General features: G+C 46.1%; 27 protein-coding genes (2 of these 27 cut by a window edge). 11 read left to right on the forward strand and 16 right to left on the reverse strand.

Annotated elements, in window-relative coordinates:
* The 3 genes from murB to BBR47_RS19825 form a co-directional block, all read left to right on the forward strand.
* Positions 1-857, forward strand: the 3' portion of a protein-coding gene (gene murB / locus BBR47_RS19815; protein WP_015892213.1) for a UDP-N-acetylmuramate dehydrogenase. Its footprint begins 46 nt before the window's first position; 857 of the gene's 903 nt are visible here — the last part of the coding sequence; the start codon falls outside the window, past its left edge; the stop codon is at positions 855-857.
* 23 nt (positions 858-880) lie between these two features.
* Entirely contained in the window at positions 881-1,234 is a 354-nt protein-coding gene (locus tag BBR47_RS19820) for a HesB/IscA family protein (protein WP_015892214.1), read from the forward strand.
* A gap of 187 nt (positions 1,235-1,421) precedes the next feature.
* Positions 1,422-2,612, forward strand: coding sequence for a multidrug effflux MFS transporter (locus tag BBR47_RS19825; protein ID WP_015892215.1), 1,191 nt, complete (start codon positions 1,422-1,424; stop codon positions 2,610-2,612).
* Positions 2,613-2,692: 80 nt separating this feature from the next.
* Here BBR47_RS19825 and BBR47_RS19830 read toward each other — a convergent pair whose 3' ends face one another.
* The gene (locus BBR47_RS19830; RefSeq protein ID WP_015892216.1) at positions 2,693-4,714 is read right to left on the reverse strand and encodes an endonuclease MutS2; all 2,022 of its coding nucleotides are present in this window, start codon (positions 4,712-4,714) and stop codon (positions 2,693-2,695) included.
* 938 nt (positions 4,715-5,652) lie between these two features.
* Between BBR47_RS19830 and BBR47_RS19835 the strand changes: the two genes are divergently transcribed.
* The 3 genes from BBR47_RS19835 to BBR47_RS19845 all read left to right on the forward strand — a co-directional run bounded on the left by BBR47_RS19835 (position 5,653) and on the right by BBR47_RS19845 (position 8,053).
* Positions 5,653-6,822 (forward strand): serine hydrolase domain-containing protein, encoded by a 1,170-nt coding sequence (locus BBR47_RS19835; RefSeq protein WP_041749532.1) that lies wholly within the window; start codon positions 5,653-5,655, stop codon positions 6,820-6,822.
* A 337-nt stretch (positions 6,823-7,159) separates the two neighbouring features.
* Positions 7,160-7,492 (forward strand): PadR family transcriptional regulator, encoded by a 333-nt coding sequence (locus BBR47_RS19840; RefSeq protein WP_007716392.1) that lies wholly within the window; start codon positions 7,160-7,162, stop codon positions 7,490-7,492.
* A 3-nt stretch (positions 7,493-7,495) separates the two neighbouring features.
* Entirely contained in the window at positions 7,496-8,053 is a 558-nt protein-coding gene (locus BBR47_RS19845; protein ID WP_015892218.1) for a DUF1700 domain-containing protein, read from the forward strand.
* A 190-nt stretch (positions 8,054-8,243) separates the two neighbouring features.
* Here the strand turns inward: BBR47_RS19845 and BBR47_RS19850 are convergent, their stop codons facing one another.
* The gene (locus BBR47_RS19850) at positions 8,244-8,807 is read right to left on the reverse strand and encodes a putative glycolipid-binding domain-containing protein (RefSeq protein WP_015892219.1); all 564 of its coding nucleotides are present in this window, start codon (positions 8,805-8,807) and stop codon (positions 8,244-8,246) included.
* A gap of 155 nt (positions 8,808-8,962) precedes the next feature.
* Between BBR47_RS19850 and BBR47_RS19855 the strand changes: the two genes are divergently transcribed.
* Positions 8,963-10,423 (forward strand): flavin monoamine oxidase family protein, encoded by a 1,461-nt coding sequence (locus BBR47_RS19855; RefSeq protein ID WP_015892220.1) that lies wholly within the window; start codon positions 8,963-8,965, stop codon positions 10,421-10,423.
* A gap of 62 nt (positions 10,424-10,485) precedes the next feature.
* On the opposite strand, the gene BBR47_RS19860 is transcribed toward BBR47_RS19855, so the two are convergent.
* The 3 genes from BBR47_RS19860 to BBR47_RS19875 all read right to left on the reverse strand — a co-directional run bounded on the left by BBR47_RS19860 (position 10,486) and on the right by BBR47_RS19875 (position 14,429).
* The gene (locus BBR47_RS19860) at positions 10,486-11,055 is read right to left on the reverse strand and encodes a GNAT family N-acetyltransferase (RefSeq protein WP_015892221.1); all 570 of its coding nucleotides are present in this window, start codon (positions 11,053-11,055) and stop codon (positions 10,486-10,488) included.
* Between the two features lie 48 nt (positions 11,056-11,103).
* Positions 11,104-11,691 (reverse strand): DUF3238 domain-containing protein, encoded by a 588-nt coding sequence (locus tag BBR47_RS19865; RefSeq protein WP_015892222.1) that lies wholly within the window; start codon positions 11,689-11,691, stop codon positions 11,104-11,106.
* Positions 11,692-13,502: 1,811 nt separating this feature from the next.
* Complete coding sequence (locus BBR47_RS19875) at positions 13,503-14,429, reverse strand: ketopantoate reductase family protein (RefSeq protein WP_015892224.1); 927 nt, start codon at positions 14,427-14,429, stop codon at positions 13,503-13,505.
* Positions 14,430-14,591: 162 nt separating this feature from the next.
* Here BBR47_RS19875 and BBR47_RS19880 point away from each other — a divergent pair, with 162 nt between their 5' ends.
* Positions 14,592-15,152: a TetR/AcrR family transcriptional regulator gene (locus BBR47_RS19880; RefSeq protein ID WP_015892225.1), complete on the forward strand. Its 561-nt coding sequence runs from the start codon at positions 14,592-14,594 to the stop codon at positions 15,150-15,152.
* A 448-nt stretch (positions 15,153-15,600) separates the two neighbouring features.
* Positions 15,601-16,194 carry an AAA family ATPase gene (locus BBR47_RS19885; RefSeq protein WP_015892226.1) on the forward strand — a complete coding sequence of 198 codons (594 nt, stop codon included), beginning with the start codon at positions 15,601-15,603 and terminating at the stop codon, positions 16,192-16,194.
* A 4-nt stretch (positions 16,195-16,198) separates the two neighbouring features.
* Here the strand turns inward: BBR47_RS19885 and BBR47_RS19890 are convergent, their stop codons facing one another.
* The 3 genes from BBR47_RS19890 to hutG form a co-directional block, all read right to left on the reverse strand.
* The gene (locus BBR47_RS19890; RefSeq protein ID WP_015892227.1) at positions 16,199-17,773 is read right to left on the reverse strand and encodes an FAD-dependent oxidoreductase; all 1,575 of its coding nucleotides are present in this window, start codon (positions 17,771-17,773) and stop codon (positions 16,199-16,201) included.
* A gap of 458 nt (positions 17,774-18,231) precedes the next feature.
* A complete protein-coding gene (gene gltS / locus BBR47_RS19895) occupies positions 18,232-19,419 on the reverse strand; it encodes a sodium/glutamate symporter (protein ID WP_015892228.1) in 1,188 nt (395 codons plus the stop codon).
* Between the two features lie 12 nt (positions 19,420-19,431).
* Positions 19,432-20,397, reverse strand: coding sequence for a formimidoylglutamase (hutG, locus tag BBR47_RS19900; protein ID WP_015892229.1), 966 nt, complete (start codon positions 20,395-20,397; stop codon positions 19,432-19,434).
* A gap of 110 nt (positions 20,398-20,507) precedes the next feature.
* Here hutG and BBR47_RS19905 point away from each other — a divergent pair, with 110 nt between their 5' ends.
* Positions 20,508-21,398, forward strand: a complete 891-nt coding sequence (locus BBR47_RS19905; protein WP_015892230.1) for a LysR family transcriptional regulator — start codon at positions 20,508-20,510, stop codon at positions 21,396-21,398.
* 37 nt (positions 21,399-21,435) lie between these two features.
* Here BBR47_RS19905 and BBR47_RS19910 read toward each other — a convergent pair whose 3' ends face one another.
* Complete coding sequence (locus BBR47_RS19910) at positions 21,436-22,554, reverse strand: hypothetical protein (protein ID WP_041749534.1); 1,119 nt, start codon at positions 22,552-22,554, stop codon at positions 21,436-21,438.
* Positions 22,555-22,705: 151 nt separating this feature from the next.
* On the opposite strand from BBR47_RS19910, the gene BBR47_RS19915 reads away from it, so the two are divergent.
* On the forward strand, positions 22,706-22,930 hold the full coding sequence (locus BBR47_RS19915; protein WP_015892232.1) for a PLDc N-terminal domain-containing protein: 225 nt from the start codon (positions 22,706-22,708) through the stop codon (positions 22,928-22,930).
* Positions 22,931-23,066: 136 nt separating this feature from the next.
* On the opposite strand, the gene BBR47_RS19920 is transcribed toward BBR47_RS19915, so the two are convergent.
* From BBR47_RS19920 to BBR47_RS19950, 7 genes are all read right to left on the reverse strand, one after another.
* Positions 23,067-24,233 (reverse strand): cytochrome P450, encoded by a 1,167-nt coding sequence (locus BBR47_RS19920; protein WP_015892233.1) that lies wholly within the window; start codon positions 24,231-24,233, stop codon positions 23,067-23,069.
* A gap of 45 nt (positions 24,234-24,278) precedes the next feature.
* A complete protein-coding gene (locus BBR47_RS19925; protein ID WP_015892234.1) occupies positions 24,279-25,595 on the reverse strand; it encodes a hypothetical protein in 1,317 nt (438 codons plus the stop codon).
* A 66-nt stretch (positions 25,596-25,661) separates the two neighbouring features.
* The gene (asnB, locus tag BBR47_RS19930; RefSeq protein ID WP_015892235.1) at positions 25,662-27,479 is read right to left on the reverse strand and encodes an asparagine synthase (glutamine-hydrolyzing); all 1,818 of its coding nucleotides are present in this window, start codon (positions 27,477-27,479) and stop codon (positions 25,662-25,664) included.
* Positions 27,480-27,505: 26 nt separating this feature from the next.
* Positions 27,506-33,514, reverse strand: a complete 6,009-nt coding sequence (locus BBR47_RS19935) for a non-ribosomal peptide synthetase (RefSeq protein WP_015892236.1) — start codon at positions 33,512-33,514, stop codon at positions 27,506-27,508.
* 32 nt (positions 33,515-33,546) lie between these two features.
* On the reverse strand, positions 33,547-40,839 hold the full coding sequence (locus tag BBR47_RS19940) for a beta-ketoacyl synthase N-terminal-like domain-containing protein (protein ID WP_015892237.1): 7,293 nt from the start codon (positions 40,837-40,839) through the stop codon (positions 33,547-33,549).
* Between the two features lie 18 nt (positions 40,840-40,857).
* Entirely contained in the window at positions 40,858-52,056 is an 11,199-nt protein-coding gene (locus tag BBR47_RS19945) for an SDR family NAD(P)-dependent oxidoreductase (RefSeq protein ID WP_015892238.1), read from the reverse strand.
* Positions 52,057-52,058: 2 nt separating this feature from the next.
* Positions 52,059-57,671: the end of a non-ribosomal peptide synthetase gene (locus BBR47_RS19950; RefSeq protein WP_041749535.1), read on the reverse strand. Its footprint extends 15,831 nt past the window's final position; the window shows 5,613 of its 21,444 coding nt (coding positions 15,832-21,444); its start codon lies beyond the right edge, outside the window — the gene reads right to left on this strand; the stop codon is at positions 52,059-52,061.

Raw genomic sequence — 57,671 nt, forward strand, 5'->3', positions numbered from 1 at the left:
CTTATCAAGAGCCTTTGGCGGCACATACTACCTGGAAAGTTGGCGGACCTGCGGATTTACTGATTACACCGAGCAGCAAATCCCAACTGATCATGGTCCTACAAATCCTGAATGAACATCATGTTCCATGGATGGTGATGGGAAAGGGCTCCAACCTTTTAGTCACAGACAAGGGTTATCGTGGCGCGGTCATCAAATTAAACAAGGCTTTGGACTATGCCCGAATCGTGGGAAATCAGATTTACGCAGGGGCTGGCTACTCCTTGATCAAGCTTGCAGCATTGGCAAACAAGCACAGGCTCAGTGGCTTGGAGTTCGCAGGTGGAATACCCGGGTCTGTAGGCGGAGCCGTGTATATGAATGCAGGCGCGAACGGATCGGATATATCGGACATTTTCCATTCAGCTGAAGTAATCACGCAAACGGGAGCCATTCGCTCCTTGCGTGACGTAGATTTGGATTTTTCTTATCGCCACTCTTCCTTGCAAGATGCTAATGCGATTATCACGGAAGCCGTTTTTGAGCTGACTATGCGCGACAACGAAAGCATCAAGCTCCAATGGAACCGCTATAAAGAAAAACGTTTACAAACACAGCCTCTGCCGTTCGACTGTGCGGGTAGTGTATTCAGAAATCCTCCGGGCCATTTTGCGGCAAAGCTCATTGAAGATGCTGGTCTTAAGGGCATGCGGTACGGAGGCGCGGAAGTATCGAGCAAACATGCCAATTTTATTATGAATACTGGCAATGCGACTGCACTTGATGTATGGACACTCATGAGGCAGATCCAGGAAAAGGTTCACAGCCAATCAGGCATTTACCTTGTACCTGAGGTTGTAATCGTAGGAGAACAGTAAAAATAACAAAGGGAGGCCTCACAATGATTCACATAAGCGAAGCTGCCGTCACTCGCCTTCAACATATGCTCGAACAAGAAAGCTCTACTCTCTTCATTCGTTTTGGCGTAAAGGACGGAGGCTGTTCCGGGATGACCTACGGACTCGGTTTTGATGATACGTATCAAGAAGGCGACACTACAATCGATATGGATAGTGTGAAGCTGGTCGTCAATCCGGAAAGCTATCCGTATGTCGATGGCGTCGAAATCGATTACAAAGAAACAGGAATGATGGGTGGATTTACGATCCAAAACCCCCATGCAATTGCAACCTGCGGCTGTGGAAGCAGCTTCCGTACAGCCCTACAGCGTGGGAAAAGAGAAAAGTGTGAGTAAACTACCAGACGAAAATGACTTGTCACCGCTTCCTAATAAATGCTATTCTATTGAAAAATTTCCCCCTATTCATTATGTAAGGTGACAATATGCTTTCATTTTCCAGATTGATAAAATGTAAACCCCCTATCCCGTAATCTCCCTCCTACGCTGTTTGAGATTTTCGGAATATAGGGGGAATGTACAAGTGAATAGAAAAATCTCAACACCATCTTTACTACTGTTGATTATCCTGGTGGGTTTTCCGCAAATTAGCGAAACGATCTACACACCTTCGTTACCTGATATCGCCAATAGTCTTCATGCCAGTAACAATATGATCCAACTGACACTCAGTATTTACTTCCTCGGCTTTGCCTTTGGTGTATTTTGCTGGGGAAGACTCTCTGACTCTATCGGTCGACGCCCTGCCATGCTCTGGGGAATTTTCGTTTACGGACTTGGCAGCTTGGGTTGCTACCTCTCCGATTCGGCTGACTGGTTGTTATGGAGTCGGTTCATCCAAGCTTTCGGTGCGAGTGCAGGATCGGTGGTGACCCAAACCATCCTACGAGAGAGTACCGATACCACCACGCGGCATGCTGTTTTTGCTCAGATTTCCGCTGCTCTCGCTTTTACGCCGGCAATTGGCCCCTTAATCGGTGGTTGGGTGGATCAATCGTTTGGCTATCAGGCTGTCTTCTTCACGCTGATCGCAATGAGCGTAGTGATTTTTGCTTACGCATTTGTATCGTTGCCTGAGACCAAAACGTCTACAGCTTCAAAGATAAGCACGCTAGCTGTAGCCAAACGCCTTTTTACGGACAAAAGGATTTGGGCTTTTGGCTTCTTAATCGGGGCAACAAATGGCATGTTGTTCAGTTACTATGCCGAAGCGCCATTTATTTTCATTGGTTTTTTCGGCATGACGCCTGGTCTGTTTGGGTTATTGGGTATTTTCGTAGCTTTGGCCTCTGTGATCGGGGCAATGCTCTCGAAAAAACTGCTAACCAAATACCCGGCTGAGAGCCTAATTTTAATCGGCTCGCTGGTAACGACGTTTGGGGCAGTATGCCTTACAAGCTTCACTTTGTATGGCGCGAGTCCTTCCGTTGTCTCGATGGTGATCATGGTAGCCTCTCTCTTTACCCTTTTGCTGGGGATTGGGATCGCGATTCCAAACTGCCTGAGTTTAGCTCTTGTCCACTACGGTGATGTACTCGGAACTGCTGGCGCCATTTTTGGTTTGGGCTACTATCTCATCGTCAGTCTCATCACGAGTGGCATGAGCTATTTTCATAACGGCTCGCTGGTCACCATGCCTATCTACTTCTTGCTATTGGCGATCATGATGGTGCTTGTAAGTAAACAAATAACGATTAGCCATACAGCCAAATAGCCTATTCGCTCTGTTCAGCAACTTCAACGTCAAAAAAGCCGATTCTCTCTTAGAGAAAATCGGCTTTTTGCCCATACTCATTACTCCTCCCGCTTCGTCTCGATCGCTAGTCCTTCGACATGCTTGCGACTCATCATTTTACGTTTCTTCCGGTTCTCTTTTGTCTCGAAAACAATGTCCATGTCATAATCCGCCGGATACAGTTCTTTGCCCTCAATATGCAAGACGAGGCGCTTTTTGTTGATTTTATATTTCTGATTTTGAATCATGACGCCAACGATACCTTTGGAGTCCTCCGCACTAAACACGATGCCGATTCTCCCCAGATAGGAGATAAATACACAATCACCAACAGCAAATGGTTTGTCACGCTTTGGCGTGGCTGATGTGACTACGGCTTCTTCTGAAATCTCCCGTGGAAGCTCCTCTCGTCTTTCCTCTTCCACTTCCACTTCAACTTCCACTTCTTCTGACTTTTCTATTACTCGTGTCTCCACATAGCTTGAAGCCTCATCCGCTTCCTGCTCGACGTCTTGGTATGGTTCCAGCCTTTCCAAAGTAGTAGTCGTCGTCATGAACCCATTCCGAGTAATTTCCCGAGAACGCTGAATCATCTCAGACGGGATACCCAACTTCAATGCGATCAGGAATGCGTAGCTCTGGCCAGCTTCTCCGATTCGCAAGCGATATAGGGGCTGCAAGGTCTCCTCGTCAAATTCCATTCGTGCATTTTGGAACCCGGCAGTTGCGGAGGCAAAATTTTTAATTTCGTTAAAATGTGTATTCACGATTACCGTCGCGCCTCTTCGGTGCAGCTCCTCCAAAATCGCAATCGACAAGGCGACTCCTTCTCCTGGATCTGTACCCGTAGCCATCTCATCAATCAAGACGAGAGTCGAGGCGTCGGTAATTTTCAAGATTTCCAGGACGTTATGAATATGCGCCGAAAACGTACTTAACGCTTGCTCGATGCTCTGCCCATCGCCAATATCTACCGCGATGTTGCGGAAAATGGAGAAATGACTGCCTTCCTGTACGGGTACGAGCAAACCCGACTGTACCATCATGGTTAACAGTCCGATCGTTTTTAACGTCAATGTTTTTCCGCCTGTATTGGGACCTGTAATAATCAGCGATTTGTACTCTCGACCAATCTTCATATGCAGCGGCACCATTTTCGGGCCGAGTAGCGGATGCCGTGCTTCCTTGACATCGAGGATCCCTTTTTCGTTTAGTTCGACATTCGCGCCCCCGATTGCCAATGCGTACTTCGCTTTTGCGAAAAGGAAGTCATACATTCCAACGGTCTCGACATTCACGGTGAGTTCATGGGTGTATTCTTCTGCGAACGCGGACAATTGCATCAGAACTTTTGTTACTTCACGTTCTTCCTCTGCCTTGAGTGCTGTCAGCTCGAACTGTACGGTGCTGATCTCCGTCGGTTCCATATAGACGGTTTGACCGCTCGCTGATTCATCTAAGACACTGCCAGCCACTTGCTTGCGATGTTCTTTTTTGATGGGGATGACATAACGTCCATTGCGTGTACTAATCACATTTTCTTGCATGATCGAACGATATTTGTTCACGATCGAATCCAGTTGTCTTTTCAGGCGCTCTTCAAATACGACAATGCGTTTACGCACCTTCAACAAGTCTTTGCTGGCCGAATCGACAACTTGCCCATGACGGATGCATTGTTCGATTTCGTTTCTCAATTTTGTGGCGTCGTACATCGATGCTGCATAGGTGCTTACCCGTGGCGCCAATTGTGCTTTTGTCGCCATGTACTTCATTAGTTGTGAGCAACTTGTTAGGAACAAGTACAGATTTGTAAAATCGTTTACGCCAAAGACATATCCCGTCCCCAAGAGGGAAAGGATCTTCTCCATCCCTTCCAGCGCGGGAATTGGTACACTGGCTCCGTTTTGCAGGATGTTCTTGGCTTCTGCTGTTTCGTCCAGCTTACTACGCACTACTTTGGCAGAGTCTATCGGCATCATTTGTTCTACATGCTTTTTCCCTGCGTACGATAAAGCGTATTCCATTACCTTTTCTTTGATCTTGTCGTATTCGAGACGCTGTAATGCTTTTTCATTCATGGCTGATTTCTCCTTTTTTATGGAAAATAAAAAAGGGCGAAGAATGAACAAATGTCATTCTCCGCCCTTTTTTTGGGATACCTAAACAAAACGCAACCAAATAAAAAACCGCGCTGAACACAGCACGGATTTTGGGCGCAATGATAGGATTTTCACCTAAGGCATTGTATGATATCCGTTGTTCTTAACTAATTCCAAGGCCGATTATCACCCAGCACAAAGAAACTTTGCTACATGGCAAAATTTCAAAGGTTGAATCTAGACCTTTTGTATGGAATTGCTTTAGTTAAGAACGACCGCCGACATCAACATCTCTCCCTAGATATGGTTCTTTTTACTATAGCGCATGTGATACTCTGGCGTCAATCCGCTTCGAATTTGTACAGCTTCACACCATAACCAGCAAAAATATCTTCAAGCTGTTTACGTACCACATCCCAGTCTCCACCTGCTAATCCGCAGCCGATTCCGTATGGAATGGCGAGGGTCAGCTTTTCTTTTTTCGCGTTGGCCAGAACCTCTTATACGATAAGCGCAAAAAAAGAACGGGGCGCGGCGGTTGTTGATACTGAATTTCTTTCAAAATATCTCTATTACGTTGAATAAAGTTGATATACTGTTGTTAATTGATGTACTGTGTTGTACGATGTATATACAGGAGGTAGGCGTGAAAGGCAGAACAGATATAACGTATATATGAAAAACAAACCCGTTTACAAGAGTATTTCAAGGAAAAGAAGGCATTTAGGGGGGAACATACATGTGAAAAAAGAGGAATTTACCGATTGTTAGGACAGAATGGCGTTGGTAAAACAATTATGAAGATGATTACAAACTTAATGATGAGATTTTGTCATTGGTGGAGATGATAGCTGTGTGATTAATAGGGAACAACAAGCAACCACCTATACAATATGAATAGAGAAGAGGAATGTCTTATGAAAATACATAGTCAAATTATAGTTGCAAGTATGGCCCTTGTAATAACTGGAAGTTCCCTGCTATACACATCGCCAACCTCAATTGTAAAAGCAGAGCCCACTCAAAATGTATCTAGTTCGTTACAAACAAGCACTCAACGAGATCATAATTCCGTCGAGCAAGCAATGCGGGAAACATTGCTACTGGGATTCCCGGGGATACTTGCTAAAACTTCTGAGGGTGGAAAAACGTGGGGTTATGCGGCTGGGGTAGCGGATCTGAGCACAAAGAAACCAATGGAAACAGATTTTCGCTTTCGCATTGGTAGCGTGACGAAGACGTTCACCGCAACGGTTGTACTTCAATTAGCTGGAGAGAACCGCTTGAATCTAGACGACTCCATCGAAAAATGGTTGCCTGGTGTCATTCAAGGAAACGGATATAATGGTAAACAGATTACCATCCGGCAAATATTGAATCATACAAGTGGGATCGCTGAATACTCAAGGTCAAAAGACGCTGATTTTATGGATACAAAAAAATCGTATACGGCTGAAGAAATAGTGAAGATGGGGATTTCTCTGCCCCCAGACTTTGCCCCAGGAAAGAGATGGTCTTATTCAAACACAGGATACGTATTACTGGGGATTCTTATTGAAAAAGTAACCGGAAACAGCTACGCGGAAGAGATTGAAAATCGGATTATTGAACCGCTTGAATTGTCGGATACATTCCTACCTGGCAATTCAAGCGTTATTCCAGGCACCAAGCATGCTCGGGGATATTCTCAACCAGACGAAGCAAGTGAGATAAAAGACGTTACTTTTTATAACCCAAGTGCAGGTAGCTCGGCTGGAGATATGATTTCTACTGCTGACGACATAAATAAATTCTTCTCTTCCTTGCTCGGTGGCAAATTACTAAAGGAACAGCAACTAAAAGAAATGCTTACTACAGTTCCTACAGGAAAAGCAGGAATGGATGGATATGGTCTTGGAATCATTGAATTTAAGCTTCCAAACGGTGTCTCGATATGGGGACACACAGGTGGCATTCTAGGGTTTTCTACTTTTGCTGGAGGTACACTTGGAGGCAAGCATACGTTGGTCGTCAGTTTGAACAGTTTAGGTAGAGATAACAGTCCTAATCCTTTTACAAATATTTTACTTTCTGAATTTAGCAAGTAGGAAAAAGGGAAATTTTGTAATAGTTTTTATAGTAAAATATACCTTTCTGGTTCAAAATCCCCAACTTACTTTCAAAAAAGGATTTGGGGATTTTTGGGATTTCGTCGGCAACTTTTTAAACCTTGCCCCTCTCAAAACGCGCCCGGAAAACCCGCGCTATACAAGGGCTTATGCGCCACTAATGCGTAACATTGCCCGCTGTTTCTGCTTGCGTTCGGCGGTTGTTGGTACTCTATTTCTTTCAAAATATCTCTATTACGTTGAATAAAAAGATTCTGATATACTATTGATTAACGAAGTACTGTGTTGTACGATGTATATGCAGGAGGTACAATACATGAATGTAGAAGATTGGAAATCACAAATTAAGCGAGGAACACTCGATTTTTGTATTCTATTGCTAATAAAGCAACGACCATATTATGGGTATGAAATCATAAGTAAGTTAGAGCAGTATCCTATTATTGCTGCAAAAGAAAATACAATTTATCCCTTGCTTAGAAGATTATTGAAAGAAGAATATATTTCTTCATCTTGGCAAGATAGTACAGAGGGCTTGCCACCGAGAAAATATTATACCATTACAGAAAAAGGAAACGAATACTTAAACGCTATGTCCTTAGAATGGGATAATTTATTAACAGCTATATCAGAAATTAAGGGGAGTTAAATTATGGATAAAATTATGAATGACTATCTTGAAAAAATCGGAAAACATTTGAAGCCTATGTCCACTCCCGAGCGTATTGACATTGTAAAAGAAATCAAAAGTGTAATGCTTGAATTGCAACATAATGGTGTATCTTCTGAGCAAATCATCGAACGGTTAGGAAACCCAAAAGAATTAGCGAAAGCATACTTAGGTGAAGCCATTTCAAAGAACAGTACATTTAGTTGGCGTAAATTCGGCGCTGTATTTGCATTTTGTAGCAGCTTTGCAAGCGTAAGCGGTATTTTTGTTTTGCCGATTATCAGTACTCTTTCCATTGCTTTAATGATTAGTGGAGTTATTACACCAATAGGCGGAATTATTAAATTTATCGGGTATCTTATGGGACATGATATTGCCGGAATAACATTCGAATTTGGAGCATTTACAGCAACCCGCCCAATGCAGTACTTGCCAATTTCTATTGTGAGTGGTGTGTTGATGTTTTTGTTGGGGAAAGTGTTATGGAAACTTACAATGAAATATATACACGCAATTAGTCAGAAAAAGATAAAATTGTAATAATAAAAAGAACGGGGCGCGGCGGTCATTCATAGACCAACCGCACCCCGTTTTTACTATGGGTGTGTCACGCAGTAGAACGCTGATTTTGAGGGAAAAGGTATAAAACCCTTACCCCTTTCCTTTGCTTCCAAAATGTTGCCTGAGACGACTTGAACCCATTCAGTTATAACGATCACTTCTTGTCTCGTTACAACTGCTCACGCAAAAACAGTTCGGGATAGATCAGAACAAGTCCGTTCGAATCTACTGTAATGTTCTCCATGAATGTTCCTGCCAGGTATCGATAGACAGAAGAGTCCCCTTTGCTTTCTAGCAACGTATATTGCTGCTGCACTTGTCTGTACGTCAGCTCATGGGCTGAGAAATAGGCTACTTGTATATACTGAGGTTCTAATTGGGTATACGACAACCGGCGGATTGGCAGTGTATTCGTGAAAGGTGTACAAGAAATATCAATATCGATACAGCCAAAAAGCTCGGAAATGGGCTCACCCGTTTCGTTCGTCCAATTTCCCTTGCCATCCGATGAAAGATGTAAAGCGCCTTCTTCCCCCATGATTCCCATTGAAACCTCTCGCGTGACCCAATTTGAATCCAGGACCATTTCATATTGGATTCTGGTAAGGGTAGCGTCATCCAGCCTTCCGATCACCATGCTATTTACGTGGATTCTGTTCGACCCCTCCCGTATTCTCAAGTGCTCATATCCGACACCTGCCGTCGGTTTCCAGATAACATTCGTTGGTAACACGCGAAGCCCTCCGATCATTTGTTCCCCTTTCCTCTATCCTATCATTTCTTGGATGAAAATGGTAGAGCCCTGTATGATCGGCTTACACAACGCATACCTGCGTCATCCATGGAATAGGATCATAGTACCGGAAAAGAATGGAAAGGAGACAATCGATGGGTAATCCCTCCTTCTCCTTAACACAACCTGACATGCTGTCCATTATTCGCAACGGTCTCCCAAAAACCCACTCCCCCCTCCATATCATCATCGTTGGGGCTGGAATGGCTGGTCTTGTTTCTGCCTCGTTGCTTAAAGCAGCAGGGCACAACGTAACGATTTTGGAAGCTGCGGACCGGATAGGCGGGAGAGTTTTCACACTGCGCTCTCCTTTTACCCATGGGCATTATCTAGAAGCTGGGGCCATGCGTATTCCTCATACGCACGAACTTACCCTCGCATACGTGAGGAAATTCTCTCTTCCCCTTCATCCATTTGTCAACAGCTCTTCCAACGACATCCTCTCTATAAATGGCATCAAAACAAGACGTTGGATCTATGAACGCAATCCCGACATCCTCCGCTTCCCTGTAGCCCCGCATGAAAAAGGCCGTACTTTCAATGAGTTAGCCGGTCAGGCCATTAATCCTGTCATCGACTTCATCAAACTCAATCCAGCGACGAACTGGCCCATCGTCGTCCAAAAATACGATCGTTTTTCCATGGATCAATTCTTGCGCTTCAATCCTGTTGGCCCTTCCTTATCCTCCCCTGCTATCGATATGATCAAGGTCATGACTGGCTTCGAGGGCTTCCCTGAGCTCGCTTTTCCCGAAATTCTACGAGACTTCATCCTGTTCGATCCTTCTACACGTTTTTACGAAATAACAGGGGGATTTGACCAGCTACCACAGGCATTTCTCCCACAATTACAGGACCATATATACTTCCGGCATAAAATGACGCGAATCGTCCAGACGGGAAACCAAATAACCATTTCTGGCGTTCGTACTGACACAGACGAACGATTTCAGGTGACCGGTGATATCACGATTATTACCATCCCTTTTACCGTCTTGCAGTTTGTTCAGGTCGAACCGTACGACCTGTTTTCCTATCAAAAATGGGATGCCATTCGTCAACTCCACTATGTTTCCTCCTCTAAAATAGGCATTCAGTTTTCTCAGCGTTTCTGGGAAGCACAGGGAATAAGGAGCGGACAAACCGTAACGGATTCACCTATTCGTCTCTCCTACTTTCCCAGCCACGGGTTTGATCAGCCCGGAGGTGTCGTATTGGTCAGTTACACATGGGAGGATGACGATCTGCCATGGCTCAGCATGTCGAGAGAAGAACAAGTGATGCAAGCGGTAAAGCATCTGGCTGACATTCATGGGGAGCAGGTGTACAATACCTTCGTAACGGGGGTCACACATAATTGGGCGTTGCAGCCTTATGCTGCTGGTGCCTTTGCCTTTTTCAAACCGTTGCAGGAGACGGAATTAACTCCCTACATTGGTGCGCCTGAAGGAAAAATTTACTTTGCGGGGGAGCACACCTCGAATGAACATCACGGCTGGATTCAAGGGGCGATTGAGTCTGCTGTACGCGTGGCTGTAGAGGTGGGGAGAAAATAAGCGGAGGTCTGTACAATGAAAGATTCCGTACATTCCCCCGCCACTTATCTACTACGATTCTTTTACGAATTCCATTCATATTCTTTTCGAAGCAACGCCAGCTTCATAAGATCAATGTACATCCCATTTTCAAATTCCGTTTCTCGATGGATTCCTTCCACTTGAAAGCCAAATTTCTGGAGCAAATGGATCGATGCCGTATTTCGTGTATCTGCGTCGGCTTCTATTCTGTTTAGATGCATATGCGTAAACCCGTACGCGATAATGGGCCGCAGTGCTTCCGACATGATCCCCTTATTCCACCACGAAAAATTCAGATCATACCCAATCTCTGCTTTGTTATGTACCGCATGATAATGTTTATAGCCGCAGCTGCCAAGAAATTTTCCAGTAGAACGATCCGTGACCGCCCACCTGATTCCCTGCTTTTGTTCAAATAAGTCTCGATACCACCGAAGTTCGTTTTCAGCATCTGCGATCGATTCAAACCTCGCGATCCCTACGTATCTCGCCACATCTTCATGTGACAACACTTCAAGAATATCTTCGATGTCTTGTTGTTCAGGTTGTCGAAGGATCAATCTGTCTGTTTCGATGACAGGGAATTGATCGAACATCGTCGGGTTACTCATGATAAGAACCTCCTCGAAAACGTATGATGAGAGATTTTTTGTGCCTACTTACAGCATCTTACGAAAATGATATTCCATTTCTCCACCCAAGGCTGCTAGAGTATCACCTGTTTCACGGAAATCATGGGTATAAATCGTTTCAAACGGCCCAAAATCCGTTTGCTTATAAAACTCAAAGCAAGGGAAGCCATCATGCGCTCCTTCAATCTGCACAAGACCATCCCTTTTCGCCGTTACCGACAATAAGTAGTCAACCGGTGGTGCATGCTCATTCAGGGGATTACTCGCACTTGCGCTCATTTCAAAGCTCACTTCTTCATCCGTTTTCCATATCATATTCCTGCACAAAATGCCCTCCGTACTCGCTTTTCCCTTTCGCAGCTGAATCGAGCCATCAGGATTCGTGATTTTCTCTGTTGTGATTCCCGTGTTCTGATAAGTAAAAATTTCTTTTTTCATAAAGTCTACGACAACCTCTTGCTCCACTCTGGAACGCATGGTGTTAACCGCATACGGGGTAAATTCACGCGAATCGCCTTCGAATTGAATGATTTTTCCTGTTTGCGGATCAGTCCTTGGTTCCGTCCATGATAAGGGGATAAATACACTTGCCCTGATTTTGATCAGGTTCACCATACTTTGACACCTCCATGTGTGATTGTTCTTCTAAGACAAATATGTGATGTTTTGGTGCGGAATGAACTGATACCGCCATGAGCAACGCTTTTCTACAATGATCCTGGTTTAGTTTACACACGAGTAACTCACAGATGATAGCTGTTCTCTTCTCCTCGTCATATTGTATGGCGAGATGATAGTACCAAAATGGTATACCGGAACCCCTTATGGTGCAAGAGGTCCCGGTCTTCTAAATCACCAGGTAATTTTAAATTTCTTTCCGGATCCACTGAAACATCTACGATTTAATTGTCCTTACGCACTAACAGTGAGCAACACTCCACATGACTGGATGGATTGGGCTTCATTTTCGTAAGGCGAGCTTCGTTTTACCAACCGATCTTACATTTGCTGAATTCCGTTGGACTATCTTCCGTCGGTTTACCCTATTCCTAGACCCCGGCCCTCGAAGGATTGCAATTACACTTGAAGCGGAGACTCCAGGAAAAGAAGGGAGTGCAGCGGTGACGATAACTGCTCTGAATCCAGGTTGATCAGGGTTGATAAACGATCTAAATTTTGCCGTGAAATTTCCTTTAGCGTCTGTAATAGTAAAGGCAGGGATTACGACACCAAAAGTATTTTCGGTTGCAAAAACGACTACGATCCCTGCTTTAGGACGTCCGTTCACCTTGACTTGTCCCGAGAGATTCGATGTTTCCCCGGCTACGATTATGGTTGGTACGGCGATCATGGTCATCGTAGCTTTTTTTCGTTTTGTTCCCTTTATTGAACTCATACCTCAACACCTCCATTAACAGTTATGGTATTACACAGCATTACCATATGAAAATGGGGGAGGTTTGTCTGTTTGAATGGAGAGATGTTTGCAGGAAATGCTAGCCCTCTCCGCTTAGAGCAGTTGCATCTTGGCTTCGCCTCGTCCCACTGCTCTTGTCATTGTTTCCAACCTAATCAGAATGTCATCTATATGATTCTCTATTTGCAACGCCTTTCCTTTCGTCCATATTCGGGTTAAACTGCCCGTTCATTTAACTTGGCAGCCAGTCTAGAACTTTATTATCCAGTCTAATGTATTGTAGTGCTTATAAAAATTCAATTAGCCCATCACCGTAATTTGGAAGCTCCTTAATTTCCAATTTGCAGGGCAATGGGCTATTTATGTTCTATTTAAGGCAGTGTAAGACACTGTCGTTTATAAGACATCATCGTCAGCTAACTCATCTGCCTGACGTTCGTAATCTTCTAAATTAGATGGGATCTTTAATTTCACTTTATCGCCATCAAGGATTACTCCCATTTTGCTCGCGTGTTTGAACGGATCATACGGTTTGTTGTTTTTTAAGGCATGAGTATAAAACTTGGGCTATCTTACCGCATACATCACCTATTGCTTTTCTCTTCGCCATTCCTCGATCAACTAATCGTTTATAGTAAACACGAAAACTATTTTCACTTATTTTTGGAGATATTAACAGTAAAGTCATTAAGAATAGAACTCTGCGAGTATCTCTAACACTTTTTATTTCTATCTTCACTCAATAGTGCAAAAAAAGAAGATAGGATTTTACGGAGCTATATGTCCTTTTTCAAGGATTTAATTAAACTAACAAAGCAGAACAGCTCAATTGACTAAGTGAATTATTATACTTTGTACATATTCGCAAAATCAATTTAATGCTGCCCGATTTTCGGCAATGGTACAATGTTCTTTCACTCTCTAACGGTAAGGCAGGCCATGAGTACGGCCCTGCAAGTGCTCCAACACCTTCCGACATCAGTCTATATCACACGGCCCGCGGCAGTGGCTATGATTGAATAAGCCAATCCGCCTCTAACGCATCCCAATTTGGCGTAGGCACATCCGACCTAGCCCTCCATTCGGCAAATGCCTCATTCAAAGCTATGAGCTCAACTGCCGTCCCATCAATCAACCCGCTAACCGGAAGCATGAAGAAAATCTTCAGCGCCCAGCGGATTAAGTTTGGATAGCGGGTAATCCAAGACGCTTGCTCCGGAGGTGTTAACGGGTACCCTAATGAGTCAAGTACACGGAAGCCCTCTCCCATCCCTGCCACTAACTGACGCATTCGCCTGTCGTCACGAACAACCTGTTTCATCTGGAAGCCATGGAACAGAATGACCATGTTCATGGGCACGACCAGCACCATGTGGTTTTTCAGCCAAGCATCGATCTGATCATGGTAACTAAGTTTGTACTTGGTTCGCATGAATGCCTGTTCCAGCAGGGAGCGAAACGGAATGGGTCCATCCAGACCCCCGATGATCATCTCCCCGTGACCGCCACGAATGCAAATGACTCGTCCGTCGGTACGTTTACCTGCGGTGGCTTGGAATCCAAAAGCGACCTGTTTGGGAGACTGTCCATGTTTACTCAAATAGTCCTGCATGGCGTAGGTATCCATATTATTGCCGACCAATACAATATGACGGCTAATGTTTTCTGCGAGGATCGGCAGTACAGCCCCGAAGTCCGAATATTTCATCATGACGAAGATCAAGTCATACGCATCACTTGACTCCAGTCTACGAATTACACGAACCCGATCGATAGTTGTCTTTCGCTGAAGGTAATGCCGAATGACCAGTCCCTCCTTTTCCAGTTCCTCCGCTCGCTTTCCTCTTGCCAACACAGTCACGTCATGACCGCCCTTCACCAGGACATATGCCAGATAGCTTCCCTGCACACCTGCACCGTACACAAGTATATTCAATATTATTTCCCTCCCATTATTAACAGTTGTTGAATATATAACACCTGTGCATTACAATCAAGGTATCATTGGAACGGATGCAGGTGCAATGGCTAATTGCTTTCGTTTCTGTTGAGAAATGAACAACGCATGCTGGATGTGTTCAGGAAAGAGGGGAAAACCATGGATCGGCGCATCGCGCGATCAAGACAAGTGATTATGCAAGCGTTCATTGAGCTGTTGGGAGAGCAGGAATTTGAGAGGGTCACCATTCAAGGTATTGCGGATCGAGCCAATGTCAATCGCGGAACAATCTATTTGCATTTTACAGACAAATATGACCTGCTGGAACAGAGCGTGGAGAACTATCTGATGATGCTTGCTGACAGTTGTGTGCCGGAGAATGGGCCAACCAATGAACTGTCCCGTGACCTGCTGATTCGTGCGTTCACGTATCTGAAAGAGCATGCAGCAACCTATAACGTTTTGATCACCAATAAAGGTATTCCAACGTTCAGACACCGTATGACACAGATGATTGAAGCGAATATCACCTTGGTGGTGAATCAAATGACGCTAGAAACCGGTATCCACAAGGATATATTGGCGCAATTCTTATCCGTTTCCATTACGGGGTTGATTGAGTGGTGGGTCATCCAATCTATGCCATATACGCCAGAAGAGATGGTTGAACAGGTGGCTAAGATTTTGGAAGCAAGGCTGCAGCTATGGGATACGAAATAAATTATATTTTGAAATGTGACTTAGATGCCGAATTCAATTCATCAACTAGTTGCCGTAATCTGCCCGTTAGTTTCAATAAAAAGGACGCTCCCGCGCCTTCGCTTGGGCTACGTCCTCCTCATTGTATTCCATTTCCAATTACTAAATTAAAGCACATACGCGGGTAGCATGTAGTTCTTAAATAGGGGACTTATCTTAACCTAAGCACTAAGAAAATACTTTATTAATCAGTCATTCCCCGCGAAAAAAATAGGACCTATCACGATAAAGTCCCCCTCATTTTGGTATGACTGTACTTCCTTTTTCGACACGCAGAAAAATATTATCCTATTTGTGCCTCGTTTTCTAAATCGCGTTTTCACGACCGCCATGATATGATTCAAAAAACTAAGAATTATCTAATGATTTCCATATATGAACTCACATAACATCAAATAAGTAAGGTGGGATGATCATGCAAGAGAATGCCAATGTTCACGCTCCAGACAGATGTATATTTCTCGTTACCGGGATTATGGCTTCGGGAAAATCAACAGTAGCTCAGTTACTTGCTGAAAAGCTGAATCGAGGCGTTCATCTGCGAGGTGATTCGTTCCGACGAATGATTGTAAATGGCAGAGAGGAATATATGCCCGAACCGTCAGAAGAAGCCATTCGTCAGTTGTGGTTGCGCTACAAAATAACAGCCTCTACGGCAGACACTTTTTTTGAAGAAGGATTTAATGTCGTTGTACAGGATGTTGTGATTGGCCCCTTTTTAGGCGAATTTGTTGAAATGATTCAAAACCGTCCGTTGTATGTGGTAGTACTCACGCCAAATGAAAAAGCGGTTGAAGAAAGAGAAGCTTCCCGTCCCAAAACAGGGTATGGTGCTTGGACGATTTCCCACCTGAATAAAATCTTGCAGACCGAGACACCAAAGCTCGGCATGTGGATCGATTCTTCCGAGCAGACGCCTCAGGAAACTGTCGAGGAAATCTTACTCTCCGTGAAAAAACCTGAGTTCGGTAAAATCCCGAACTCAGGCAACCAGATCGTCTAACTTCTTACACTGCGTACATGGTTGGCCAGAAGTACTCTACGCCTTCCGCGTACAAGAACGCTTGGAACTTTTTCAGCTCATCGGGAGTGTTACGGACAGCGCGAGGAGTCAGGCCATGTTGCAAGCAATAAGCTGTCAAATAACCAGCTACTTCACCGACGTTCCACTCTACTGGGTGGAGACGGAAGCATCCATTTGTAATATGCGTAACCCCAAGATTTTTGCCCGCTGGCAGCAAGTTATTTACACGCACAGGGATTAGGCTGCCCAACGGAATTTGGAACGGATAGGTAGACACATCGACGTAATTGCGGTTCGCTGTGCTCGGATGCAGGTCGATTCGGTAGCTACCGACACCAACAGAATCTTCGAAGGCTTCTGCTTTGCCTGTTTTGCGGACAAATGCGCTCACATGTTGCTCCAATACGGTGAATTCTGCTTTGATCCGGCGGGATTCACGAATATAAGGATACATGGCCAGTCCATCCTCTGTTCCCATTACATCCTTGCGCAGTCGCAGTCCTGGATACCCTTGTCCACCATCTGGGCGAGGAGCCTCTGTTTGCATCCAATACAGAAGGGAGAGACTCAACTGTTTACCGCCGTAAAGGTGACGCTGACGCTCTTCCTCTGGCACATCAATGATCGAGCCGAGCCAGTAATCATTTTGCGGCCAGTTCACAGTCGTTACGCCACTCTTGTACAATCCGGTTTGGAAGTTCTTCGGATCAGCAATCTGACGATACGTGAAGAGTGGAAAATACTTAGTACCCGGAAACAGCTCATATCGTACAGATTCAGCAGTATTTCGCGGGTTGGAGCCTGTCCAGCTAAGCAGCTTGTCCGGCCAAAAATCTGCTTTGTAGTTTCTCCAGAAGTCATACGTTTCCGGCTTGGCAATTGTATGATCTTCTCCCTCCAAATAATCCATGGCAAAGCAATACGTAAATGCCTGAATATCATTTGGCTGCGGCGGCCCGACAACAGCATTTGGCTCCCCTGTTTGATCCACTGATTCAGCGCCAAGTACGTATTCTACTCCGGCTTGTGGGAGTACATCTCCACATTCTGTCGCGTCCAAGAAATAAGGTGCTACCAGTTCATGAAAATCATGATGCTTCTGATCTTCTACTGTGATCGACAGTACGTTATCGCCAGCCATGCGAACGGCATGCAGTTTGTGATTCGTCAGAATAGTAAGTCTACCACTGTTAATATAAGGAGCAAGCATCTGATAAAAAACAGCTAGCGCAACTTTTGGTTCGTGGCAAAGGCGACTTACCGAACCGTTACCAGGATCAAGATTCGGGATGACGCGGGCTTCTGCCGTCATTGGATAGTGGTTACGATAATAATCACGCACGCTGTCACGGAATGTGCGATAGCTGCGCGTGCAACCGAATTGTTCGATCCATGGATGCTCATCTGGCGGTACTGCTTGGCTCGTAAATTGACCCCCAATCCAGTCAGTTTCTTCCGTCATAATAACTGATTTTCCTGATTTCGCTGCTGCCAGTGCTGCTGCGCAGCCACCAGTACCTCCCCCAATAATTACCACATCAGCATGAAGTTCTCTCATTCTACTTCCCTCCACATTCTCTGCTTTTTGGTTGTTTCTTCCAGATTGTACGCAAAAATTGACAAAAGGTTACAATTTTCTCAAAAAAAACAAAATAATATTTTTCATCGGCTTCTACTTGTGCAAACTTTGATTCTGCATTCGTGCCTCAAATTTACCTAGGAGTTGCTGCCCCTTTTCATCCCCTTCCTGCTGTCTCTTACCAAGCCAGCATTCTACATCTCTACCCTGAAACTTGTATCGTTGGGTGAGATTTCCTTTGCAAAGTTATTTAAAATAGGAACGTACGTTCTTATATAAAGATATACGAACACGATACGAACAGTAAAGAAAATATTTCCTTTTTTCTCTATTATTTGCAAAGCTCTAAACGGTTAAGAGTAAGCCAAAGTAATTGTAAGCACAAAAAATCCCTCCAGCTCGACTTTCTCCAGCATGAAGGGATGTTTACATCGTCTTTATTTAAACAAATTAATCGTAGTAATAATGATTGGCATCGCGAACACGTCAATCAGAAAGGCACCTACGATCGGAACGACCAAGTACGCTTTTCGCGAAGGACCAAACCGTCCCGTTACGGCCGCCATATTCGCCATTGCGTTCGGAGTAGCGCCCAAACCATGCCCTGTAAAGCCTGCGACCATGACTGCGGCGTCGTAGTTTTTGCCAAGTAAACGGAACAGAACGAAAATCCCAAACAAAACGATGAAAACTACTTGAACAAATACGATTACGAGCATTGGAAGCGCTAGATCGGCAACTTCCCACAGCTTGATGCTCATCAGTGCCATGGACAGGAAGATTCCGAGTGTCACGTCACTGATCAGGTTGATGCTCTTCATGTCGATTGCCTTTGGATTGAGCTTGTCTACGATATTACGGACAATCACCGCTACAAACATCGCTCCCACATAACCTGGTAAAACAAATCCGGTTGCAGTAGAGAACAGCTCTCCCAAATACGTTCCCAATGCCATACAGAACGTAATCAACAGGACTTGGATGAAGAAGGTATTCGAGTGAATCGGTTGTCCTTTTTCTTCTTCTGTCTCTACTACTTCTTCCGTTTCCGTCGGTTTCAGATCGTGTTTGGCAATTAAATATTTCACAGTCGGTCCGCCAACCAAGCCCCCTGCTACGAGACCAAAGGTAGCTGCTGCGATCCCAATCGCCAACGCAGATTGAATGCCCATATCCTCAAGCGTTTGTCCAAAAGCGCCAGCCGCTCCATGTCCACCTTCCATTGAGACAGCCCCTGCCATCATCCCGATCAACGGATGAATACCGAACACGGAAGCTAAAGACACACCGATTACGTTTTGGGCCAAAGCCAGAAATCCACAGGCGATCCAGTAAATAACGAGCAGCTTACCACCAAGCTTGATCAGCTTAAAGCTCGCTCCCAATCCAACGGTAGTAAAAAACGTGAGCATGAACAAGCTTTGCAAGGAAGTATCCAATGTAATTTGTAAAATTCCGGTCGCTTTCAAAGCCGTTGCAATGATAGCGAACAACAAGCCCCCAACCACTGGTGCCGGGATACAAAACTTTTGCAAGAAGCTAGCCTTTTTTACGAGAAATGTACCTAATACGAGAAGTGCTACTGCGAGAAAAATCGTCGTTACTTGATTAAGTGCTAACGTCATAGTTGTCTCCCCTTAGTTCTCTAGTAATCCCATGATGGCTTCATTCGTCAAGTAAGCACCTAACTTTACTGTTCTTCCGTTTTCATCTAAAACCGGATTCACTTCACAAATATCAAAAGAAAGCGTTTTCTTATGAGCGGCAACGGTACGGATCAAAGTGCGAACAACCATCGGTGTTAAGCCGAAAGGAGATGGAGCACTTACTCCCGGTGCAAAAGCTGCGTTTAAAACATCTGTACACAACGTCAGCATGACATGGTCGTGCTTTTCGATGAATTCGCTTACAGATAAACAAATTTCATCCATTCGTGCGTCTGTCATCTCTTCTTCATACACATAGCGCACACCAAGCTCATCTGCTTTATCAAATAGCTCCTGTGTATTTCCGAAGCGTTGAATCCCCAGCACATAATAGCTGCTATTTTTGTCATGCTCTAGTATTTGCCGAAACATCGTCCCCGATGAAGGCTGAACTTCATAGGAACGCAAATCGAAATGAGCGTCAATATTGATAATGCCCAGAGAAGCCTCTTTTCCAATATACTTCCGGACACCAACGTAATGTCCATACAAGGTCTCATGGCCTCCACCTAAAATAATGGGCGTCATGGCTTTGGAAAAGATCGCAGAGACGGCATTCCCCAACTCTTCCTGGGCAGCTTCTAGCTCTTCGTTTGGACAAGCAACATTCCCCACATCAACAATCCGTTTTCCTTCCTCCACCTTCCAAGGAAGACTTGCAAGCGCTTGCCGAATTGCGTTTGGAGCTTTGGCTGCACCCAATCGTCCTTGATTGCGCCTTACTCCCTCCTCGCATTCAAACCCAATGATAGCGACTGTACGATCCTTGGCAGCTTGCAATGTATCCAAGTCCGTTATTTCTACAATCTGATGGTAGCGAAAACTACTTCTTCTCTCCGTATGGTCAGTCCGGCCGGTCCACAAATCTGCTGATACATTCATTGGCAAGCTATTCACCCTTTCTGAACCTTTTGTTTATTGATTATATAATGACAAACTTATTATTTCTAATATATAATTCAAATAAATTGATAGCTTTAAGCTATAAATAAGGGTAGGCGATCCAGTTGGATATCAAACATTTGCACTATTTTGTGACAGTTTGCGATCAGTTGAGCTACTCCAAAGCCGCACAAAAACTGCATATTTCACAGCCTTCCTTAAGTAATGCGATCAAAAATCTGGAGCAAGAAGTCGGCTCTCCACTGCTCGAGAGAAACACGAGGAAAATGGAACTGACGGATGCTGGTAAAATCTTGTATCAGAAATCGTTGCTGCTTCTTTCCCAAATGAACATGCTGAAAAAAGAGATGGAAGAAGTGAAGCTGACCGGGAGCGGCGATCTCATCATCGGCATCATTGAATCCGTGAAGCATTGGATTCCAAAGGTCATTCGCGGATATCAGGGGCGCTTTCCCTCTATTAACATCAAGCTAATCGAGGTGCTAAGCGGGAAGGCTGTAAAGGAATCACTGCGGAAGTATCATACGCACTTGCTCATAACCAACCAATTCATCGATGAAGACGATATCGAATCCTTTCCCCTGTATGATGAGCGCTTAATGCTGGTGCTACACAAGGATCATGCGCTGGCGGAAAAAGAATCCGTTCGATTGAAAGACTTGGCTAATGAGCCATTCATCATTAGTACAGAGGGATTTCAGACAAGGGAGGATATTTTAACAGCCTTTTCGTTTGAACAAGTCAACCCGCAAATCAAATTTGAGATTGAGCGCTTTGAAACTGCGTTGACATTAGTGAGAGAGAATCTGGGGGTTACGATTATTCCGGAGAACTATTTGTCTGGATCAACAGATGCTTCGCTTGTTCGGAAAACGATTGATTCGCCTGCGTTGGAGCGGACAGTTTACTTGGCGTACTTGAAAAATCGTTATTTGGCCCCGGCGATGCAGGCTTTTCTAGAGGAGGTTCGGGGGAAGTTTCCTTCCAGAACATAGCCAATACCCTCTACATCACATAGAGGGTATTGGGTTACTACCTTTGAGGAATCGTCAGCGTTAACTCTTCTTCCGTATTCTTCTGATAATCTTTCTTCCAGTAGAGAAGCTCGGTTTCACTCTTCCATTCGAGTGGGAAGTAGTCCGTATGATCATCGGCTTGAAGCAGCTTTTTCTGCTTCATGGTAGCCAAATCATACAGCCATATGTCTTCTGTATCTTCGTCTTCCATCCCGTATTTTTCTTTCGCAACTCTCCCACTTGATAAAGAAAATGCTGCCCATCTCGAATCTGGTGAGAAATGGAATTGGGAAATATACGAAAAAGGCTCACTCATTTTATCGTTTGCTACCTGATAGATTTGTCCGCCGCGATGTCTGCTCGTTCCCGTATCCAATAGGAGATACTCAGAATCGGGAGACCATGTAAAGAAATAGCGGTCAATGACTGCCTCTTTTATTGGGGAGGGTGAATCGTTGCCAACCTTCCAAATGTATGCCTGACCCTCTTCGGTCGTTCCCTTATAATAGGCAACTGCCTGAAAGTTCGGCGACCATTCGGCGTGAAATATATCCTCGTTTGTATACAGCTTCTGCTCGATCTTGTCCATTTTCTGCCTTGTTTCCGGATTCACCTGTATACTTTTTGCCTCCAAGGTTGTCTGTGGATAAGTAGCGGGATCAAAAAGATGATAGAAATCCTTCAAACCATCTTTTCCAAGTACTTTTACATGGTGAGTCGAGCGTTCATAATAGCGGGCGTTTCGGCCATCTCCATCCTTGTCTGGTAGGTGAAATGTGTATTCATCCTCTTTCCACTCCCCCTGATATGTTCCCCCTTTCACTTTTTCTATTTCCCGGATTTTATTAAGTACTTGATAAGGAGACAGAGGTTCTTTTCGTTGTTCTTCCACTGGTTGGTTGGTAGGGACTGTTGTGTTTGGGCTAGAGACTGGAATGGGTTCAGATGTTGGTTCTTTCTCCGTTTCTTGATTGGGTGTAACGGGTGGAGTAGGGCTTGGTTTTGCTGCGGTCTCTGTTGTTTGGCCGGTGTTTTCCGATGTGATCAGTTTGGTCGGTTCCTGTTGACATCCGGTTACCAATACGATCATCCCAAGCATCGAAAGCCATCTTCTTTTATTCAAAGTTTTTTTCAATGGTTAAGCGCCCCCAAGGATGGTAAGAAGTAGAAATAATACATTCCGATTATACCAATTTTTACGCCGATAGAATAAATTGATTTCACAAGTCGATCATCTTTTTATATAATTGGGAAAGTCTTGAAAACATTCAAAAGCAGGTGATCTTTTGGTTAGTGTAGGCGATGCTCCTTCTACCTTTTTTGTGTTTCTCCCCGTCCTTCTCCTCTTATTTTTGAACGTGATTAATATTGTCATCAGCATTTGGGCATACCGTGATGCAAGGAGACGAGGGAATAGCAAGGAGTTCTCTATCATCGTGCTTATTGCTTTATTGTTTTTTCCGATTATTGGGTTGATTGTTTATTTGTTGATTCGAAAAGATAAGTTTTGAAAAGTAAGGAATTCCCTGTCCTTACTTTTTTATTTTTCTCTTCGTACATCCCTCCACATTTGATTTTCCGAAAAAAAAAAAGCAGTTAAACAGGAATCTCTTCCTGCTCAACTGCTTGATAAGAAAATATGATTGATTAGTCTCTCGTCACATGGAGGATCAGATCGTTCTCAAATCCGCCGATTGAGATGTCAGAATAGCACTTGAGCATTTCTGTTAGCATCACCTTTGCTTCCAGTCTGGATAGTGGTGCTCCCAGGCATAAGTGGCAGCCTTTTCCAAAGGATAAATGCTTGTTGCTATTCGGTCGATGGATATCGAATTGATCTCCCTGTGCAAAGGTATTTTCATCACGATTGGCAGAACCGAGCCATGCCATGACGATCTCTCCTTTTTTCATCAGACTTCCGAACATATCCGTATCTTCTTGAACCTTGCGCATCAAAACCTGTGCTGGCGGACGGAAGCGTAACACTTCCTCGATCGCTTGATCTACCAGTTCCGGATTGTCTCTTAATTCACGATATACGCCTGGTCGATCCAGTAAAAAGCAGTAGAAAACACTGAACAAGAGCGTACTTGTCGTTACATTTCCTGCGAGCAGTAAGCTAATTGCAATATCAATAATCTCGCGGTCAGATAGTTTTTGGCCTTTATATTCTGTTTGCGTTAAATCGGAGAGGAAATCTTTTGCCGGGTTCTCTCTTTTTTCTTGAATGATCGGCGAGAGATAAACAGCCATTTCTTTCATAATTTCTTCTTTTTTAAGGGTAATATCCTCATACGTTTCGCGGGTCCCGGAAGTGATGAGAACATCGGACCATTGTTTGAACAGCATCCAATCACTGGACGGTACACCGAGCAAATCGGCAATGACAATCACCGGCATCGGGGTTGCGAGATCACCTAAAATTCTGATGCTTTGCTTTTCTTTTACTTCCTCTAGCAAATGACGTGAAATTTCTTGAATGCGCGGCTCCCACTCCTGAAGTGTTCTGGTTGAAAAGGCCTTTGTATAAAGCGCTCTCCTTTTTCCATGATCAGGCGGGTCCATCTCTGTGATGCCCTTTTCTTTCAATGCAAGGGAACCGGCGATTCGTTTGCCTGTATCGCTTGAAAAGAGATGGTAATCGGTCAGCACACGCTCTACATCCGGATAGAGAAATACGTTCCAAACCTGTTGCTTTTCATCGTAATGGACCGGGCTATTTTTTCTCATTTCGGCATACCAGCCGTATGGTTCAAACTGTTGTTGCAGATTCTCGGCACCTGATATTTCATTAGGGAATACTATTTTATTCATTTCAATCACTCCTTATTTAAATAAGTAGGGAATTGCTGCAAACTGCTACACTCGGTAGGACTTGATTTCCTCTATCATGGTATCTAGGAGTTTTTCTATTAACCCACTATCTGTATTCGATTCAAAGAAGGAAATAGTGAGGGTTATGCAATCTTGATACGTACTGACTCCAAGCATCAATCCTGGTGCGTAATAGGCTGGCGAGACGATATACGCCCCTGCGACTTTCACATCATCGAATGTTATTTGACTCGTACTAATCATACCGAAATTTGATAATATTGGTGTACTTTTTCCATCTGCTACAATTTGTTTTCTTACATCCTGAATGATCTTCAAGGTGTGATCGAACTCGAAATTTTCCACAAAGGCAAACGTGTTTACCGCATCATGCAAAATCTCTTTATTATCGCGTTGATTCTTCATGAATTCGGCCACTTCTTTTACCTTATCTGCAAATGTCCCTGTTGCTTGATTCATAGTAGCGTGAACAACGCCAGACAAGTTGTAAATCGCGTCTGCCTTGCCTTTGGGTAAGAATTTCCTTACATTAACTGTCACCATGACTTTTATTTGCTCTGCCGGAACATTCTCCATCTGTTGATATAAAGCTCGCATGTAGGCAGCCAATAGCACATCATTTACCGTGAACCCTTTTTGTTTAAATCCATGCGCCAGCTCCAGCCACACTTCGCGCGGTATTCTGCGAATGGCTTGTCTCCTTTTGGCTGGTTCTCCAGGCATAAACGGAAGTGTTGGTCCCTGGGGTTCTGGGGCTTCCGGCATCCCGCCAGCTGGGATACCCATCTCCTTGAACAAACGGCTCTGATCCCTGCCCTCGGGGTTTGATTGGGGAACGTAGCGAGGGTTTTTGGCAAGCTCACTATATAGCGACGCTAACAAGTGAACATACTCGATCAGCCCTGCTCCATCACTGCATAGATGATTCAGTTTGATGCAAATGATATCTTTGGTCAGGGTACGCAGAATGCGAATTTTGACCATCGCATCAGCATCGATGTCTATTGGGCTCGACAGCCACTCCTGTATGGCTTTCTCTACGGAATCGGATTCACTGAGAAGTTGTAAGGAACACCAACCGCTTGACGCCAAATCGCTGCGTCGCTCCCAATAGGGGCGGACTGGATCTTTTATAAAACGGCAACCAATGATCGGTTCCGCAATGGTGCTTGCCTCCATCGCTTGAAGCAATCGCTGTTGATTCACCTGTCCGTCCATTTCCAGCACCATTTGTAGCTGGCAATCGGAAAGATAGCTAACCATGTAATTAAACCTGTCACTCCCGTTTGCAGGCAGTCGTTGCGGGATTGCCATGTTCTGATTTACTTCACCGACATTCATTTCTTTCACACCCCTTCAACTAAAAAACATCCTGACTGTCCTTTTTATCAGCAGATTCTTGGGCTTCTATCGAATGGAAATCTTGTATTCCTCTAACCACATATTTATTTGGACGAGGTATTCGATCAGTTTGGTTGATTGAGCGAGATTCATAGGGGCTTTACCATCCAGTACAAATTGGATCACAGACTTATTAATCAAGGGTAATAAAGGCGAATTGGGATTCGCCAGAATTTGCTTCATATGGTCCAAAATCGCATGGTAATACTCTGGGTGATAGGTCATCGGATATGCGCTTTTATTGCGGTACAATACTTCCTGCGGCAAATAGCCTTTGAACGCTCTGCGAAGCAAGCCTTTTTCGATTTGATCAATATTTTTTACTTTCCATGGGACATTCCATAAATATTCAACCAAGCGGTAATCACAATAGGGAACACGTACTTCAAACCCCGTATACATGCTCATTCGATCCTTGCGATCCAATAGCAGCGGGAGAAAGCGAGTGATAAAAAGGTACGACATTTTGCGTTGTTGAGCTTCCAGAGCTGTCTCCCCTTCCAAAGGGTGCACCTCTGCAATCCCTTCCTCATACCGCCTGCGAAGGTATTCTTGTGGGCGAATCTTCTCGATGGCTTCTTCATTTAAAAAGGAACTCCACCCGTCATGCTCCATCCAAGGGAATTTGCCTGAATTCAAGAATTTCTCCTTTTGAAACCAAGGATACCCGTTAAACACTTCGTCTGCCGATTCACCTGATAGCGAGACGGTCGCTTTTTTCTTCATTTCCCGGCAAAACAAATAGAGCGAGGTATCTGTCTCCCCTAATCCCGGGAGATCACGCGCTCGCAACGGCATATGAAAATGAGTGATCAGATCTTGAGCGTTGAAGGTAATCTCTTGATGTCTCGTTTGTACATGCTCTGAGACTTTTTTTGCCCATGGCGCATCCAAGCTAATGTGCAGCAAGCCTTCTTCAAAATGCTGATCATTGTCAACAAAATCTACCGAATAGGTTTGCAACGTCTGCCCTTTTTTACGAAGCTCTTCAGCGGCTAAAGCGACCAGGCCACTAGAGTCCAAACCGCCAGACAGCATACTAACCAATGGCAGGTCAGAGATTAACTGACGCGTTACCGTGTCTTGTAACAGGGCACGTATCCTTTCTGTCGTTGTATCCAAATCATCGGTATGCACCTTGCTCTCCAGTTTCCAGTATGGCCTTGTCCTGATTTGATCCTTTGTAACTGTTACACAATGTCCAGCTCGAACCTCATTTACATTGCGGAAAATACCAAATCCAGGCGTTCTCGCCGGACCGAGTCCGATAATATCTGCTAACCCATCCGCTTCAACTTCAGGCTTCACTTTTGGATGGGCAAGCAAGGCTTTCAGTTCAGAGCCGAACAAGAACGAGCTCCCACGTTGACAATAAAACAATGGTTTTACACCCAAGTGGTCACGTGCTAAAAACATGCGATGATTTTTTTCGTCCCAAATGGCGAATGCAAAAATTCCATTGAGATGACGGACACATTCCTCTCTCCATTCCAAAAAAGCGTGCAGTAATACTTCCGTGTCAGAATTGGTTTGAAAAGTGTGTCCAAGCAGCTCTAACTGGCGGCGCAGCTCCAAATAATTGTAGATTTCGCCATTGAACGATAAGACACATGTCTGATCTCCTTCTCGGTAGATCATGGGCTGCTTGCCACCTTCTGGGTCGATCACAATCAGGCGCCGATGCGCAATTGCTGCCCGAGGGGACAACCAATACCCCTCTTCGTCTGGCCCGCGATGCTGGATCGCTTGAGCCATTTTCTGCAAAATAGCATGCTGGGATGACAAATCGTCATCCCAATCAAGCCATCCCACAATTCCACACATAGTAACCTCTCCTCTTGTTCGCAAATTTAGTGTTGGGGATGATGCGTTATCGCACGGACTAGCTCGCTTACCTTTTGCTCTGGGTTCGCTACCAATCCTTCTAAAAGAGCATTCAAGTGCTGCAGCATACTGCTAATTTCCTGATCGTTGAAGAAGCGACGATAGTAGTTGATATGCAAGACTAGCACTTGTTCATAGAAAAGGATCTCTACTCGTAATGGATGCTCCGTCTGCGCGATCGAATCATAGATGGTAGCACCGAGGACATCATTAAATCCTCTAAACACGGAAGAGAAATCCGGGAGCTGTTCGCTTACCAGATAGCTGTCAAACAAAAGCCGATCCCGTGGAATATCGCACCACTCGTATATTTTTTTCAACGGCGTGTATTCATACTGACTCGTCTCTACTACCTTGGACTGCATGTTTTGGAGCCAGGACAAGAACCTCATGTTTTGCTCAATGCTCACGCGAATGGGCAGAATATTGAAGAAAAGCCCGACAGAATGCTCGACCTCCATCATCGCTATGCTACGGCCGGAGAAAATCGTTCCAAATACAACGTCTTCCTTGCCGCTGTAATGGTGGAGCAGCAATGCCCAAGCTCCTTGTACCAATGTATATGGCGTCAGATGGTACTTCTTGGACAAGGATAACAACGCCGAGGAGACTTCTGGTGATACGATGAACCTTTCCTGAGAATAAGGAGGCTCGTCGGCAGGAAGATTCTTTCTGCTCGCCTGTGACCATTCAAGCGTGGAGCTGGTCATTCCTTTCAGATTTTTCTTCCAAAACAGCTCGGCATCTGTTAAGTCCTGCTGTTTTTGTAGCGCAACATAGTTCCGATACGGATATACAGGCACAATCTCAATCGCCTTCCCTTGGGAAAACGCTTGATAATATTCAAAAAGTCTCTTCACGATCAACGTATAACTCCAACCGTCCTGCAACATCAGGTTGAAGACATAAATAAAGTAGTAGACATCCTCTCCTACTTGAAGCAGAGCCAGATGCGCATGTGGTGCTTGGCCCATCTCGAATCCTTGTTTTCTTAGCTTTTGAATATAGGATTGCAATTGTTCCTGTTGATTTTCTTCCGGAATGCCGCGCCAGTCTTCCTGTTTGATGTGGATATCTACTTTCTCATGCACGATCTGCATCGGTTCCTCCAGCTCTTCCCAGACGAAGGAGGTTCGCAAGGCAGGGAATTGTTGGATGAGATGCTGCCATGCCTGCTCAAATGCAGCTACGTGGAAAGGACCACCCTCGATGCGAAAAGCATGATGAACCACATTTAAACCAGGCTCTGGATGATGTTTGTATCGATAGAGCATATTCTCTTGCATGATGGTCAGCGGATATACATCCTCCATATATGGGTTGTCTGCTTTTATCCGATCCAGCTGATGTTTATCAAGCGTGGGTAACTCTACTGTTGCCGTTCGTTTCGCACTTTGGGTGGAAGCCGCACCTGCAACCTCTGCCAGTTCAGCTATCGTCTGGAATTGGAAAATTTGCTGTGGAGTCAATTCCAAACCGTGTTGTTTTGCTCTCGCAACCACTCGAATGGTATGAATGGAGTCGCCACCCAATCCGAAGAAGCTATTATGTATGCCAACCTTGTCCAAGCCCAATATTTCAGCCCAAACATCGGCAAGAATTTTTTCCGTCTCCGTTGTCGGTGGTACAAAATCCCCCTCCATCTCTGGCACTTCCATAAGCGGCGTAGGAAGTGCTTTGCGATCCAATTTTCCATTCATGTTCACTGGCATTTCCTTGATAAACTCAAAAATGGACGGAACCATGTAATCTGGTAGCTTATCCCGTAAATAACTGCGCAGCTCTGGAATGAACTGGCGAGCAACTCTGTCTGTCAAAGGATCGTTCGCATACGATTCGATCGGCTGGTAGTTCTTCACTGGACGGTGCCACGGGGTGACAACTGTGTTACGCTGTCTTTTTTCTAGTAAATGCTCAGGTCGGAGCACAGCTTCATAGCTGCCATCCTTTCTATCCCCCATCCAAGCGATATCTACGCTGTATCGAAGCTCAGCACCCAACTTCCAAAGCTCCTCAGGGTCTATTCCAATGCCTGGAAGGTTTTGATCTGTTCTTAGCTCTTCCACCGTTTTGACTACATCTTTGTCAGCAAGCAACGACTGGTATCGATTCGCCCTGTCCAACCGTAGATTAGGAATATTCGTAAGACCCAAAACTTGCGGTTTATACTTGGTCATGATTTGGCGAAGTCCATCTATATTTTGGAGTCCCTCTTCATGCCAATCCAGCCAGGAAAAGTCCTCAATCGGCTGCACTTTTTTGCCAAGATGAAGAACCACATCATAGCGATAGCGTGTTAATTCATTATGATGACTTCCGCGCTTCAGCTTGATTTCTACATGGCTGATTTGATGCAGCTGCTCTTGAAGCGCATAGAAAAAGGCAGGATCGATAACCAGCTCCTGCTCTTGTCTCATTCGTTTCTGTACGCGGCGCTGCAATTGATCCATGGTCAACGTCGCCGGTGACTTTTCCATCTCTACCTCAGTGAAGAAGGTTTGCAGTAAAGAAAGATTACGAACATCACCGACAAAAATGGTTCCTTTGTCATTCATGGCGTGTATGGCCTTTTTCAGCACATCCAACAGGTAGTCCGCATCCGGGAAATACTGCACCACAGAGTTGAGCACGACCACATCGAACTTCTGTCCCTTTAGCCCACTAAAATCATCCGCATAGCTCTTACGCAATGTAACATTGGATAAATCCTCTCGTTGGTTGATCAGATTCGCAGTAATATAATCCAACGCCATCGACGAAAAATCCGTTCCCCAATATTGTTCACAATGAGGCGCAATTCGAGATAACAACAGCCCTGTACCGCACCCGATTTCGAGTACCTTTTTCGGTTGCAGGGCTAGGATACGATCCACCGTCGAATTGACCCATTCGCGCATTTCTTCCGCTAAAAGAGGCTCACCTGTATAGCTGCTGTTCCAGCTGGTGATGTTGAAATCAGCCTCATATTTATTTTCATCATCATAGGCTTTATCAAAGACATCCTGCCATTCTGATACCTGTTCTGCAGGAAGCGCTTCTTCTGTTGCCTTTTTCAGTTTTTCCTTGGACTGTGAATCTGGCACGATATAAGATACCAACTGCTTATGCCCTGGTCGCTGCTCGGATTCATGAACGATCACAGCCGATTTTTGTACACGTGGATGTTCATCTAATACAGCTTCAATCTCACCCAGCTCGATACGGAACCCTCTGAGTTTGACCATAAAATCAATTCGGCCTAAATACTCGATTGTTCCATCCGGCAGGTAACGCGCCAAGTCCCCTGTTTTATAAAGGCGTGCCCCTTCTTTTTTGCTGAACGGATCAGGGATGAATTTCTCTTCTGTCAGCTCAGGTCGGTTATAGTATCCGCGAGCCAGTTGCACACCACCGATGTGCAGTTCGCCAGAGACACCTACGGGAACAGGCTTTAAGTGCTCGTCTAACAGATAGATTTGGGTGTTTGCCACAGGACGTCCAATCGGCACGGATCTTAGCTTGCTTCCTTTTTGACATGCCCAGTACGTGACATCAATCGCCGCTTCGGTAGGACCATACAGGTTGTGCAATTCCGCATCGAGACACTCGAAAAAGCGCTCCTGCGTTGAATAAGATAAGGCTTCCCCACTGCAAATGACGCGTCGAAGCGTATCGCAGCCACTAATTTCCGTCTCCTCCAGGAATACTTGAAGCATCGAAGGAACAAAGTGCATGGTGGTGATTTTCTCTTTTTTGATCAGGCGTGCCAGATAGGTCGTATCCTTGTGTCCTTCTGGACGAGCTACTACCATGCAGGCGCCCGTCATTAACGGCCAGAAAAATTCCCATACCGATACATCAAAGCTGAAAGGCGTCTTTTGCATCACCCGATCGGTTTCATTCAGTTGATATTGTTCCTGCATCCACAAAAGTCGGTTGACGATACCACGATGGGCATTCATCGCCCCTTTTGGCTTACCAGTAGAACCTGAGGTGTAAATCATGTACGCCAAATTATCGCTGTTGACTCCGCTTCCGGGCGCCACATGGCTCTCCATGCCAATTGTCTCCCAATCTGAATCGAGGCAGATTAGTTGTCCATCGTATTCAGGCAGCGTGTTCTTCAGCGCCTCCGCAGTCAAGAGGAAAGAAGGATTCGCATCCGTGATCATAAAGGCCACCCGATCTTGCGGATAGCTCGGATCTAGGGGAACGTAGGCTCCGCCTGCTTTGAGGATACCTAATAGCCCAATGACCATCTCAAAGGAGCGCTCCATATAAATACCCACAAGCGTTTCCGCTCTTACACCCTGTTTACGTAGATAATTCGCCAGTTGATTCGCCCGATGATCTAATTCACGGTAAGTGAGTTGGGCCTCTTCAAAAATAACGGCTGGCGCATCTGGTGTTTTGGCAGCCTGCGCTTCGATTATTTCATGAAGACACATATCTTGCTCTGGGTAGTACGTCTTCGTATCGTTCCATTCAACTAACAGCTTTTGCTCTTCAGCAGCGGTCAAAATCGGCAGATCAGCAATCGGCTGGTTCGGATTCGCGACAATACCTGCCAGCACGATTGTAAAGCTTTCTAGCAGACGACTGATTGTCGATTCATTAAAAATATCAGAATTGAACTCAACGTCGAGGTCAAGGATATCCCCTTTTTCTACAACCTGAATCCAGAGGTCAAACTTGGATGTGTTGTTACGGAACTCTTCAAATTTGACCAAGGAAAAGCCTAATGCAGACATGTCCGATTTTTTCGGCATAGGAAAGTTTTGCAACACAAAGCAGACTTCGAATAGTGGATTTTGACTCATATTACGCTCAGGCTGCAATTCATCCACCAATCGTTCAAACGGTACGTCCTGATGCCTGTATGCGCTGTTCGCTGTTTCTCTCACACGTGACAACAGCTCTCTAAAGCTTTGATTGCCGGAAACATCCGTTTTGAGAACCAACGTATTTACAAAAAATCCAACCAAATTTTCTATTTCCACTCGGTTACGGTTTGCTACGGGCACTCCCACCCGGATATCATTTTGCCCGCTGTAACGGTGCAGCAATATTTTTAACGCAGTGATCATGACCATATACAGCGTGGCATTTTCCTGCTCGCTCAGCGCTTTTATGGCATGGGAAAGGGAAGAGGGAATTTGTAGCTTTAGGCTCCCTCCTTGAAACGTTTGGATGGGAGGTCGTGTACGGTCTACTGGCAGCTCTAACACGCTGCTTTCTTTTCCAAGAGTGTCTCTCCAGTAAGAGAGCTGTTTCTCCAGCACTTCTCCTTGAAGCCACTCCCGCTGCCAGCTTGAAAAATCGGCATACTGGATCGAAAGCTCAGGCAACGGGGAAGGCTTGCCCGCCAGATAGGCCTGATAAAGCAGAACCATTTCTCTGAAGAAAACCCCAACTGACCAACCGTCAATGATGATATGGTGAACGTTTAAAAGCAGGATGTTCAAATCCTCGCCAAGTTTGAATAACGTAACACGCAACAGGGGTCCCTTGGTTAAATCGAAAACATACAAGCTTTCCTCTTTTGCGAGTCGGCGAAACTCATCCTCCCTCTTTGCCTCGGGATATCCTGTAAGATCGACGATGGGAAAAGGAATTTGCAAGGCAGGAGCAATTAGCTGATACGGCTCTCCGTTTGCGACTTGAAAGGTGGTTCGCAGGGCTTCATGGCGCTTCACGATCTCATTCACGCACCGCTCCATGATGTTTGTGTGAAGCTCACCCGATAGATGGAAGGCGGCCACCACATTATAAGCAGGACTGTTTGGTACCAACTGGTCTAAAAACCATAGTCTCTGCTGGGCAAAAGAGAGGGGCACGAAGCCCTCTCTTGAACGCCGCGGAATCCCTGTCTTTTTCGTCTCCAGTTTTGAGCCTTTCAGCTTCTCCAGCAAGGCCAGTTTCTTCTCAGAAAGCTTCGATCTGCTCTCGGCAAGTATCTCATCTCTTGATTTCGCGGATTCCTTATCGTTGATCATCGGATTGCTCTCCTTCCCACCTGTTGAATTCATCAACTTAATAGCTCCAAAATCGCCTCTTCTGGAAGTTCATCAATAACAGCAATTAGTTCCTCTTCAATCAGTTCTGCCATTCCTGCAACAGTTGGCGCCGAAAAGAGATTGTCCAGATTCACATCAACCGGGAAGCTATTTTTCAATCTGGAAATAATCTGCGTGGCCATGATTGAATCGCCGCCCAGGTCTTGAAAGTTTTTATGGATGTCAACCTTTTTCACGCCAAGTACCTCTTCCCAAGCTGCAGCAATTTTTCTCACTAGCTCGTTACGTGGTGTGTCGTCTTCATCAGCCTGAACACGAGTTACCTCCGTTGGTTGGGCTATATCTACTGCTCTGTGTCCCTGTTTATCTGCTGTCAGTTCCGTGGTGGCGGCGGCTTCTTGATGGGTTTGGTTGCGTACGACAACTTTGGGTAAACGGTATCGCTCCTTGGCAAATGGGTAGCTTGGCAGACCTGATAGACGGCTCACCATTCCTTTTGAATAAAGAGCCTCCCACTCTATTTCGTTCCCATGAACCCATAGCTCCGCCAGCTTTTTGATTTTCTTGTTCAGAGCGAGATTGCGGATAAAATCCCTTCCCTCTTCTGTATCACCGATCTTGATGCCGCCCGTTTTGTTTCTTTCTCCGATAAACAGATCAGCCGTTTTTTCCCCAGTCCCTTGTATGAATTGCTCTAACTGTGCAATGAGGTGTTCTTTACTGTGTACCACGACTGCTACTCGATGAGACATGGGTTCCCTTGCAGTCTGAAAGGTGTACAGGAAATCTGCCAGGTTCACATCAGGGTGCTTCTCTACAAATGCCTTGGTTTGCTTGGCATAGGTCACTAATTGCTCACGTGATTCAGCTGACAGCACGAAGACTCCCGTCGCGATCTCTTGACCCTCATCAGGAGTAGAGAATCTTATGTTACTTCTATCAAACTCTTCGATCACTAGATGAGCATTGGTGCCGCTAAAGCCAAAAGAGCTGACCGCAGCCAATCGAGAGCCTTTGGAATTGGTCTGCCAATCCTGCAGCTTGGTATTCACATAAACAGGGCTGTTTTCAAAATCAATGTGTTCATTCTCTTTGACAAAATGGATCGAAGGAGCCATCTTCCTGTTTTTCATGCTGAGTAAAACCTTAATGACACTCAACACCCCAGCCGCTGCTGTGGTATGCCCGATATTGGCTTTCAAAGAACCAATTGCGCAGAATCGTTTCTTCGGCGTGAATTGGCGGAACGATTCACTCAGCGCATGAATCTCTACAGGGTCCCCTAATTTTGTCGCGGTTCCGTGTGCCTCGATATATTGAATGTCTTCCACTTCAATCTGTTTTTTCGCGTAAATGGATTTTTGCAGGTCGCTTTGCGCTTGGAAGCTAGGCACGGTAATGCCCAATGTCCGTCCATCCTGATTGGTTCCACTGCCGCGGATAACACCATAGATGCTGTCGTTATCCCGTACTGCATCTTGCAATCTTTTTAAAATCACAACACCAACCCCATCCCCAACGACAATGCCATTCGCACCATTGTCAAACGGGCGGCACTCCCCTGTAGGAGATAGCATCCTTGCGTTACTCATCGAGATAAACGGAGCAGGATGGGAATAAATCGTAATTCCTCCTGCGATAGCCAGATTGACCTCTTCCGTCTTCAGCTTTTGGCAAGCAATATCGATCGCCACCAATGAGGATGAGCAAGCTGTGTTCACAGCTAAAGCTGGTCCTTTCAGGTCAAGGAAATAAGCGATTCGCGAGGCGAGTATACTCGTATCTGATCCGAGCATGCCAAAATGAGAGAAATCTTGTTCTACGGTCATTCCCGCCATCGCGCCAATGATCGTTCCAACAGGTTGTCCCCTCAGCATGGACGGGGTGTAGCCTGCGTCCTCTAATGCTCTATAGCTCTCTTGTAAAAGGATGCGCTGCGTGACATCCATCGATTGGGCTTCGGTCGGAGAAATTTTGAAAAAAGCTGGATCAAAATATTCAATATCCTCCATCGCCCCGTATTTGATCGGCATATCGACGAGTGCATTTTCTTTGAAAAAGGCACGCCAGTCTGGATTGGTCACTTCTTTGATGCAATCTCTGCCCTCACTGACGAGCTCCCAGAATTCATCTTGCCCCCGAGCACCTGCTGTGCGGCAGGAAATCCCAATGATCGCAATATCATCGGAGGCTGCTCTAGGTGGATCGTAGCCAATATTTCGCAATGGGACTATCTCTGTATACGTTGGCTTCGCTTCAAGACTATCAAACACTTCTGCCTGCGCTGGTTGTCGCTCTGGTAGCTGAGTCGCGATGTAGCTCGCCAATGCTTCTAGCGAATTATGCTCAAACACGACGCTCGTTGGTAGTTTTAAATGAAACTTGCTATTGATAGCTTCGGATAGTTGAACGGCATTGAGCGATCCAATACCCAAGTCCTTAAGGGTTTCCACTTCTTCCAGCTCTTCTTGACTCAAGCCTAAAACGGTAGAAAAGACCTCAATCAGGCTCGCTTTGATTTTTGTCCGATCTGGAATGGACTGATCTGACGACAAATTGCGTTTTCGTTCAGAATATTCAGATGATATTGGTTGATTTTGAGCATCCGACACTAATTGTTTATTTGGATGGAGCTGGCTAGGCTCGTCTTGCTGCAAATGGCTAGCAATATAGCTCGCCAATGCATCTAACGTATTATGTTCAAACACAACGCTGGTCGGTAGCTTCAGATTGAATTTACTGTTAATCATTTCGGATAAGGCAACGGCATTAAGTGAGCCAATCCCCATATCCTTTAAGGTCTCTACTTCTTCCAGTTCTTCTGGTTGAAGACCTAAAACGGCAGCAAAAGCCTCAACCAAGGATTCTTTCATTGCTCGCCTATTGCAATGAAAGCTATTGTCATCCTGATTTGGATTCGGCTGAGTTCTCGTTTGCTGTTTCGGATACGGAATATAACCGCTGTTTATCATTTCCGCTAACGCTTCTGGATAAGGTCTTTTCTTCGATAGTTTGCTGGCATTCCATTCACAACGCTTCGTGTACGTAAGATGCGGAGCCTTTTTCAGCTTAAACAAGCAATAGCTGATCCACCCTCGTTCGAGCGAGATGGATTGATTCACCGTATTGATATACAAATCTTGTACAGCTTTAGGCAGATGCTTGATGTACTGTTCCACATCGGGATCATGCAAGGCGTTAGCAATCTGCGGCGATACGTCAATGATTTCATCGATCACTAACTGATGCTCCGCTAAAAGCTCAATCCATTCTTGTACGGTAGGAATGCTGACTTCGACGTTCTGGTCTACGATTGGTCCTCGCGTATTGGCTATGTAATCGATCAACAGAACGGTTCCTTCTTCGTTCAGAGAAGAGGAGATATTTTGAAATAGTCCGTGTTTATTTCGAATATGGAAGCTCACTTCAATCCCGACGATCATGTCGTAGAGATCGGGAAAGGCATCCTTAGAGCTGTCTTTATTGAAAATTTTCGCACGAGCCCCTAGATTTTTCTGCGCGATTCGTTGATTGCCTAGCTCAGCTTGCGCCTTCGTAATCGTAAATCCATGCGTTTTGATATGCGGATAGAGCTCTGCTATTTGAATCACATCTGTCCCGTGACCGCATCCGAAGTCCAGCACTTTTTGCACACGAGAGAAATTTTCTTTACAAAAAAGCACCTGGCGCATCTCTACTTGCTTCTCTCTTACCATTTCTCTTTCCAACGGATATTTTTCCGGGTTCAAAATGACGCGGCTCATTGAAAAGCCTGGAATCTTCCTTTCAAATGGACATACGGTCAAGTAATCCTCCGAAAACTCCGCTTCGCTGCTATTGGCGCTATATGTGTAAATTTCAACCGCTTTGTTTTCGAATTCTGGATGAGCGGATCTCATGCTCGTCTCCCTCCTAGTGCGATTCGTTTGATTGCGTTCTATCCAGCACGTTCTCCTCTTAAACGGATAGGTTGGGAGCTTAGCTACTCTGGATAACTCCTTCCCTTCATACAGCTTCTGCCAAGGGATAGGATTGCCGAGAACCCACAATTTTGCCAGTTCCCTTATATCTCCCGGTTTGACTGCCTGAGCAACTCGGTCTGGCATCATTTCTTTGTTTTCCTTGAGGTCTCCAAAAAAGCAATGTTCCGTCTCTTCTTGATGTTCCAACCAGCGTTCCAGTTGCTCTAAAAGTTCTGTCTGATCATTGGTGATGACAGCTAAACGGCAAGGCATTTCTTCTCTTCCGATTTGCAGGGTGTAGGCTGTATTCGCTATATCCAACTGCTGGTTCTTTTGCAGATAACCAATCCAGCGATGAATGTATGCTTGCAATCTTTCTTTATTCTTCGCCGAAAAGACAAACAGCTCTGGTTCTGAATCGTTTACTCTCCTTGATGATGGATTGTGGTTGTATTCCTCCACGATAACATGGGCATTCACTCCACCACCGCCAAAGCTGGTAATACCTGCTCGTCGGGGGACTGTCTGCCCATCTACGGTGACCTGCTTCCATTCCGATACCTCTCGCTGCAATTGAAAGGGAAGTTGATCAAATGGAATATTCGGATTCAGTTCGTCAGGAATCAGGGTTGGAACCAGCGTCTGATGCTGTAAGGACAAAATCACTTTCATTAGCTGCGACATGCCGGAAGCCGATTCACAATGCCCGATATTCGGTTTGACCGAACCGAGTCGATAGTCCCCTTCTGCTCCTTGGCGGTTGTGAAAAGCTTTCGTCACCGCTGTCATCTCAACGGCATCAACGATGTCTGATCCATAGGCGGAAGCTTCTAGGTAACTAATGGATCGAGGGTCCAGTCCGCTTTCTTTCAACGCTTCTTCCATCACATCTGCAATGGGGAGGGGGCTTGGTGTCATGTAGCTATTGGCTTTACCCTTATGGTTGACAGCGGTTCCGCGTATCACGGCATAAATATGATCCCGATCCTGTACAGCCTGATCGTAATCCTTGAGAACAACAGCCCCTACTCCCTCGCCTGGCACAAAACCAATTCCACCGTTCCCAAAGGCAGCACTGTCAGAAGTATGGGAGATGAGCTGCCCCACAGTCAGACCGAAGTAGGTAAGCGGATGTGTGTACAAATTCACTCCACCAGCAATCGCCATGCTTCCCTTCCCGTTTCGGATGTATTCACATGCTTCATGAATCGCTACAAAAGCGGAGGAGCACATCGTATCAATCGGCATACTTGGACCCTGTAAGTTTAGATAGTACGAAACCCGATTGACCATCGACGAATACGAGGTTGTCGGAAAGTGATGAGTGGTTTCCGTACTATACAAATGAAAGCCTTGTTTCGTAATGCCACCAAAAACCCCTGTTCGCTTACGGAGCTCCGTAGACATCTTGGATGAGGCATAGCCTGCATCTTCTAACGCCTTCCAGCACTCTTCTAAATATAGGCGCTCTTGAGGGTCTATATTTTCTGCTTCTCGCGGAGTCATCTGAAAGAATAACGGATCAAACTGATCAAATTCCTCTAAGAACGCCCCCCATTTGCTATAGCTTTTCCCTTGGGAAATGGCTTCCTCTCGATTTGGATGATAATACGCGGTCCAATCCCAACGCTTAGCTGGAATTTCAGAGATAGACTTTTTCGCATGCAGTAAGTTCTCCCAAAACTCGTCCAAGTTGTTCGCTTGAGCAAAACGCCCACTCATGCCAATAATCGCTATTTTACCGGGGGATGCAGGTCTGGACATCGTCCTTTGCGAATGGACAGATGATGCAAATGCTCTCGTTTTTCTTGTGTCTCGTTTCCCTTCAGCTTTCGGCAATGGGGCAAACGCAACATGATCTTCCGTTTGATTTGGCTCCTGCGTCTGCTTGTGATCATCCAATCCTGTGAGCAAAATCAGCGCTTCTCTTTGTGTCTCTAGTAAATGCTCGACTAAGTCATTTACTGTCTGATATTCAAAAAACAAAGTACCGCTGATGGTTTCGCCGAAAATTTTCCGAAATTGATTGATCAGTTGTACAGATAAAATGGAATCCATACCATAGGCCTCTAAGGGCTCGGAAGCATCCATCTTGTTACTGGGCATTTTCAGTGTTTCAGCGATCTGCTGTTTGATGTATTCCGTACTTTTTTCTCGTAGGACATCGTCGATTGCCTTTCCGTTAGGAGCGGAAGGTGTGTTCAGCCTCTTTGCTTTTGGTTGTTCCGTATTTACGCTCGTCTTCGGTTTAGGCGGTTGTTTTATTTGCTGCTGACGGATCACGCCGTCGCTTTCGGTCACAATAATCTGCTGCCCCATCGCGTGCGCCTCTTCTGTTGGGAAAAAGACCGATTGAAATCCTTCTTCCGCCAATACTCTCTGCCACGTTGCCGAAGATAACCCAGGGCAGCCTGAAAGGCGCAGCTCTGGGTCTTCGTACAGCCACCATCCCTCCAGCAAGCCAAAGGTAAGGTGGAGGAAGATGGAGTTTTTACTCATTTCATTTAGGAAAAGCAAGCCGTTCTTCTTTAGAACGGCTTTCGCGTTACGCACGGTTTGGCGAATATTTTTGGTGGCGTGCAAGACATTTGCTGCAATGACAGCATCATATCCGCCCAAATCAATTCCTTGTCCCATCACTGGCTCTTCTACGTTAAAAATCTGATAGGTCAAATAAGGATTGCTTGGGCCATACTCTTTTTCTGCATGCATGAAAAAGGCTTTGGAGAGGTCTGTGTAGCAATATTCCTGGATATGCGCTTCATACGCCTTTAGTTTTTGGAAAACGACGGCACTCGTTCCTCCCGTACCTGCGCCAATCTCGAGAATGCGAATTCGGGCCGCAGAATCCTGGCTCAGCCGTTCCTCTACAAAAGCAACCACTGTATCCGCAAGTACTTCATTGAAGTAGTCGGAAACGGTGTTATTTTTGTATACCTTCTCGACTAATTCCATCGATGAATGGGGAAAGATGACCTCTGTCGCCCTCAGTTTTCCGGTGAGAATTTGCGGTAAAGCACGCAAGGTTGCCTCGACTAGCTTGACTTGCGCGTTCGTATCCGGATTTTTTAGCCAGACTTCTTTTTCTTGCTCCCATTCCTGCCAGACAGCCGTACTGGAAATGGGAGCAGGATCGATCACGGTAGACGTAGCACTATCGTAAACGAGATAATCATTCCGGGCCAAAACAGAAGCCGTTTCTTCGAGCCACATGTCATATAAGTCAAGCAGACCGCTTTTTCTTTTGAGATCGCTGAGCGCTTGATTCTTTTCCGTAAAGCAGCCAAGCGACTGCATTTGACCCCACAGTAACTTTAAGAGAAGCTTGTCCATTTTGTTCATTCTAGGCACTCCTTCGGCTTACACGTATAGAACCGGTTTGTCCTGTTCTCTGTCTGTTTGAGATTTCAGGGTGGTATTGACTAGAAATTCAGTGATGTGCTTAAGCGTTGGGTAGTCCAACATCACAGCAGGTGTCAGTTCTAGTTTGTACTTTTGATTGATTTTGGCAGAAAACTCGGTGAGCTTGACTGGGTCGAATCCGTACTCCTTTAGTTCAATATCCGTATCGATTTCTTCGCTCTCTACCTTTAGGATGAGAGAGGCGAGTTGAATGATCGTTGCTTGTACGTCATCAAACAAGTTGTTCCTGTCTGTATCCATTTCTGCTGTAATGTAGGCTGCTGTTGGTATCTCTTTTCCTTTTACCTTGTTTTTAATACTTGCCATGCTTGAGGAAATTTTGTTAGAAACGATTGCAACAGATTCGCTTGTATTGATTCCTTCCATCACGAGTGGCTTGGTCGTTTTCATCAGCGCCACTTGATTCATCGGACCTGATAGCAAGACTTCCAATGCCTCCATCCCTTCTGAAGGTTCAATCGAGCCAATGCCGATCTGTTCCATTCGTGCCTGGTAATCCTTGGACGCAACGATTCCGACACTGCCCCAGTATCCCCAGTTCATTACTTTCACCGCACACGTCCATTCCTCGGCAAGCTGATGGGCGAAAGCATCTTTAAAGGTGCAGCCTGAGGCGTAATTGCTTTGTCCAGGCGATTTCGTAAACGAGTTAATCGAAGAGAAAAACAGGACGAAATCCAATGCTTCCTCGCCAAACACTTGGCTCATCCGCACACTTACCTCCACTTTTGGTACCAGTCCGGCTCGGAAGGTCGTCTCGTCCATATTCGCCAGACTTCTATCAAAGAGAACAATGGCAGAATGAATCACGCCGTTAATCTTGCCATATTGCTTCTTGATCTCTTCGTAAGCAGATTGCAGCGACTCGCGATCCGTAGCATCGGCTTCGATATAGAGCGGTGCCGGTCCTAGGGTAGCCAGTTGATTGATTTTGTTCTGAATCGACTCCTCTTTTTTACGACGACCGATCCAAATGATTTGTGCTTGATAGGTGCGGATCATGTATTCGCTCCACGCTTGTCCAATCCCACCTGCGCCTCCAATCACAACATAGACCCCATGCTGTTTGTAGACAGTTTGGTGAATGGAAGGACTCTGCACGGGCAATAGCTGCTGACGATACCATGCGTGTCCACGATATGCCCAAGCGTTTCCATGTGCATCGGCAGGCAAAGCAAAAATATCACGTAGCGGCCACTCGGCATGCGCCTCCAAATCGACGAGTCTTACCTTCCAGTTCGGATATTCCTTCGCCATCGATCCGATCAATCCGTGGATGCTGGCATGTGTTGGATGGGCCGTATCTTTTTTGTAGATAGCCTGCGCTTGCACAGTAATGATCGTCCAGCCCAAGTCTCTCGTCTGATACCCCAACGCAAGCAAAGCCTTGATCAAGCGGAAAACTTGAATAACGCCCCGCTCCTGGTCGTTCATCAAGGACTCGTCTTTTACAGATTCCACACGAGTGTCAGGAGCCACCCACATGATGTGATCGATCACACCCTGCTCTTCCAGCTTACTTGCGATTACCTCTATCGAATCACTTGGCTCAAGCTGGATAACAGAAGCTTGGGGGTAATGACGTTGAAGGAGACTTCTGTCCTTTTCCTCGGCGCAAACGATGACCACTTGCTCACTCGTTGCTGGAATGACTTCTCCTTTTTCTACAGAAACGGCGTTCCATACTGGAGTGAGCATCGTGGTTCCAACCGTCGCACCCCGTTTTTCACTCCCCATTGAAAAGCCTCTCATCCTTATGCCTATTCTGCCTGCCTCATCGCATAGTTCGATATCGAGTGTCGCGGTCTCATTCTCCGCTTGGACATTATCACTGAATCGAATGAGAGCATACTTCACAGCAGGATGATTCTCGTAGATTTCCAGCTCTTCAAGAGTAAAAGTACCGTCTAGTTGGATGGAGCGGATGCTGTCAGGTGATGTAGCCTCTGTGATGAGATAACGAGTTGACGGCAACAGAGACTCCAGCAGGCTAGGATGGAAAACGAGTTGTTCGGCTGTCTCCATGGTAATCGAAGGCAAGGAGAGTTTTACCAGAACATGTCCCGGCGCCCTGTACACTTGGTCAATCCCTTGAAATTCAGAATGATCAGCCATTCCACGTTCCTTTAACAGCTCGTAGCATTGTCGGGCAGTAAGGATCTCACTGCTCTCAGCTTGCAAGGCAGGTAGATCCAACGTTGGTACTTCAACGAACGAAGTGAATTCGACCATACCATGGCTGTGTACCACTGACCTGGTATCATCTTCATTCGATTCGCTGTAGATTTTATAAGCCAGCTCTCCTGTATCCTCTGGATAGATACCTACGTGTACCTGAACCAGATCGTCGCCCACCAATAGCGGATCATCTGTGGCAACATGAGACATTCGGATTCCAGATAAAGTCCCCGCTCTCTCTCCTGCTGCCTGTTTCACTGCCGCCCGTGCCATTTCCAGATAAGCAATGAGTGGAAAGAAGCGCTGCCCGTTTCCTAGATGGTCAGCCATGAACAGCTCCTGCCCTGTAAAACTCGAGCTGTATCTCAGCTCATAGAGGTCAGAAGTGTTCTTATGAAGCAATGGGTGGAGGATATCCCCTATAGCGGAAAGAGTGTTGGGCATACCTGTTGCTATTGGCTTTTGAGCGTCGATCCAGTAACGCTCTTTGGCAAAAGGATAGGTAGGCAAACTGACGCGACGCGGCTTATCTTCGCCATAAAGCTTGTTCCAATCAAAAGAGACACCCTTGACCCAAAGGTTCATCAGTTTTGCGAATTTCCCCTTGGCCATCCATGTCTCTACTGTTTGTTTCATATCTTCATCAGCAAAAAGAGCTACCGTGTCATGATTGCGTTTCACTCGCCCACGATACAGCTCGGCAATGTTCTCTGCGCCTTCTGCAAAATGTGTTAGTTTTTCCGCAAGCTCATCCACTGATCTGACGATAACAGCCAAGCGTTCCTCCAGCGCTTCCCGCCCTACTTGAAGCGTATAAGCGATATCAGCCAAATCGGCATCCGTGAATGATTCTTCTTTGACCGCCTTCAATAATTGATTCACTTGAGCAAATAGGCGCTCTTCGTTCTTCGCTGAGAGCACAATCACTTTTGGATGCTGTGGCTGAATGTCCCGATCGGGCTGTCTATCTTTTTCGCGATACTCTTCGATGACGATATGGACATTGGCTCCTCCCGCCCCAAATGATGATAGCCCAGCGATTCTCGGATACTCCTTGGTTACTCCGTTGATTTCAATGACTGGTCTTTGCCACTCTGTCAGCTTTTGTTGAACCGCAAATGGTGTATCCCTGAAATCAATGTTTGGATTCTTGACCTCAGCGTGCAAGGATGGTGCGATTTGACCATACTTCATTTGAAGCAATATTTTGGTCAATCCTGCAATTCCTGCCGCGCTCTCCGTATGTCCAATGTTTGACTTCGCCGAGCCGATGGCGCAAAATTGTTTGTCTTTCGTGTATTGTCCAAATGCGCGAGTCAGTCCCGCAATCTCGATTGGGTCGCCCAAAGCGGTACCTGTACCGTGGGCTTCGATGTAGCTGACGGCACGAGCATCCACTCCTGCCCGCTGCAATGCCTCGTGGATGACCTGCGACTGCGCGATGGGGTTGGGAACGGTATATCCATTTGTTTTGCCGCCTGCATTGAGCATGCTTCCCTTGATCACGCCGTATATGTGGTCTCCATCTGCAATCGCCTTTTGCAGAGGCTTCAATACGATAGCTCCCACACCTTCTCCATCTACAAAGCCGTCCGCTTGGTCGCCAAACGACTTGCAGCGGTCACCAGCAGATAGCATCGTCGCTCCAGACAGTCGAATATAGTGGAACGGATCGACAATTAAATTGACCCCGCCAGCGATGGCACATTCACTTGTACCGCTATACAGGCTTTCCAAGGCTAAATGAATCGCGGTCAAAGAAGAGGAGCACGCTGTATCCACTGCTAGACTTGGTCCTTGGAAATTGAACAAGTAGGAAATTCGATTCGCAATCGACCAGTAGCTCGTTCCTGCTGGGTAATTTCCATTCATGACACCCACAAACACACCAATTTTTCTGCTTTCTCCTAACGTGGCAGGAGTGTAGCCCGCATCTTCCATGCTGGCGTATGCCGTTTGTAAAAATAAGCGCTCTTGTGGGTCCATCTGCTCTGCTTCGTTAGGCGAGATTTGGAAAAAGAGCGGGTCGAATTTATCCATATCCTCGATGAAACCGCCCCATTTGGTGTACATGTATCCTCTTTTCCCTTTTTCTTCGCTGAAATATTCTTGCCAATTCCAACGATCCTTCGGCACTTCCGTGATGCAATTCTTCCCTTCTTTCAGGCGAGTCCAAAACTCCCGGACATCCCCCGCTTGCGGATAACGACCTGAAAGACCGATGATCGCCACATCCTGTCTGGACGGCGCTGCTGGTTTTTCTGCATCCGTATCAAGCACTTGCAGGAAACGGCGGGACCTCGCCTTTCGAACTGCCGAGCCAGCTTGCTCTCTGGTTGGCATTGCAGAAGCTACTGCGTTGGTTAATTGCTTTTGAACAGACGGCTGTTCGTCTATTCCTACTAATGCTAGTAATTCATCCGCTTGTGTTGTCATGAAATGCTCGACCAGCGCATCAATCGTTTGATATTCAAAAAAGAGGGTCGTACTGATCTGATGTAATTTTTTCCGCAGGACATTCGTCATTTGCACAATCATAATCGAATCAATGCCATACTCCTCCAGAGCGGCAGAAGAGTCGATCTGGTCAAATGGAATTTTCAGTGTTTCTCCGACTAATTGCTTGAAATAGGCTGTGCTTTTCTCACGAAGCAAATCCTCCGTGCTTGTTCCTCTGTCTGCATGAGAAGGAATGGCTAGAGTTGAGCCAGATGTCTTCATTAATTTCTGCTGTTGTTTGGACTTTCGGACAACGCCGTCACTCTCCGCTATCATCATCTGAGGATAGGAAACGACTCGGTAGCCCTCTTCTCTCAATGCTTTCTGCCAAGCTTCCAGAGGGAGTGAAAGACCTGCTGCGAGGTCTTTGCGTACGTTTTGATCGGTCATCTGTTCTATTAGAAGCAGACCATTTCTTTTTAAGAGATTTTTGCAGGTACGCAGGGTTTGGCGGATTTGTTGAGCTGTGTGTAGCTTATCAGCTGTGATAATCAGGTCGTATTCACCAGCATTCCTTCCTTGTTCACCTAACGCCGCTTCTGGATCAAAAACGTGGAAGCTCACAACTGATTGATAGGCATGTAATTTTTGTGAAAGCAAGGAACTGGTAGATTCTGTGCCCGCTCCTCCGAGTTCGAGAATCCGCACTCGCGCTGATGAATCCTGCTTCAATCTCTCCTTGATAAAGGCAGCCACCACATCAGCAAGCCCTTCATTTTCATGGGCGGACAGCTGTAGCATGGATGGATACTGTGCAGAATGAACATCCACCCATTCCTCTACCTTCATCCCTTCAATGACAACAGGCTTCGTTATCTTCATGAAAGCAATGTGATCCATGGCTCCTGCGAGAAGTGTCTCTATGGCTTGCATTGCTTCTTGCGGCTGAATTAGGCCAATGCCGATTTGCTCCAAGCGACGATAGGTTTCTACCATCTCTTGATGACTATCTTCCACTTGCCCACTGCTCCAATATCCCCAATTGATCAGTTTCACCGCACTTTGCCATGCTTGGGTCAATTGATGGGCATAGGCATCCTTAAAGGTACATCCTGCCGCATAGTTGCTTTGCTTCGGCGCTTTCGTAACCGCCATGAGCGAAGAGAAGAATAAAACAAAATCCAAAGGCTCCTTCTCAAACACCATTGCGATGTTCACACTCACATCAACTTTTGACGAAAGCACTGCTCGGAAACCTTCCTCTTGCATATGTTCCAAGCTCTCCTCCACCAAGACCATGGCAGAATGAACAACGCCGTCAATCCGTGTATACGTTTGCTTGATCTGTTCATAGGCTTGTTGCAAAGCCTTCTGCTGCGTTGCATCCGCTGCTATATAGTCTGGTGCTGGTCCAAAAGTGGCAAGTCTATCTATCTTCGCTTGAATCTCTTCATTTTTTTGACGACGACCAATCCATATGATCTGGGCTTGATAGGTACGAATCATATATTCGGTCCATGCTTCGCCAATGCCACCGGCTCCGCCAATCACCACATAAATGCCACCCTGCTTCATACGTGTTTGATCAATCGGAGGATGATCGACGGCAAGCAACTGCTGGCGATACCATTCACCACGACGATATACCCACGGACGCCCCTGACGATCTCTTGGCAGCCTCAACATATCATCCAACGGCCATTCAGATTCGGCCTCTACATCCATGAGTCGAATCTTCCAGTTTGGATATTCCTTCGCCATCGATCCAATTAACCCATGAATACTGGCGTGGCAGGGATTCACAACATCTGTACGGCGAATGGGCTGGGATTGAACCGTGATGACACTCCACCCCAACTCCTTACCTCCATATCCCAAGCGAAGCAAGGCTTTAATCGTTCGGAAGCATAGAATCACTCCCTGATCTTGCCCCGTGATTAATCGATGATCCGCCAAGGAGTCTATCGCATCAAAAGGAGCGATCCACACCAGATGATCAATGGAACCAAGCTCTTCCAGTCGATGTACGATTTCCTCAATCGTATTCTCAGCCTGAATGGACAACAATTTTGCTCGTGGATAGTACTGGTGAATGGCGCTCCCATTCTCTTCATTTCCGCCCACAATGACAATCTGCTCATCAGCAGTAGGGAAAAGCTGACCCTTCTCAACTGGAGTCACATCCCACACAGCGGACAGCATGAGATTCCCCACAGGAGGCTCCAGAGAGGTTACAGAAGAAGCGATGCTCGAAGAAACATGGCTCGCTTGCTTCCCGTCCTCCAGCACTCGCATGGAATATCCCTTTATTCGTACACAGACGTTTCCTTGATCATCGCATAAATCAATATCCAGCCTCTGTACCTTGTCATCTGCGCTGCTGTTGGCACTGTAACGAACGTACGCCCACATAGAGGCTGTACACTTGTTGTGAATGTCAACTTCCTCCATGGCAAAAGGCAAGGACGGCTTGCGGCTCGAATGACCATCCGCTGTTGAGGTCTCTTCTTCAACCAGCATGAGCCCGATAGATGCCTGCAAAGCTGAATCCATTAAGCTTGGGTGCAGGACAAAAGAGTTCTCCGTTTCGGAGACAGAGGCTGGCAAGGACAGCTTGGCTAAAACTTGCCCCTCCCCTACATACAAGGTGTCAATTCCTTGATGAGCCGACCCATACTCCATTCCTATTGCATGAAAAATGCTGTAGCACTGTTCGGATGAAAACGCTCGTAGACTGCACTCTGTTTGTAAGGATGACAGATTCAGGGCATGTTTCTCCGCAACAGAATGAAGCATGACGCTGCCTTGGCTATGTATAACGGGTTCTGCATCCATAGCCTCCAAGTTGCTGTAGATTTCATAAGTAATCTCACCATTCTCTTCGGGAACTAGACCGATATGTATCTGTACAGGCTGGTCCCCCACAACAATTGGCCGTGTCCAAACCACGTTTTTGAGTGCAATCTTGGCTGGTTCTTCTGTCAAGGAAGCCGTTGCTTGCTCTGCTGCTGCTCTCGCCATTTCCAAATAGGCAACTCCCGGCAAGATTCTCTGCTTCTTCACGACATGATCTGTTAAGAAAAACTCCTGACCTGTAAACGTGGAGCTAAACCTAGTAACAGAAAAGTCAGAAGTATTTCGCTGCAACAGTGGATGAATGGCAGCTTTTCCCGTGAGTGAAGCTGCTGTCTTGCCGCTTACCGATTTACTTTTGCTTTCCGGAATCCAATAACGATTCTTTGCAAATGGGTACGTCGGCAAGGGAACACGTCTCGGTTTGTTATTTATGTAAAGCTGTTCCCACTCCATTTCATAGCCTGTCACCCAACATTCAGCTATTTTTCTGATGTTGCCTTCAGCAATCCAGCTCTGAATAAGCTGTTGAGGGTCTTGGTCGTTGTTAGGCTTCAAGCTTCCTTCCCAACTATGATCGATCGTATTCTCGCCTCTCGAATAAGCTTCCAATTTTCCGATTAGCTCGGGTATAGCCTCTACGACAAAGGCTACTCGTTCTTTCATCGCTTCTCGTCCAACTTGCAGGGTATACGCCACATTTTCCAGATCGATTTGCGTTTCTCGATCAGCAAAAGTCTGAATTCCCGCTATCTCGACTCGATGGTTATCCATGAGAGAAGCGATGACGGAAGCAATGGAGCTGCTTTGATCGAACTCCTTGATATCTAGCTGAATAGGCAGCTCCTCTTGCAGTTTTTGCTTGAGCTGGGTGAGTTGAACGAGGTCTACTCCGTATTCATGCCATTCTTGTTCGCTCTCAATGCTGTTTTCTCCCACATGAATAATACTGGATAAAATCTTGCGCAGCTTCTTCTCCAGCATTTCTTGAAGGTGATCGTCAGATGATACCTCTTTTAGAAAGTCCGCTACTTTTTGCGCATAAGCCTGCAATCGTTCCTTATTCTTGGCGGATAGTGGAATCAACACTGGGTTATTTTTATGGCCAATTACTTTTACTTTCGGCTTTGTTTCAGCTGGGATGTATTCTTCCAAAATAATATGGGCATTCGACCCCGAAGCTCCAAACGAGCTTACCCCTGCTCGTCTCGGAACGGAGACTTCTTGACCGTTTTCCACGATCACCGATTTCCATTCTTCTGTCCGCTGCTGTACATAAAAAGGAGATTGCGCAAAATCAATAAACGGATTTACTTCCTTGGCATGTAAGGAAGCAACAAGCGTTTTATGGTGAAGCTGGAGAACAGCTTTTTGCAGACCGCTGATACCCGCCGCAGATTCCGCATGTCCGATATTTGACTTCACCGAGCCTATTGAACAAAATTGCTGATCCTCTGTATATTGACGAAATGCTTTCACCAATCCTTGAATTTCAATCGGATCGCCTAAAGACGTTCCGGTCCCGTGCGCTTCCACATAACGAATCGTTCTCGCGTCCACACCGCTCTTCTCCAGGCAGGCTGTAATCACTTCTGCCTGCGCAACAGGGCTTGGCACGGATGGCCCGCTCACCGATCCGACGTGGTTCACACTGCTTCCTTTTACCACGGCATAAATATGATCGCCATCCTCAATCGCTTTTCGCAATGGCTTTAATACGACCGTACCGACGCCTTCTCCCGAAACATACCCATCGCCATCCTTGCCAAAGGTATGACAATAGCCATCACTGGCGTGCATATCCATCAGGCCGTAGGACAAGTATTTTCCAGGATGCAAGGATAAATTGACGCCCCCCGCCAATGCTACCTCACATTCACCGCGCTTGATGCTTTCCAGCGCCAAATGAACAGCCGTCAGCGAGGATGAGCATACGGTGTCAATTGCCATGCTCGGCCCATGAAAATTGCAGAAATAAGAAACGCGATTGGCAATCGGTGCATAGTTCAAGGATAACGGGAACATTTCGCCTCGGGACATCGCTTCTGCTCCGATGAGGGAATAATCCTTGTGCATCACGCCAACAAAGACACCAACCTGCCGCCTGTTACTGCTCCCCCGAGGCGGAACAATCGTCTTCGGCGTATAGCCTGCATCTTCCATCGCTTCCCAGCATGTTTCCAAAAACAAACGCTCCTGGGGGTCCATCGTCTCTGCTTCCCGCGGCGATATTCTGAAAAAGGAAGAATCAAAGCAATCCGGATCTTCTATAAACCCTCCCCATTTGGATATCTGCTTTCCAGATGGGGATTTGAGTTCTCCAAACTGCTGCCAATCCCAGCGAGATTTCGGGACTTCTTTGATGCAGTCTTTGCCTTCTTTTAGATTCATCCAAAATTCTTGGAGATTTCTTGCCTCTGGATAACGCCCCGCCATCCCGATGATCGCAATTTCTTCATCAGTGACAGCTGCATGACTCTTAACGTTTGCAGTTGAATCTACAATCTTGGTAGGTTGCGGCCATTCTTGTCTACCTTCCTGATTCATCAAATCAAGCCCGCTGAATACGGAAGCATGATTCTCGGTCAAATAGGCGGCCAACTCAGCGATATTCGTATACTCAAACAATAAAGTAGGAGACAGCGGCACTCCTACTTTCGCTTCGACAGCCTTCACCACTTCCAACAAGCCCGGTGAATTCAGCCCCATTTCATAGTAACCAATCTGCGTATCGATCAACGCTGCTGGAACTTGTAATCGCTCTGCCAGCAGTTGTTGTAAAAAAGCTTGTGCTTTACTCGATTCCTTTGACAGAGATACGGTTTGCTTTGAGTGTTGGATCAGGCCAGGATCACGAACTAACTTGCCCGCAAAATTTTGCAAATGCGCAATTTTTTTGCCTGAACGATCAAAGAACTCCATCGTCATATACATCAGTTCATTTTTTCGTTGGATGGATGAGGTTTGGACGCTGACAAAGCAATGCTGTTGTAATAGAGCTGTGGCGCGAAAAGATTCATAGAAAAGTGGTAAAAATAATCGCTGTTCTTCTTGGACTATCGAAGTGAACAATACCATCGAACCGATCGCAGCCCCGTCGATCAAGGTCGGGTGAAACATGAACCCTTCCGCACTGGGAAGGGCATGTTTACCGAGTGAAATATCCATTACCGCCGCTGAATCTGTTTCGTAAATCGTTCCTTCTGCCTTCATAAAACCTATATGCACCAATTCCTGACGGCGGCATTGCTCATACACGTCATGCAGATTGATCTTTTTGTTTGCCGCTTGCTCTAGCAAGGGAAGATCCAGCGTTTCATCGAACGGCGCGGAAGCATGGTGATGCATTTCAGCAGTGACATACAGCTTTTTCTCCGAGTCTAAAATACCGTTGCGCTGTGTCTGACCCTCCATCCGAATCTGCCACTGTCCTGCTTTGACTTGCGTGCACTGAATGCTCAGCATGACATCATAATCTTGTCCGACCATGATTGGATGATAGATCGTTAGATTACGAAGCTCAAGCTCACGGTAACCATGGCCATTTTCTCGAAACATTTGATACAACAGATCAATATGGGCTAATCCGGGCAACAGTTCCTGACCGTGCACTTTATGATTTTTGAGGATTGGATGGTTGATCGTTATGAGAAACTGATCATGCACGTTTATCCCTCCACTATTTGTCGCTTCCAAATACTGATCGTATGGTTGGGTTTCTCTTCACGGTAGACGTCAAATCGGTTTAACGTCGGAGGTGCAATCGAATGTCGTTTGTTCGGACGTGAGACTGCCTCCTCCCAGGATTGTAAAACGACGTTGGCGTTGGTTCCCCCATCTGCAAAACAATTAATCGCTGCTATTCTGGGTGAATCGTTCCATTCAGAAAGCTGTCGTTGAAAATAAAAAGGCGTTGACTCCATATGGAAATGAGTCATCGGCTCTTGCCCTGACAGGAACGGAACCAATTGTCGGTGTTTGAGCATCAGCACGACTTTTATCAAGCTGGCAATCCCTTCTGCACATAATGGATGACCGATATTTGGCTTGATCGATCCTAATCCGCAAGCCTCCGAATGAGATGAGCGATAGACAGACTGAATGGCTTTGAGTTCAAGTAAATCGGTAACCTCTGAACCTGATCCATTCGCTTCGATATAACTGATTTGTTCCGGCTTCACGCCAGCTTTAGCCAGTGCCGACTGCATTACCTCTTTTTGGGCTTGCAAATTCGGGGTGGCAGGACCTGCTGTTCGTCCATCATTGTTGACCGCTACTCCCTTGATGACGGCTTGTATTTCATCCCCATCAGCCAGTGCTTGCTCCACGGTCTTCAATAGAACCATTCCTACGCCTTCTCCCAAAACGAGTCCGCCCGCACGTCTATCAAAAATATGGAAGGCTGGCTCCTCGCTTAAAATTCCTCTTTGGTGGAACATCCGATGCGCTTCATCACCGTTTAATACGTTCACCCCACCGACGATAGCAGCCTCAATCTCTCCACTTCGAAGGGCATGAATCGCCATATTCATCCCGACCAGCGCTGAAGAGCATGCCGTATCAATGACCATACTCGGACCTCTAAGATCGAAGTATTGGGAAATATTCGTAGCCAAATAGTTTTGTCCCACGGTCATAATCGGGTTTTGTGTTTGATGTAGACGATCTTCGCTTGGGCGGTGATTACTTCTTGCCCCGATGTAGATACCTACCGATTTTCCCTTGATGTCTTTCGGTGTGTATCCAGCCTGATGCCAAAGGTGAAGACTTTCCTCCAATACCAATAGCGCTTGCGGGTCCATCGCCTTGGCATCTTCTTTTGCAATCAGGAAGTAAGAAGGATCAAACGTCGTGATGTCGTCCAGAAGTCCCGCGTGATAGGAATTTTCATAACCCCAGCGTTCCTTGGGTACAGCACCAATGGCTGAACGGCCCTCCGCTAACAACTTCCAATATTCTTCCACGTTACGAGCACCCGGAAAACGACAAGAGAGCCCCACTACCGCAATGTCAGACAGATTTTGAATTGCTTCCCGATATTGCGCAGCCTGACTACTCGCCATTTGGCTTTTCACAGTCTCCCTACGGATGGGCTGACTCTTCGGATCGCGGTTCATTTCAGGAGGTGTCAGCTTCAGATCGTCAGCGATGGAATCGCCGTGATTGCTGGACAGCCATTCTGCAAGAGTTTCGATGGTGGGATACTCATATAAAATCGTCGGGTCCAACTCCTTGCCCAACCATTTACTGATCTCATTCATGACTTGAGCCAGTAACACCGAATCGATCCCATAGTCCGGAAACTCTTTGTCTATCTCCAATCTGGCAGGATCTATTTTCAGTTCCTTCGCAAACAGCTCAATCAATCTTGTTTGCGCTGTCTTCACAGGATCCACTAAGCTTTGCGTCGGCTTGCCTGCTGGTGGACGATGAGACGAGAGATTCGCTCCAGAAGCTTCTTGCTTTTTGTGTTGCATCAGCTGATGGGGTTCCCACAGTTCTTGGTTAATGGCTGCCGGGAAAACTACAGGACCCATTTTCTCCAAAAGAATATGATCTAGTAATCGCAGTCCTTGCTCGTCCGTGATGTGTACAAGTCCTGTTTGCTGATAGGCTTTGGTCGTAACTGCACCAATTCCCGTTTCCTTCCAACTCGGCCACTGAATGCTGATGATCGGGCAAGAATCCGCATGTGCGTAAGCAAAATAATCCATATAGGCATTGGCTAACGCGTAATCACTCTGTCCCGCTGCCAGGGACGGAATGACTGCCGAAGCAGATGAAAAGAGAACGAAGAACTGTAAAGGCTCGTCCTTGCAGATTTGGTAGAGCGTATGCAGCCCAGCCACTTTCGGTTGTAATACCTGCTGAATTCCAGCCGTCGTTTTCCGAATAAAGGCAGGATTTTGATCATCGCTAAAACCTGCGCAATGAATCACCCCGCCAATAGGCCCCATCGTCTGTTTTATCTCGTGTAAATACTGTTTCCAAGCCTCTTCATCAGTTAAGGATACAGATAAGACTTGAACCTGTACGCCTTGCGCTTCCAAAGCTTGTACCGCCCGAATTTTCTTTGCTGTGGAAGTGCTTTGCTGCTGATAATCTCCCCATTGCTCGCGCGGCGGCAGGCTTTCTCGCCCTGTGAGCACCAGTTTTTTGACACCATAATGTTCTACAAAATGCTTGGCACATAAATACCCTAGCCCTCGTGTACCGCCTGTAATCAATAAAACATGGTTCTCAGGGAATACAAGCGCTGGCTCCTGACTGTCAGCTACCATCTCTTCCTGAAGATAAGCACTATAACGCTCACCTGATCGATAGCAAACCTCTGCTTCCTGATCATCCATGAAAAACTCTGCTGCAATCTGTTGCGCAAGTTCTTCTCCATCAGCCAATGGATCTAGATCCACATGACGTGATTGCAGATGCTTATATTCACTTTGCAGCATCCGGTACAAGCCAACACGGGAGGCACCCGCCAAATTGACAGCGTCATTTTGAAAGGCCTCCACACCTTTTGTCACACCCAATAGCTTTATGCCTTCTTTATGACCATTCTCAATGAGCTGTTGCAGCCATGGAATCCAAGCCAGCGAATCGGCCTGCTGATGTCCACAACCGATCAAATCTACGATACCATCATAGTTTTTCCACTCCGTCTCATCCTGATGGAGTCGTGATTCAAGCTCGTTGTGCTCTATGATTTCACTCTTTGCGAAATGGTTGGACAGTTGAATCGCCAATTGCTTCGTCTCATCCGTTGTGAAAATACCGATCGTTCGATGAGCTACCTTGGCTGGCATCGCTGGGCAAGCCTTCCATTGCTTTTTCAAAATGCGCATGTACGGCTGAACCGGAATCTGCTCATAAGTGGATCGGGATGCTGCACCTGTAAATGACGTATGTCCACCAGGCACCCAATAAGCTTCTCTGCTAAATGGATAGGTTGGAAGACTGATCCGTCGAGGCTTTCTCTCCCCATACAAGCTGCTCCAGTCAATGTTTAGCCCTTTCACCCAAACATCCAGCAATTTTCCGTATTTGCCTTTGTTCATCCAGGAATCAATCATTTGCGGCATATCATCATCGGCTGCAAAGATTGCCAAGGTCTCTTTATGACGTTTTACCTGTCCGTGATACAGGTCCTCAATGTCCTTCTGCCTGCCTATGAATTGCTTTAATTTCTCTTCAAGTTCCATCATCGAGCACGCGATCACAGCCAAACGTTCTTCCATCGCTTCTCGTCCCACTTGCAGGGTATATGCCATTTGAGCTAAATCCGCATCGGATAATTCCTGTTCTGAAATGGCTCCGAGCAGTCGTTGTACCCGTTCTTGAAGCTGCTCTTCATTTTTTGCCGATAAGAGAATCAACACAGGATTTTGCGGACTTGCCACTAAGGTAGGCTGCTCTTGCGTTTTTGGAATGTATTCTTCAATCACGACATGGGCATTCGATCCACCCGCACCAAAACTGCTCACACCGGCACGACGTGGAACCTCCCGTCCGTCAATGACCGGACGCTTCCACTCCGCCAGCTCTTGCTGAACAACAAAAGGTGTCACGCTGAAATCTATATTCGGATTGAGTACTTCAGCATGCAGGGATGGGGCTAATTGTCCATGCTTGAGCTGCAATAAAACCTTCGTCACCCCAGCAATACCCGCTGCACTCTCACAATGCCCGATGTTTGATTTCGCCGATCCAATGGCACAAAACTGTTTGTCATTTGTATACGCTTGGAAAGCCTTCGTTAAGCCCGTCATTTCAATGGGATCGCCTAAAGAGGTCCCCGTACCATGTGCTTCCAGATAGCTGATCGTCCGTGGATCGATTCCGGCTTTTTGGAAAGCACGTCCAATAACCCGAGCTTGGGCATTCGGGCTAGGCACATTGTAGCCATTGGTTTTTCCTCCGTGGTTAACGGCGGTTCCTTTTATCACACCATAAATTTGATCTCCATCGGCAATCGCTTTCGCCAGAGGTTTAAGCAGGACTGCTCCCACCCCCTCGCCAGGTACATACCCGTCGCCGCCAATGCCAAAGCTTTCGCATCGTCCCTTGCTAGATGCGAATTTGCCCTGTCCAAGCATCAAGTATTTATTAGGGTGAATCGAAACGTTGACACCACCTGCAATAGCAGCTTCACATTCCCCTTGCTGTAGACTTTGGCAAGCCAAATGAATGGTTGTCAGGGAAGAGGAACACATCGTATCGACTGCCATGCTAGGTCCATGGAAGTTGCAGAAATAAGAAACGCGATTCGCAATGGAGGCTGGACTTCCTGCCAGCGCCATCGGTCTGCCGAGCATCGTTTCCTGTGCTCCATAGAGCTGGTATTCTTCGTACATGACTCCGACATAAACCCCGACATTACCGCCTAGACCCATGCCAGGTGTTGAACCGAGAGATTCACGAGTATACCCGGCATCCTCTAACGTTTCATAGACGCATTCCAAGAACAAGCGCTCTTGCGGGTCCATGATTTCAGCCTCTCTTGGTGTGATATTGAAAAATAACGGGTCAAATTGATCCACACCGTCCAGGAAGCCCCCCCACTTGCTGTAGGTTTTTCCTTGTTTTTTCTTATCTGCATCAAAGAATAGGCTGTGATCCCAACGCTCTTCGGGAATTTCTGTGACACAATCCTTGCCATCACGCAGGTTACGCCAGAACTCATTCATGGTTCTCGCTTTCGGATAACGACCGGAGACCCCAATAATCGCAATGTCTAAGGCGTCGTTTGCTGGTTTGGTTTCACTCATCGTTTCCTTCAACGCATTGCCTCTGCTCCTGCGGTTATGGATGATCGGTTTTGCCGTTGCAGCAACCGTCGTCGGTGCAACGCTCGATCTTTTAGCAGGGGGTACCGTTGGTGCTTCTTTCTCATCCATACCCAGGATACTCATCATCTGATCCTGATGCGCTGCCAGGAAGTATTTCGCAATTTCTTCGATGGTTTGATATTCGAAAAATAACGTTTTCGACAACGAACCAAACGTTTTTTCTAATTCATTTGTTAATTGCATGACCATAATCGAGTCAATTCCGTACTTTTCCAACAAAGCATCTGCTTCAATGCGGTCTATCGGCAGCTTGATCACGGAAGAGACCAGCTTTTTGAAATAATAGATGGCTTTTTCCTTTGGCAAATGATAACTCGTTGGTTGTACAACGGGAGAAGCTTTGACTTCTTGTTCTGCTGTCTTCGGTCTTCCCACCACTGCTGCGTGGAGGCGTTGTAGATCTCCTTCCATTACCATCACCTGATCTTTTCG

Origin of the sequence: Brevibacillus brevis NBRC 100599, assembly GCF_000010165.1 — a bacterium.
GTDB lineage: Bacteria > Bacillota > Bacilli > Brevibacillales > Brevibacillaceae > Brevibacillus > Brevibacillus brevis_D.

Bases quoted from the DNA above. Each gene is read 5' to 3' on its own strand.
- BBR47_RS19855 (WP_015892220.1), top strand. From the start codon at position 8,963: ATGGGTAATCCCTCCTTCTCCTTAACACAACCTGACATGCTGTCCATT.
- gltS (WP_015892228.1), bottom strand. From the start codon at position 19,419: ATGACGTTAGCACTTAATCAAGTAACGACGATTTTTCTCGCAGTAGCA.
- BBR47_RS19840 (WP_007716392.1), top strand. From the start codon at position 7,160: ATGAATGTAGAAGATTGGAAATCACAAATTAAGCGAGGAACACTCGAT.
- BBR47_RS19940 (WP_015892237.1), bottom strand. From the start codon at position 40,839: ATGAACAAAATGGACAAGCTTCTCTTAAAGTTACTGTGGGGTCAAATG.
- BBR47_RS19890 (WP_015892227.1), bottom strand. From the start codon at position 17,773: ATGAGAGAACTTCATGCTGATGTGGTAATTATTGGGGGAGGTACTGGT.
- asnB (WP_015892235.1), bottom strand. From the start codon at position 27,479: ATGTGTGGAATTGTGGGATGGCTTGATTGGGATGACGATTTGTCATCC.
- BBR47_RS19835 (WP_041749532.1), top strand. From the start codon at position 5,653: ATGAAAATACATAGTCAAATTATAGTTGCAAGTATGGCCCTTGTAATA.
- BBR47_RS19830 (WP_015892216.1), bottom strand. From the start codon at position 4,714: ATGAATGAAAAAGCATTACAGCGTCTCGAATACGACAAGATCAAAGAA.
- BBR47_RS19880 (WP_015892225.1), top strand. From the start codon at position 14,592: ATGGATCGGCGCATCGCGCGATCAAGACAAGTGATTATGCAAGCGTTC.
- BBR47_RS19920 (WP_015892233.1), bottom strand. From the start codon at position 24,233: ATGAATAAAATAGTATTCCCTAATGAAATATCAGGTGCCGAGAATCTG.
- BBR47_RS19860 (WP_015892221.1), bottom strand. From the start codon at position 11,055: ATGAGTAACCCGACGATGTTCGATCAATTCCCTGTCATCGAAACAGAC.
- BBR47_RS19845 (WP_015892218.1), top strand. From the start codon at position 7,496: ATGGATAAAATTATGAATGACTATCTTGAAAAAATCGGAAAACATTTG.
- BBR47_RS19935 (WP_015892236.1), bottom strand. From the start codon at position 33,514: ATGATCAACGATAAGGAATCCGCGAAATCAAGAGATGAGATACTTGCC.
- BBR47_RS19865 (WP_015892222.1), bottom strand. From the start codon at position 11,691: ATGGTGAACCTGATCAAAATCAGGGCAAGTGTATTTATCCCCTTATCA.
- BBR47_RS19885 (WP_015892226.1), top strand. From the start codon at position 15,601: ATGATCATGCAAGAGAATGCCAATGTTCACGCTCCAGACAGATGTATA.
- BBR47_RS19820 (WP_015892214.1), top strand. From the start codon at position 881: ATGATTCACATAAGCGAAGCTGCCGTCACTCGCCTTCAACATATGCTC.
- BBR47_RS19925 (WP_015892234.1), bottom strand. From the start codon at position 25,595: ATGAATGTCGGTGAAGTAAATCAGAACATGGCAATCCCGCAACGACTG.